This is a genomic window from Microbacterium sp. CGR1, assembly GCF_051062835.1.
Lineage (GTDB): Bacteria > Actinomycetota > Actinomycetes > Actinomycetales > Microbacteriaceae > Microbacterium.
The window spans coordinates 510,203-566,084 of record NZ_JAOTPG010000001.1 but is presented as its reverse complement, the minus strand read 5'-3'; the positions used below and the strand labels follow the sequence as shown (position 1 = coordinate 566,084).

Sequence of the window (55,882 nt, the reverse complement as noted above, 5' to 3'; positions counted from 1 at the left end):
GCGGTGCGCGTACTCGATCGACGGGCCGACGAAGGGCTCCCACGCATCTCGCATCTCCTGAGTGAGGCGCGTCGGTCGACCTGTCGCGGCATCGACGAGGACGATGATCGCCGTGGATCGTGCGTAGATCGTTCGAGGCACGGCTTCGGGATCGTTGTGCACCTCGTAGCAGACCTCGACGCTCGAACCACCGAGCTTGCCGAACCACATCTGCACCTCGAGCGGACGGCGCTGATACGGCACCGGGGCGAGGTACTCGATCTCCTGGCGTGCGATGAGCGTCAGGATGCCCTCGTCGAGCCCCGAGTCGAGGACCGCTGTGGACGGCGCCTGTTCACCGGGGCCCGCACGCCAGAACGCGCGCACGCGCGCTTCCTCGAGAAGCTTGAGCATCGAGGTGTTGTTGACGTGATTGAACGCATCCAGATCGCCCCAGCGCAGGTGGATCGGGATGTGCAGGCGTGGCCCCGGTGTCAGGTCGGACATCGTCGGCTCAGTCGCGCGTGAGCTTGCGGTGCGTCGAACGATGCGGCTTGGCGGCGTCGGCACCGAGTCGCTGGATCTTGTTCTCCTCGTAGGCCTCGAAGTTGCCCTCGAACCAATACCACTGGGCGGGATTCTCGTCGGTGCCCTCGTAGGCGAGGATGTGCGTCGCGATGCGGTCGAGGAACCACCGGTCGTGAGTGATGACCACGGCGCAGCCGGGGAACTCGAGGAGCGCATTCTCGAGCGAGCTCAGGGTCTCGACATCGAGGTCGTTGGTCGGCTCGTCGAGGAGCAGCAGGTTGCCGCCCTCCTTGAGGGTGAGGGCGAGGTTTAGCCGGTTGCGCTCACCACCGGAGAGCACACCCGCCTTCTTCTGCTGATCCGGACCCTTGAAGCCGAACTTCGAGACGTATGCCCGCGACGGGATCTCGATCTTGCCGACCGTGATGAAGTCGAGCCCGTCGGATACGACCTCCCACAGCGTCTTATCGGGGTCGATGTTCGAGCGCGACTGGTCGACGTAGCTGATCTTGACCGTCTCGCCGATCTTGAGGTCACCACCGTCGAGGGGCTCGAGGCCGACGATCGTCTTGAACAGAGTGGTCTTACCGACACCGTTCGGGCCGATGACGCCGACGATGCCGTTCGGCGGCAGGCTGAAGCTGAGACCGTCGATGAGCGCGCGTCCGTCGAAACCCTTCTGCAGCTTCTTGGCGTCGATCACGATGCTTCCGAGGCGCGGACCCGCGGGGATCTGGATCTCCTCGAAATCGAGCTTTCTGGTCCGCTCGGCCTCCGTCGCCATCTCCTCGTAGCGGGCGAGACGAGCCTTGGACTTCGTCTGACGACCCTTCGCGCTGGACCGGACCCACTCCAGCTCTTCCTTGAGGCGCTTGGCGAGCTTCGCGTCCTTCTTGCCCTGGATCTCGAGGCGTTCGCCCTTCTTCTCCAGATAGGTCGAGTAGTTGCCCTCGTATCCGATCAGGCGACCGCGGTCGACCTCTGCGATCCACTCGGCGACGTGATCGAGGAAGTACCGGTCGTGGGTGATGGCGATGACGGCACCCTTGTAAGCCTGCAGGTGCTGCTCGAGCCAGAGCACACTCTCGGCGTCGAGGTGGTTGGTCGGCTCGTCGAGAAGAAGCAGGTCAGGCTTCTGGAGAAGGAGCTTCGCCAGCGCGACACGGCGCTTCTCTCCACCGGAGAGCGGCGCGATCGCGGCGTCTCCCGGAGGGGTGCGCAGCGCATCCATGGCCTGCTCCAGCTGCGAATCGAGGTCCCAGCCGTCGGCTGCGTCGATCTCCTCCTGCAGCGTGCCCATCTCTGCGAGCAGCGAATCGAAGTCCGCGTCGGGGTCGGCCATCAGCATCGAGATCTCGTTGAACCGATCGACCTTCGCCTTGATCGCGATGCCATCCTGGATGTTCTCCAGCACGGTCTTGGTCTCATCGAGCTCCGGCTCCTGCATGAGGATTCCGACCGAGAAACCCGGGGATAGCTTCGCCTCGCCGTTCGACGGCGTGTCCATGCCCGCCATGATCTTGAGGATCGTCGACTTACCGGCGCCGTTCGGGCCCACCATGCCGATCTTGGCACCGGGGAGGAAAGCCATAGTGACGTCGTCGAGGATGAGTTTGTCACCCACGGCCTTGCGCGCACGAACCATCGAGTAGATGTACTCAGCCACCGAAAAACGCTCCTTCTGTTGGCGTCGAAGATCGACACTCCAGCCTACCGGCCTCTGTGCCTGCCGCCGTCGAGACGAGCACAGGCACGGCGAACCGTCAGAATCGGACGCGAAGGTCCGTGATCACCAGTCGATCGCGCGCGTCGCGCCGACCAGACAGCGGCCCTCCGCGAGCTGTGGCATGACCGCCGTCACCGGCGCACCCGTCGACGGGCCCACCTGCCCGACGAGGCACTCCTCGTCCCCCCAGCGCACCGAGAACTGGATGCTCTCGGCCGGATTGCCGACGGTCGACACATCCTGAGTCACCTGCATGGCTGCCCTGTCGAAACCTGCAGCGATGAGCGCATCGATGTAGGCGCGTCCCGATACGTTCTGATCGGAGCCCCACACCTGAGCCGTCACCGCCGCGAACAGAGGCAGGTTGTCCTCCGCTGTGCCGTCCGCGACGTATGCGGGTGCCGCGGGGCTCTCCGTCGGGCCCGGCGACGCGCCGGCGTCCGTCGGTGCGGGGGTCGGGGAGGCGGTGGGACCGCACGAGGTCAGCAGCAGGATCAGCGTGACCGCCGCGCCTGACACGATCGCTACACGCGTTGCGGAGGAGTCCGGTCTTCGAAGCACGCCCCGAGTCTACGGTCGGACTCCCCCACACAGGTGAACGTCGGCATCGCCGCTCACCCCAGCGGCGCTCACGGATTGCCGAGTCAGTACGTGAGGCTCCCGGAATCAGCCGTGTGCTCCGTGGGCACGGCGTCGGACGACGGCGGTGCATCCCGGTCGGCCCATGACGTGTCGATATCGACTGCCTCGCCTGACGACTCCCCCGACTGATCGTCGTCCGCGGTGTCCGAACCCCTGCTCCGCGAGGGCGGCTCCTGCGTCGAGCGTGTGCTCCGGCGGTACGCGGTGGTGCCCCAGCGGAGATCATGACCGATCGCGTCCGCGTCAATGTCGACGCTCGTGCCCTGTTTGCCGTTGTTCTCCCAGGCCCGGATCTTCATCCTCCCCGTGACGATCACGCTGTCGCCAGAACGCAGCGATGTTTTCGCGTGCTCCCCGAGCTGGCGGAACGCCGCAACGGAATACCAGTTGGTCGCGACGTCGACCCATGTCTGGGTCGCGTCGTCGAAGCGCCGATGAGTGCTCGCCAATCGGAAGTTGGTGACGCTGATTCCACTGGCGGTCCGCCCCTGAGTGGGGTCGGTGGCGACGTTGCCGACGATGGTCACTGTGTCATGCATGTTCTCTCCTCTGCGGCCCGGGACGCGCCCGGATCGCTCAAGAGTGGGCCCCACGACGACATGGCCGAGACACGCAGACCGGTGGTGGTGCACAACTCCGCGCCCGAAGCCGTCGTGCAGACGCAGTGGCCATCTCCGGGCGACGCCCCTGGATCGCAATGTCGGTGGTCGGTCATATGTTCGAACCACGAAAGGAGACACCGATGTCCGACACCCTGATCACGTCCCTGCCCGAGGTCCCGTATGCCACGCCCCGCCTGTCATCGCCGAAGGAGCACCTCGTGCGCGCCTCGGCCCATCTGTGGCGGGTGCAGGACACCCGAGGCCGTGTTCTCGGTCACCTCCGCCTGCTGCCCGATCCCCTCGGCATGAGATATCGAGCGGAGAGACTGCATCTCGCCACAGCCTCATTCCGACTGGTCGGGGACTTCTGGCGGGCGGACGACGCCGTCGCCGCCCTGCGGAACGGGTGACGACGGACGTCGTCCGGCTGTGGTGCCCCCGGCAGGATTCGAACCTGCGACCAAGAGATTAGAAGGCTCCTGCTCTATCCCCTGAGCTACGGAGGCGGGCAGTTCTACCGTACCGCGCCGGGCTCGAATGTCGGTGCCGTCGATAGTATGTCCACATGGTATCTGCGTCAGAGAACGACCGCCTCGTCTGGATCGATTGCGAGATGACCGGGCTGGACCTCTCGGTCGATGAGCTGGTCGAGATCGCGGTCGTCGTCACCGATTTCGAGCTGCGTCCCGTCGATCCGGGTTTCCAGGTCGTCATCCGCCCCAATGATGCGGCACTCGAGAACATGAACGACTTCGTCACGAAGATGCATGAGACATCGGGGCTCATCACGGAGATCCCCGGCGGGATCTCGCTCGCCGAGGCTGAAGAGCAGACCCTCGCCTACATCAAGCGCTTCGCTCCTCTCGAGCGCAAGGCGCCGCTCGCCGGCAACACCATCGGCACCGATCGGATGTTCCTCGCGAAGTACATGCCTCAGGTCGACCAGTGGCTCCACTATCGCAACGTCGATGTCTCGAGCATCAAGGAGCTCTCCCGCAGGTGGTACCCGCGGGTGTTCTTCCAGGCACCCGCCAAGGATGGCGGCCACCGAGCCCTGGCCGACATCCTCGAATCGATCCGCGAGCTGCGCTACTACCGCGAGGCCGTCTTCGTCGACGAGCCAGGACCGTCGAGCGACGACGCTCGCGACATCGCGACGCGCACCGTGTCAGAGTTCACTCCGAACATGTAATAGACTCATCTGGTCGCCAACTCCGGTTGGCGCATGGTGGGTATAGCTCAGCTGGTAGAGCGCTGGCTTGTGGTGCCGGATGTCGCGGGTTCGAGTCCCGTTACTCACCCCATACAGAAAAGGTCCGAGTCGAGAGATTCGGGCCTTTTCTGCATCCCCGAGAACTCGTCACGGAATACCCCCTGGGGGTATTCCGTTGTCTTCGGTGAACTCATCGAAGGGACAGGCAGATGAAACACTCGGACGGATCGACACCGATCGACCACGCCTCGCACGGAATGACGCGGCATGCGGCGGCTCCTGCCGAGCCCGATGCCCACGCGGGGCACGACGGGCACTCTGGGCACGCCGACCACGTCTCTCGTTTCCGGCGACTGTTCTGGATCATGCTCGTCGTCGCGATCCCCGTCGTCCTGACTTCCCCGATGTTCGGCATGATCATCGGGTATGAAGTCCAGGGATGGGCGCGGTGGCTGGCCCCCGCACTCGGCACGGTGATGTACGTAAGGGGTGGAGCACCTTTCCTCACCGGCGCCGTGAGCGAGCTCCGTGCTCGCAAGCCAGGAATGATGCTGCTGATCGGACTGGCGATCACAGTCGCCTTCGTCGCGTCATGGGGAGCGAGTCTGGGCGCGCTGCATCATGAACTGGAGTTCTGGTGGGAGTTGGCACTGCTGATCGTGATCATGCTCCTGGGCCACTGGATAGAGATGCGATCGCTGGCTCAGACGACCTCGGCGCTCGATTCCCTCGCAGCCCTTCTGCCGGACGAAGCCGAGCGCATCGAGCACGGCGAGACCGTGCGGGTCTCCCCTGCGGAACTCAGGATCGGAGATGTCATCGTCATCCGTCCTGGCGGACGCCTGCCCGCAGATGGGCGCATCATCCAGGGAGCAGCGAGCGTCGACGAGTCCATGATCACCGGAGAGTCCAGGGCAGTCGCGCGGACCATCGGCGACCCCGTCATCGCGGGGACAGTGGCCACCGACTCGGGATTGCGGGTCGAGATCACGGCCGCGGGCACGGACACCGCACTCGCCGGCATCCAACGACTCGTCGCCGACGCACAGGCATCCTCGTCTCGTGCGCAGCGGATCGCCGACCGAGCGGCAGCAGGGCTGTTCTGGTTCGCGCTCGCATCCGCCGCGATCACCGCCGTCATCTGGTCGTCCGTGGGACTGCCCGACGAAGCCGTCATCCGCACGATCACCGTCCTGGTCATCGCGTGCCCGCATGCTCTGGGCCTCGCGATCCCCCTGGTCGTCTCGATCGCCACCGAGCGTGCAGCGCGCGCAGGCATTCTCGTGAAGGATCGACTGGCTCTCGAGACCATGCGCACGATCGACACCGTCCTATTCGACAAGACGGGAACGCTCACGAAGGGCACTCCCGCTGTCACCGCCGTCGAGCCCGTCGCTCCGTTCACTGCCGACGACGTCATCTCGCTCGCCGCGGCGGCCGAGCAGGACTCCGAGCATCCGCTGGCGAAGGCCATCGTGAACGCCGCGGGTGAGCGACGACTCGAGATACGTCCTGCCGAGGACTTCCGGTCGTCTCCCGCCGTCGGTGTGAGCGCACGCGTCGACGGTCGGCTCGTGAAGGTCGGCGGACCGGACCTGCTCGCAGAGACCCACACCGCGGAGCTTCCGATCGCCGATGCGTGGCGAGCGGAAGGCGCGATCATCCTGCATGTGCTCCTCGGCGACCGCGTCATCGGTGCCCTGAGACTCGCCGACGACATCCGAGCCGAATCGATCTCGGCCGTCGAAGCGCTGCGCGCACGCGGGATCGACGTGGTGATGATCACGGGCGACGCATCGTCGGTCGCGGAGACCGTCGCGGCGCGGGTCGGGATCGACCGGGTGTTCGCCGGCGTGCGCCCGGAGGACAAAGCGTCCAGAGTCCGAGCGTTGCAGGCAGAGGGACGCCGTGTCGCGATGGTGGGCGACGGCGTGAACGACGCCCCCGCACTCGCCCAGGCGGATGTGGGCCTGGCCATCGGCGCCGGCACAGACGTGGCCATCGCATCCGCCGGTGTGATCCTCGCGGGAGACGACCCGCGCGCCGTCATCTCGGTGATCGACCTCTCGAAGGCCGGCTACCGCAAGATGACCCAGAACCTGTGGTGGGCGGCTGGCTACAACCTGCTCTCCGTGCCTCTCGCGGCCGGCGTCCTCGCGCCGGTCGGGTTCGTGCTCCCCATGTCGGTGGGTGCCGTCCTGATGTCCCTGTCGACCATCGTCGTGGCTCTGAACGCACAGCTGCTCCGTCGACTGGATCTGCGGATGCCGAGCGGCGCCCCGACCGACTGAACGCCGCGACGGAGCGAGAGCCCTAGTATTGCGAGGTGTCACTCGCCGTATGGTTCTCGCTCCTGACCGCCTGCGTGGTGATCAGCTTCACTCCGGGCGCCGGTGCCATCAACACGATGTCGAACGCGCTCAGCCAGGGATGGCGTCGATCGATCTGGGGAATCATCGGCCAGCAGCTCGCGCTGATCGTCCACGTCGTGATCGTGGCAGCCGGGCTCGGACTCGTCGTGTCGCAGTCCGAGGTGCTGTTCAACGTCATCCGATACGCCGGAGCCGCCTACCTGGTCCTCCTCGGAATTCGGCTGATCTTGACGAAGCCAGCTCCCGCGGACCTCGAGGACGAGACCGGCGCCGACCTGCGCGAAGGCCACTGGTCGATGATCAGACGGGGCTTCTGGGTGAACCTCCTCAACCCGAAGGCGATCGTCTTCTTCCTCGCGTTCATCCCCCAGTTCATCCGTCTGGACCAGCCTCAGCTGCCGCAGTACCTCACCCTGATCGTCACCGTCATGGTGGTAGACATCCTGGTGATGTGGGGATTCTTCGCGACTGCGGCCCGCCCTTTCCGTCGCCTGACCCGGTCGGTGAAGGGGCAGCGGATCCTGAACAGCGTCTTCGGTGCGCTCTTCATCGCGGTCGCCGCACTCCTGGTCTTCCTCCACTGACGCCGCGGCCGCGCTCGCGGCAATAGGCTGGAACCGATGGAGATGGATGCTGCGCCCTTCGAGGAACTCGTGATCGACGAGCTCGACCGGCTGCCCGATGAGATGGTCGACGGACTCGAGAACGTCGTCTTCGTCGTCGAGGACCGTCCGGAAGACGGGAGCCTCGACCTTCTCGGGCTCTACGACGGCCTGGCACTGACCGAGCGCACTCAGTACGGCTCCGGAGAGCTGCCCGACCGCATCGTCGTCTACCGCGAACCGCACCTCGCAGCCTGCGCGGACGAGGATGAGCTCCGGGACGAGGTCCACACGACGCTCGTGCACGAGATCGCCCATTTCTACGGCATCGATGACGCGCAGCTGCACGAGCTGGGGTGGGCATGACTCCCCTCGCCACGCCTGACGTCGAGGAGATCGTCGAGCTCACGGCCGCGCCGCTCGAACCCTGGGAGGTCGTCGTGTGGAACGACCCGGTCAATCTGATGAGCTATGTCGTGCGGGTGTTCCGCACCTACTTCGGGTACTCACTGGACCGCGCGACGCAGCTGATGCGCGCAGTGCACCACGAAGGTCAGGCCATCGTCGCCACGGGGCCCCGCGAGACGATGGAGGTGCACGCCCAGGCGATGCACGACTACGGCCTCTGGGCGACGGTGCGAAAGGCCGCACGATGAGCGAGCAGATGGTGCACGTCCGGATGGCGAGAGTGGAAGGCGCCCAGCTCGCACAGCTCGTCGACGACTTCCGCGAGCTGGTGGGGACCGACCGCGATGCCACCGATCCGGCCATCGGGCGTCTGGCTCCCGCCCCGTACCCCGACGATGACGACGCCTCGCGCTCCTTCCACGACGCGACGCGCGAGGACCTGCTCGACAGGCGCGCGCTCGACGCCGATGTGGTTCGGGCGGCGCTCGCCGAGCTCCGCGGCGACCTCGACTCCATGTCCCAGGGCGAGGCGTTCACAGAGCATGACCTGGCGATCCGGCAGTCCGATGTCGATGCCTGGCTGCGAACGCTCACTGCGATCCGTCTGGTGATCGCTGAGCGTCTGGGTATCGAGAGCGACGAAGACCATGATCCTGAGGACGCGAGGTTCGGCGTCTACGACTGGCTCGGATACCGCCTCGAACTCACCATCGAGGCGGCAGACGAACTGCTGTGAGGCGTCAGGGGATCTCGACGACCCTCGTCGCGAGGGCTCGAGGCTCGTCCCGCGCGATGTGCGCCTTCTCCTGAGCGGCCCACCGGTCCCAGTGCGGGCGATAGGTCTCACCGTCGCGATTCAGCGCTCGTGCCTTGCGCCCGGGCTCTGCGGACTCGAGCCAGACGCGCACATCGGCGATCGCGGCTGTGGCGGGCGTCAGGATTCCGCTGCCTTCGATCAGCACCCCGAGCGCCGGGTCCACGGCGTGGCTCTCGGCCTCTTCCTCCCGGTCCCAGTCCCAGCGGCGCCATTCACCGAGGTATCCGCGGCCGTGCGGACGGAGGATGCCGTCGAGGGCATGCTCGACTCCGCTCTGGAGCCCGTCCCAGCCGGGATAGATCGAGTCGAGGGCGACCAGCTGCACCCTGCCGACGATCGGCCAGCGCTCGACCAGCATACGCGCGAGCGTCGTCTTGCCGGCTCCGCTTCGACCGTCGATGATGACGACAGGGTTCGCCGCCGCGAGGGCACGGATGTCCTCGACGATCAGCGCCGCGGCGCGCGCGAGCGCTGCCCCGACGGGGTCGTCACTTCTTGAGGGCACGGATGATGCGGGAGATAGCTCGTCCGGCGACCCAGACGAACGGCACAGCGACGACCAGCAGGGTCACGATGTTGGGCTCGAACCGAAGTCCCTCCTCGCGACGCACGTAGACGCCGACCGGCACGGACACTCCGCCGCCGCCACCGCCTTCTGCACCGTCACCGCTTCCGCCGCCGAATCCCGAGTACGTGAACGCCACCGGGGTGATGCTCACGCCGTCGACGTCCTGCGGCTCTCCGTACGCGCTCTTCACGCCGAACGACGCGGCCTGCTTTCCGAGTTCCAGTGCAATGTTGGGCATGGCTCCACGCTAGCTCAGGAAACGAGCGGCCGAGAGGTCAATCGAGACCGTGCGCCTTCGGATGCTGCGCCGCACCGCGTCCGTCGCCTCGGCCGATGTGCCTGGCCCGACCGATCATGGCCGATCCGAAACGCGCGACCGCATCGTCGAGAGCCCCTTCGACCCGCCGCCAGTCCTCGTCGTCGTCCCACAGACCGATGCCTCCACCACCCGCCGGCCGGAGCTTCTCGGCACGCACACCGACGAGCCGCACGGGGTCGCGGCGGTCGATCTGCTCGAACAGCGCCTGAGCCGCCTCACCGATCCGCTGGCCGACGGCGGTCGGCTCGGCAAGCGTCTGCGACCGGCTCACCGTGCGGAAGTCGTCGAATCGGATCTTGATCGCAACCGTCGAGGTCTCCCATTCAGCCTTCCGCAGTCGTGCGGCGACGCGATCGGCGAGCCTGAGCAGCTCGGCTCGCAGATAGGTGCGATCCGAGATGTCCGTGTCGAAAGTCTCCTCGTGGCCGATGCTCTTCTCGACGCGCTCGGTCTCGACCGCCCGTGCATCCTCACCCCGAGACAGCTGCACGAGACGCGCACTCAGCGCCGGGCCGACCGCGCGATCGAGCATGTCTGTAGACGACGTGCGGATGTCGCGGATCGTGCGGATGCCGCGCCCTTCCAGAGCCTCGGCCGCTTTCGGCCCCACGCCCCACATCGCCCGAACCGGTCGAGGATCGAGGAACGCCTGCGTGTCGGATGCGGCGATGACGAGCATGCCGTCCGGCTTCGAGATGGTCGATGCCATCTTCGCGACGTGCTTGGTCGACGCCACTCCGACGCTGCAGGTGATGCCGACCTCGTCGCTCACCCGCTCTCTGACGAGCTGGGCGATCTGCGCGGGGGTCCCCCACAGCCGCCGGACGCCACGGACGTCGAGGAACGCCTCGTCGACCGACAGCGGCTCGACCAGCGGAGTGATCGACTCGAAGATCGCCATCACCTGGCGGGACACCGCCTGGTAGCGATGGAAGTGCGGCGGCACGATCCTCGCCGACGGACACAGGCGGATCGCCTGGGACACCGGCATCGCCGCACGGACCCCGTAGCGACGGGCCTCGTATGACGCGCTCGAGACGACGGAGCGACCGTCGGGCGCCCCGATGATCAGCGGGAGGCCACGAAGACTCGGGTCGTCGAGCACCTCGACCGCCGCGTAGAACGCGTCCATGTCGACGTGCAGGATGCTGGTGCCGGTGTCGTCAGCATCGGCGGACGACACGATGCGCCCTCTGCCGTCACCGTGTCCCATGAGACCATTCTCCCCCGGACCTCCGACATGAGGCCCGGGGGATGCGGTTACTGCGCAGCGCGCTCGAGGACGAGTTCGCGGACCCTGGCGGCATCCGCCTGGCCCTTCATCGCCTTCATCACAGCGCCGATGACGGCGCCGGCCGCCTGGACCTTGCCGTCCTTGATCTTGGCGAGCACATCGGGCTGCGCAGCGAGAGCCTCGTCGATCGCAGCGATCAACGCGCCGTCGTCAGAGACGACGGCGAGTCCGCGGCTGTCCACGACCTCCTGCGGTGTGCCCTCGCCGGCGATGACGCCCTCGAGCACCTGACGAGCCAGCTTGTCCGTGAGTGTTCCGGCATCCACGAGCTTCTGCAGCGCCGCGACGTTCGCGGGCGACACCAGCTCGGTGACGTCTTTCTCCTGCGCGTTGGCCTGGCGGGTGATCTCGCCCGTCCACCACTTGCGGGCCGTGGCAGGGGTGGCTCCGGCGCTGATGGTCTCTTCGACGACATCGAGCAGGCCGCCGTTGCGCACATCCTGGAACTCCAGGTCGGTGAAACCCCACTCCGTCATCAGTCGGCGGCGCCGGGCGACCGGCTGCTCGGGGAGTTCCGCACGCAGTGCTTCGATCAGCTCGGCGGCGGGCTCCACGGGAACCAGGTCCGGCTCCGGGAAGTAGCGGTAGTCGTCGGCATCCGACTTCGGACGACCGGGCGAGGTCGTTCCGGTGTCCTCGTGCCAGTGCCGCGTCTCCTGCGTGATCGTCCCGCCGTCGGCGAGGATCTGCGCCTGACGCTGGATCTCGTACCGCACCGCGCGCTCGACGGAGCGCATGGAGTTGACGTTCTTCGTCTCGGTGCGCGTCCCGAGCTTCTCCTGGCCGCGGGGACGCAGCGACACGTTCGCATCGCAGCGGAGGTTCCCGCGCTCCAGACGGGCCTCGGAGATGCCCAGGCTGCGCACGATGTCACGGATCGTCGCGACATAGGCCTTGGCGACCTCGGGAGCACGGTGCTCGGTGCCGAAGATGACCTTCGTCACGATCTCGACCAGCGGAACGCCCGCGCGGTTGTAGTCGACGAGCGAGTACTCGGCGCCCTGGATGCGACCGGTCGCGCCACCCATGTGGGTGAGCTTGCCCGCATCCTCTTCCATGTGAGCGCGCTCGATCGGGATCTGCACGATCGTTCCGTCTTCGAGCTCGACCTCGACGGATCCCTCGAAGGCGATCGGCTCGTCGAACTGCGAGATCTGGTAGTTCTTGCCGAGGTCCGGGTAGAAGTAGTTCTTCCTCGCGAATCGGCTCGAGGGAGCGATCGAGCAGCCGAGTGCGAGACCCAGACTGATCGACGACCTGATCGCCGTCTCGTTGACCACGGGGAGCGCGCCCGGAAGACCGAGGTCGACGGGTGCGATCAGCGTGTTCGGCTCGGCAGCATGGTACAGCTCGTTGGCCGGGTTCGGCGCGTCCGAGAACATCTTGGTGTGGGTGTTGAGCTCGACGTGCACCTCGAAGCCGAGTACGGGCTCGAACAGCTCGAGAGCCTTGTCGAAGTCCATGAGCTTGGCGGTGGCCATCAGCGGTTCCCTCCTGCGAGCTGCGGTGCACGGGTGAGGAGCGGCGCACCCCACGAGTCGACCAGCAGAGTCTCGACGGCGGCGCCGACCTTGTAGAGTCGCGCGTCCTCCCGTGCCGGTGCGATGAACTGGATGCCGACCGGAAGACCGTCCTCTGCAGCCAGGCCGCTGGGGATCGAGATTCCGGGGACCCCTGCGAGGTTCACCGGGATCGTCGTGATGTCGTTGAGGTACATCTGCAACGGGTCGTCGATCTTCTCGCCGATCTTGAATGCGGTCGTCGGAGCCGACGGCGTCGCTATGACGTCCACCTCTGCGAACGCGTTCGCGAAGTCCTGCTGGATGAGCGTGCGGACCTTCTGCGCGCTGCCGTAGTAGGCGTCGTAGTATCCGGCCGACAGTGCGTAGGTGCCGAGGATGATGCGGCGCTTGACCTCATCCCCGAAGCCGGCGTCACGCGTCGCCGACATGACGTCCTCGACCGTCGGGTTGCCGTCGGGGGTCACGCGGAGGCCGAAGCGCACCGAGTCGAACTTCGCCAGGTTGCTGGAGGCCTCGGCGGGGAGGATCAGGTAGTACGCGGCGACGCCGTACTCGAAGTGCGGAGCGCCGATCTCGACGATCTCCGCTCCCTGCGCCTCCATCAGTGCGAGTGCGCTATGGAACGACTCCGCCACACCGGCCTGGAATCCGCTGTCGGGCAGCTCGCGGATCACTCCGACCTTGAGCCCCTTGAGCACGTCTCCGCGGGCGCCCTCACGAGCCGCATCCGCGAACGAAGGCCACTCGTCACGCAGCGACGTGGAGTCCTTCGGGTCGTGGCCGCCGATGGCGTCGTGCAGCAGACCGGCGTCGAGCACCGTGCGGCTCACAGGTCCGACCTGGTCGAGGCTCGAGGCGAGGGCGATCGCGCCGTAGCGGCTCACGCCGCCGTAGGTCGGCTTCACACCCACCGTGCCGGTCACGTGCGCGGGCTGGCGGATCGACCCGCCCGTGTCGGACCCGAGAGCGAGGGGTGCCTCGAATGCGGCGACCGCAGCTGCGGATCCACCGCCCGAGCCGCCGGGGATCCGATCGAGATCCCACGGGTTGCGGGTGGGACCGTACGCGGAGTGCTCGGTGGAGGAGCCCATCGCGAACTCGTCCATGTTGGTCTTGCCGAGCGGGATCAGTCCGGCTGCACGAGAGCGGGCGACGACGGTGGCGTCGTACGGCGAGCGGTAGCCCTCGAGGATCCGCGAACCGCTCGTGGTCGGCTGGTCGGTCGTGACGAGAACGTCCTTGATCGCCAGCGGCACACCGGCGATCGGTCCGAGCTGCTCGCCGGCCGCACGCCGCGCATCGACGGCCGCGGCGGCGTCGAGCGCGCCCTCGTTGACATGCAGGAAGGCGTGGACATCGCCGTCGACGGCGGCGATGCGGTCGAGGTGAGCGCGAGTGGCCTCGACGCTCGAGATCTCGCGGCTGGCGAGCTTGTCCGCAAGCTCCGCCGCGGTCATGCGGATGATGTCGCTCACTGCTCTTCTCCCAGGATCGCGGTGACGCGGAACCGGCCGTCGGCCTGGTCCGGCGCGTTCTGGAGCACCTGCTCATGCGTGAGGGTCTCGCCCACCACGTCGGGGCGGTAGACGTTGCTCAGCGGGATCGGATGACTCGTCGCGGCGATGTCGGGGCTTGCGACCTCCGACACCTTGGCGATGTTGTCGACGATGGCGTCGAGCTGGCCCGTGAGCCTCGTCACCTCGTCGTCGTTGAGCTGGATGCGCGCGAGCACGCCGAGATGGCGCACAAGATCAGGGGTGATTTCAGACACACCCCGAGTCTAGTTGCCGTGCCCGCCGAGTCCCTGCAGTCCGGCGAAGCCAGCCCTATGCTGGGCGGGTGAGCTCGTATCAGCCTCCTCGTCCGTGGGTCGCCAGCTACGCCGAAGGCGTCCCGGAAGACCTCTCCCCCGTGACCGGATCCCTGGTCGACATCGTCGCCGCATCCGCTCGCGACTACCCGGATGCCCCCGCCCTGCAGTTCTTCGGTCGCGAGACGACCTATTCGGAGCTGCAGGAGGCGATCGACCGTGCGGCCTCGGGCCTGCGCGATCTCGGCGTGCGGGCGGGCGACCCGGTCGCGATCGTCCTTCCGAACTGCCCGCAGCACATCGTGGCGTTCTACGCCGCGCTGCGCCTCGGCGCCGTCGTGGTCGAGCACAACCCGCTCTACACGCCGCGAGAGCTGCGCAAGCAGTTCGAGGACCATGGTGCGAAGCACGCGATCGTGTGGAACAAAGTCGTCTCCACGGTGCAGGAGTTCCCCGCCGACCTCTCGGTCACGAACCTGATCTCGGTGGACGTCACTCGCGCGATGCCGCTCCTCACGCGGGTCGCGCTACGGCTTCCGGTCGCCAAGGCGCGTGAGTCGCGCGCGGCTCTCACGGAGAAGGTGCGGGGAACCGTCACCTGGGATTCGCTGGTTCAGTCCGCGCCTCTCCCCGCCTCGCACCCGAAGCCGGCCACCGACGACCTCGCCATCATCCAGTACACCTCCGGCACCACGGGCACGCCGAAGGGTGCGGCTCTGACGCACCACAACCTCCTGGCGAACGCCGCGCAGTCGCAGGCGTGGGTGCCGTCGATCCAGCGCGGCAAAGGATGCGTCGTCTACGCGGTGCTGCCGATGTTCCACGCGTACGGCCTCACGCTCTGCCTGACCTTCGCGATGTCCATGGGCGCACGGCTCGTGCTCTTCCCGAAGTTCGACCCCGACCTCGTGCTCGATGTCATGAAGAAGCACCCGGCGACCTTCCTGCCTCTGGTACCCCCGATCGCCGACCGGCTGCTGACGGCCGCGAATGCCAAGGGCGTGTCGCTCGACGGCATCGAGGTCGCGATCTCGGGTGCGATGGCGCTGCCGCACGAGCTCGTCGTCCCGTTCGAGGCGGCGACCCGTGGATTCCTCGTCGAGGGCTACGGGCTGAGCGAGTGCTCCCCGGTGCTGATGGCGAACCCCGTCGCGGACAACCGCGTGCCTGGCACAGTCGGACTCCCGCTGCCCGGTACGGAATGCCGTGTCGTCGATCCCGAGAACCCGACCGTCGACGTCCCTGCCGGCTCCGCGGGCGAGCTCCTGGTGCGAGGCCCCCAGGTGTTCTCCGGCTACTACGGCAAGCCGGAGGAGACCGAGGCCGTCTTCGTCGACGGGTGGTTCCGCACCGGCGACATCGTCACGGTCGACGACGCAGGTTTCATCCGCATCGTCGACCGCATCAAGGAGCTCATCATCACGGGCGGCTTCAATGTCGCGCCCACCGAGGTCGAGAGCGCACTGCGTCAGCATCCTCAGGTCTCGGACGCCGCCGTCGTCGGACTCCCGAGCGATCACTCCGGCGAGGAGGTCGTCGCGGCGATCGTCGTCGACGGCGATTCCGATGTCGATGTCGAAGCGATCCGCGAGTACGCGCGCAGCATCCTCACCCCGTACAAGGTGCCCCGCCGCATCTTCATCGTCGACGAGCTGCCGAAGTCGCTCATCGGCAAGGTGCTGCGCCGACAGGTCAAGGAGAGGCTGCTCGCCCTCACATCCGGCACCTGAGGGCGCCCTCACAGGCGCGGAATCCCGTGAAGCGCTACCCTTGGTCAGTGACTCCTGAAGACGCTGTGCCCACCGACGCCCCCGAGACCCCTGGATTCGAGGAGCTCGGCATCACCGGCCCCGTCCTCAAGGCCATCAAGGACCTCGGCTACGAGACCCCCTCCCCCATCCAAGCCGCGACGATCCCGACCCTGCTGTCCGGTCGCGATGTCGTCGGCATGGCGCAGACCGGAACGGGAAAGACCGCGGCCTTCGCGCTCCCCGTGCTCGAGCGCCTCGACGTATCGCAGAAGACCCCGCAGGCCCTCGTGCTCGCACCGACCCGCGAACTCGCCCTGCAGGTCTGCGAGGCATTCGAGTCGTACGCCTCGAAGATGAAGGGCGTCCACGTCCTCCCCGTCTACGGCGGACAGGGCTACGGTGTGCAGCTGTCGGCACTCCGCCGTGGCGTGCACGTGATCGTCGGAACCCCCGGCCGCATCATGGACCACCTCGCCAAGGGAACGCTCGACCTGTCCCAGCTGCAGTACCTGGTGCTCGACGAGGCCGACGAGATGCTGAAGATGGGCTTCGCTGAAGACGTCGAGCAGATCCTCGCTCAGACGCCTGAAGAGAAGCAGGTCGCCCTGTTCTCGGCCACCATGCCGCCGCAGATCCGTCGTCTGGCGCAGAAGTACCTGCGCGAGCCCGAAGAGATCAGCATCAAGTCGAAGACCGCGACCGGCACGAACATCACCCAGCGCTACCTCGTGGTGTCGTACGCGCAGAAGGTCGACGCGCTCACCCGCATCCTCGAGGTCGAGAACTTCGACGGGATGATCGTGTTCGTCCGCACGAAGAACGAGACCGAGACGCTCGCTGAGAAGCTCCGCGCCCGCGGGTACTCCGCTGCGGCGATCAACGGCGATGTCCCCCAGGTGCAGCGCGAGCGCAGCGTCAACCAGCTCAAGGCGAGCAAGCTCGACATCCTCGTCGCGACCGATGTCGCAGCGCGTGGTCTCGACGTCGAGCGCATCAGCCACGTCGTCAACTTCGACATCCCGACGGACACCGAGTCCTACGTGCACCGCATCGGTCGGACGGGACGTGCAGGCCGCAGCGGAGACGCGATCAGCTTCATCACGCCGCGCGAGCGCTACCTGCTGAAGTCCATCGAGAAGGCCACTCGTCAGCAGCCCACACAGATGCAGCTGCCGACTCTGGACGACGTGAACACCACGCGTCTCACCAGGTTCGACGACGCGATCACGGCGGCTCTCGGCGATGCCGCACGGATCGAGAAGTTCCGCGACGTCATCGACCACTACGTGCGCAATCACGATGTGCCCGAGGCCGATGTGGCTGCTGCTCTCGCGGTCGTCGCGCAGGGCGACACTCCGCTGCTGCTCGACCCGGCCGACGACCCGCTGTCGAAGGCCGTCGAGTACGACAATCGTCCGCCGCGTGAGAACAGCAAGGGCGATCGTCGTGAGAGTCGTGAGCCTCGCGAGCGTCGTGGGCGCGGCGACTACAAGCCGTACCGCATCGAGGTCGGTCGTCGTCACCGTGTCGAGCCCCGCCAGATCGTCGGCGCGCTCGCGAACGAGGGCGGTCTCGGCCGCGACGACTTCGGCGCCATCAACATCCGCCCGGACTTCACCGTCGTCGAACTGCCCGCGAACCTCGACTCATCGGTGCTGGACAAGCTGAAGGACACCCGCATCTCGGGTCGCCTGATCGAGATCAAGCCCGACCGTGGACCGGGAGCCCGTCGCAACGACGGTCCTCGTGACGGCGCCCGTGGTGGGTTCGACCGCCGCGACGACCGCCCGCGATACGACCGCGACGAGCGCCCGGCTCGCAATGACGAGCGAGGCGAGAAGCCGTTCCGCAAGCCGCGGCACAAGGACTGACTGGCACGCACGTGCACATCGACCGCGCAGGCCCCGACGATGTTCGGGGCCTGGCGCGCGTGAAGTGGATCGACAGAGCCGCCGACGATGCCGCGGACGCGGAGTTCGAATCGTTCGTGACGGCTCTCGCATCCTGGTGGGACCATCATCGGGCCACGCACGCCGCGTTCGTCGCGCGGACGATCGATGACGAGATCGTCGGCGCCGCATGGGTCGCACTTCTCCCCCGAGTCCCGAGCCCTGGTGCGAGCAATCGCCTGTCGGCAGACATCCAGAGCGTCTTCGTGCTGCCCGAGCACCGTGGTGGCGGTGTGGGAACCGCTCTCGTCGACGCGGCGGCAGCCCACGCTCACGGTGCCGGCGCATCCAGGGTCACCGTGCACTCGAGCGAACGCGCTGTCACGGTCTATCAGAGGCTCGGGTTCAGCGGTTCGCCGAAGCTGCTCCAGCGCATCTCGGATGCGTAGGCGGGTCAGGAGCCTGACGGGCCTGTCGCCGAACTGCGGGCGAGGCGGGCCGCCACGTCGATGAGCGGTTCGGGTCGAGTCAGCAGCGATCGCTGCTCCGGGTGGTCGATGAGGTGCTGCAGCAGCCTATGGGCGCCGTCGATGGTGGGAGCCCAGTACCCGCCGACATGATGGCGGCTCAGCGGTGCAGTGGTCGCCTCGCCATCGATGACCACGTCGACCGTGCCGTCCTCCGGGTCCATTCCGAGGTCTGCGAGAGCGAGGAAGGTCAGGGCACCGATCACGACCGTGCTGACGAGACCCGGCAACCGGAATCGCGTCACAGGAACGTCCAGAACGACACGCTCGACCTGGTTCCAGGGAACGATCCCTCGGTTCTGGGTGCCCTCGCGGAACAGCACGGCGTCCGGCGTGAGACGCAGATGGTGCCTACCAGGGTCGCCGATGGCCAGTGCACCGGGCACGACGATCAGCGGCCCGTAGCGCTTCATCCGAGCGCGTCCGGCCCTTCGGTGACGAGGACATGGAACTGTGCCGCGTCGAGGATGCGGATGCCGAGCTCCTCCGCCTTGCCGAGCTTCGATCCGGCCCCCGGCCCCGCCGCGACGAAGTCGGTCTTCTTCGAGACGCTCGACGCCGCCTTGCCACCGGCCTTGATGATGGCCTCCTGCGCTCCGTCGCGCGTGTAGCCGTCTAGTGAGCCGGTCGCCACGATGGTGAGACCGTCGAGCACACCGCCCTCGACGACCGCAGCGCCGGGGCCCGGGTGTCCGGGGGTCGCCCACTGCACGCCGGCGTCCGCCCACTGCCGCACGATCTCCTGATGCCAGTCCACGTCGAACCAGGCCAGCAGCGAATCGGCGATGATGCCGCCCACTCCCTCGACCGCCGCGAGCTCTTCACGGGATGCCGCGCGGATCGCATCGAGCGAACCGAACCATTGCGCGAGGGCTCGGGCGGCGACAGGCCCGACGTGGCGGATGTTCAACGACACGAGAAGACGCCAGAGATCCTTGGTCTTGGCCTTCTCGAGCTCCGCCAGAAGCGTGAGCGCCTGAGAGGACGGCTGAGGACCCGTGAGACCGGACTTCTTTTCCGCCGCGCTGGGATTCCGGCGAAAGGGTGCTCGCGTCTTGACGAGACCGTCGTCGTCTTCCTTCGGCAGGCCGGTCTCGGCGTCGCGCACGAAGAGCTCGATCGGCACGATCTCGTCCAGGGTCAGCGCGAACAGACCGGCCTCTGTCTCGAGAGGAGGAACCTCGGGGAACGTCGGCTGCGTCAGAGCCGCGGCCGTGACCTCGCCCAGCGCCTCGACGTCGAGTGCCCCGCGCGATCCGATGTGCTCGACGCGCCCGCGCACCTGTGCGGGGCATGATCGCGCGTTCGGGCAGCGCAGATCGATGTCGCCCTCCTTCATCGCACGCAGAGGTGTGCCGCACTCGGGGCACTCCACCGGCATCACGAACTCCCGTTCGGTGCCGTCGCGCTTCTCGACGACCGGGCCGAGAACCTCGGGAATCACGTCGCCCGCCTTGCGCAGTACGACCGTGTCGCCGATCAGCACGCCCTTCGCCTTCACGACGTCCTTGTTGTGCAGGGTCGCCTGTCGGACGACGGAGCCGGCGACGTGTGCGGGTGCCATCACCGCGAAGGGTGTCGCCCGACCTGTGCGTCCGACGGAGACGACGATGTCGAGGAGCTTCGTCTGCACCTCTTCGGGCGGGTACTTGTAAGCGATCGCCCACCGCGGGGCTCGGCTCGTGGCGCCCAGCTCGTCATGCAGCGAGAGTTCGTCGACCTTGACGACGATGCCGTCCAGCTCATGCTCGATGTCGTGGCGGTGCTCACCGAAGTATTCGACGAACGCCGCGACCTCGTCGATGCTCGTGCAGACCTTGGTGTGCGGACTCGTGGGCAGCCCCCACTCGGCCAACTGCTCATACACCTGGCTCTGCGCGGCGACCGGCGGGTTCTCCCAGGCACCGATGCCATGCACGTAGAGAGCGAGGGACTCGATCCGCAGCATCCCCGCCTTAAGCTCGAGCCCATCCTTCTTGTCGATCTGCTGACGCAGACCGCCGCTCGCCGCGTTGCGCGGATTGGCGAAGGAGGGGAAACGGCGGGCCGCCGCCGTGCGCGCCTTCTCTTCGTCGAAGGGCTTCTTCACGCCGCCACGCGCCTCCCAGCGCGCCAGCGCATCGGCATACGCCCGGTCGCGGAACGACGCCTGTGCGGCGTTGAGACGCTCGAAGGCGGCCACGGGGATGAACACCTCGCCTCGGACCTCGACGATCGGAGGATGTCCGTCGCCGCTGAGCTCCAGCGGGATCTCAGGAAGACGCAGTGCGTTCTCGGTGACGATCTCGCCGACGCGTCCGTCGCCCCGGGTCGCCGCCGACGTCAGGCGCCCGTTCTCATAGCGCAGATTGATCGCGAGGCCGTCGATCTTGAGCTCGGTGAGCCAGTCGACGTCTCGCCCCGCAGCGGCGCGCGTCTTCGCGGCCCACTCGCGGAGTTCGTCGATCGAGAACACGTTATCGAGACTGAGCATCCGCTCGGCGTGCTCGATGGTCGCGAGCCCAGTCGCCTCGGCCGCGCCCACCATCTGCGTGGGCGAATCCTGGCCCTGGAGCTCAGGATGCAGCCGCTCGAGCTCCTCGAGCCGGTGCATCCACCCGTCATAGGTGAAGTCGTCGACGACGGACGTGTCTCGCCCGTAGTACGCGTCCTTCGCCTCGAGGATGCGAGTGGTCAGCCCGTCGGCTTCGATACGGGCGTCTTCCAACGAGATGTTCTCCGGCACTCCGCCAGTCTACGAGCGCCCTCCGACATCCCGAGGGAGGCGCTACGCGTCTACCGGTACCGCAGACACCGTGCGATCGATCGTGAACTGACCGAGCACGCGCGTGCCGACGTAGAGCACCGCCGTCTGGCCCGGAGCGACACCGTTGAGCGGCTCATCGGGCACGACGCGCACGCCCTCGGATGTGACGAAGGCACGAGCGACCTCGGGCTCGGCGTGAGCGCGGATCTGCACCTCGCAGTCGAACTCCGAATCGACGGGCGCGGCTCCCGCCCAGCTGAACCGCTCGCCGGCGATCTCGCGGATCGCGAGCGCCTCCTTCGGGCCGACCACGACCGTGTTCGAGACGGGGCGCACTTCGAGCACGAATCGCGGCTTGCCGTCAGCGGCCGGAACCCCGAGCTTGAGTCCGCGCCGCTGGCCCACGGTGAACGCGTGCGCACCCTCGTGCGAGCCCACGACCTCACCCGTGCGGTCGAGGATCTCGCCGGTCGCCGTGCCGACCTTCTCGGCCAGCCAGCCACGGGTGTCGCCGTCGGGGATGAAGCAGATGTCGTGGCTGTCGGGCTTCTGAGCGACGGTCAATCCGCGCTCTGCGGCCTCTGCCCGGACGACGGCCTTCGAAGGCGTCGTGCCGAGCGGGAAGTAGGTGTGGGCGAGCTGCTCGGCCGTCAGCACTCCGAGCACGTAGGACTGGTCCTTCGCGTTGTCGGCTGCGCGATGCAGCTCGAGCCCGGCATCGGTCGGGATCAGAGTGGCGTAGTGCCCTGTGCACACCGCGTCGAAGCCGAGTTCGATCGCGCGCTCGAGGAGGGCCGCGAACTTGATCTTCTCGTTGCAGCGCATGCAGGGGTTCGGGGTGCGACCTGCCTGGTACTCCGACACGAAGTCGGCGATCACGTCTTCGCGGAACCGCTCCGAGAAGTCCCAGACGTAGAACGGGATGCCGAGGAGGTCGGCTGCACGTCGGGCATCGAGTGCGTCCTCGATCGTGCAGCATCCTCTGCTGCCCGTGCGCAGGGTTCCCCCGGCGCGGGACAGCGCGAGGTGCACGCCGACGACGTCGTGACCGGCATCGACCGCGCGCGCGGCGGCGACGGCGGAGTCCACCCCACCGCTCATGGCCGCAAGAATCCTCATGGAACCAGTCTACGAGCGTGCGGCTGAGCCGGAGCCGGATGCGCGCGAGTACGCGTCGGCGATCGATGCGAGGACCGCATCGACGTCTGCATCCGTGGATGTGCGTCCCAGCGAGAAGCGGAGCACGCTGCGCGCATCCTGCTCGCTGCGTCCCATTGCCATCACCACGTGCGAAGGCTCTGCCACACCCGCCTGGCATGCGGATCCGGTGGATGCCGCGATCCCCGCCATGTCGAGCAGGAAGAGCAGGCTCTCCCCCACTGCGCCGGGGAACAGGATGTGCGCGTTGCCCGCCAGCCGCTCGACGCGATCCCCGAGGACTTCGGCTGTCGGAACACGGGTGAGGATGCCCTCGACCAGTCGGTCGCGCATCTCGCTCAGTCGGGTGTTCTCCGTCAGCCGCTCCGACTCGGCGAGTTCCAGGGCGACGGCGAACGCAGCGGCGCCCGCGACGTCCTGGGTCCCCGCGCGGAGGCCGCGCTGCTGTGCGCCTCCTCGGAGGATGGCGGCCAGACGCGCGGTGCGCGATGTGACGAGGGCGCCGACACCGACGGGAGCGCCGATCTTGTGGCCGGCGACGCTCATCGCGACCAGTCCGACGGCGTCCGCGGCGTCACCTCGCAGTGCGCGGAAGGAGAGTGGAACATGACCGAGCGCCGACACCGCGTCGAGGTGAAGGGGAACCTGCGCTGACGCGGCGGATGAGGTGAGGGCCATGGCGTCGTTGATGGTGCCCGCCTCGTTGTTGGCGACGAGGGCTGTGGCCAGCGCCGCACCCGGAAGCTGGGCTTCGAATGCGGTCACGTCGATCTCCGCCGTGCGATATACCGGAACAGCGCGAAGGAGCGCACCCGCCCCGACGAGCGCCTCCACCGTGTCCATGGTCGCGTGATGCTCGGCATCCGGCATCACGATCGCGTCGGTCCCCGCGGGGCGCGCCTGCCACAGCCCCTGCAGTGCGAGATTGATCGACTCCGTTCCCCCGGACGTGAAGACGACCTCGATGGGATCGGACCCGAGCACTGCGGCGGCACGCTCTCGCGATTCCTCGAGCAGGCGCCTGGCGTCCTGCCCCGCTCCGTGAGTCGACGACGCGTTGCCGACGATCGCGCTCGCGTCGAGCCACGCCTCGCGCGCCTCGGGGCGCAGCGGGGTCGTGGCCGCGTGATCGAGATAGTGCTGCATCCCTCAACTCTCCCCCATTTTCGCTCGCTGGAGCGCACATGGAACTGAGTGCATGGTGTCCTGAGACCCGAGCGCAGACCCCTATGGTGTATTCATGCCCGCGATCCGAGACATCACCGTGCCCGGCGGTACTGCACTCGACAACCTCGGCGTTCGCCTTCACGACGGCGTCGGAACCCTCCGCGTCTGGTCGCAGAACGCGTCGTCCATCGAGCTCGTCGTCTTCGATGCCACAGACCTGGACTGGGTGACCGATCAGGTCGACCTCGAACGACTCCCCGGCGGTGTCTGGGAGGTCACGACCGAGCTGCTGCAACCAGGCACCCGCTACGCGATCCGCGTCGGCGGACCGCACGGCCCCGGCAACACCTTCAACCCCGAGACGCTCCTGCTCGACCCGTATGCGCGCGGGCTCGCCCAGGGCGACGGTTACGAGGAATGGCGATCCGTCGTGATCGTCGACGGCTTCGACTGGGGCGACTCGGTCAAGCCGCGCATCCCGCTCGATCGCACGGTCATCTACGAAGGGCATCTCAAGGGCCTCACCAAGCGTCATCCCGACGTGCCGCCGGCGCTGCACGGAACGTACGCCGGCCTCGCACACCCCGCGATGATCGAGTACTTCCACGAGCTCGGCATCACCTCGATCGAGCTGCTTCCCGTGCACGCGTTCGTGCCGGAGCCCCGGCTGCTCGAGCGCGGCCTCACCAATTACTGGGGGTACAACACCCTCAACTTCTTCACCCCGCACAACGCGTATGCGACCGAAGACGCGCGAAAGGGCGGCCCAGAGGCCGTGCTCGCGGAGTTCAAGGGGATGGTGCGTCTGCTTCACGAGGCCGGGCTCGAGGTCATTCTCGACGTCGTCTACAACCACACCTCGGAGGAGGGCCTCGGCGGCCCCCGCTCGAGCCTGCGCGGCATCGACAACGCCGGCTACTACCGTCAGGACTCGTCCGGGGCGTATATCGACACCACAGGGTGCGGCAACACGCTCGACACCTCGACGGATGCCGGCGCCCGCCTCGTCCTCGACTCACTGCGCTACTGGGCCCAGGAGATGCAGATCGACGGGTTCCGATTCGATCTCGCCGCCGCCATCGCGCGCGACGGCTCGCACACGTACACCCCCGAGCACCCGCTGCTCGCGGCGATCGCCGACGATCCGATCCTGAAAGAGACCAAGCTCATCGCCGAGCCGTGGGACGTCGGGATGGGCGGCTGGCAGACCGGTAACTTCCCGAAGGGCTGGCTGGAGTGGAACGACCGCTACCGCGACCGCGTGCGCAACTTCTGGTTGAGTGACATCGACTATGCGCGCAGGGCGTCGGCTCCGGTCGGCATCGGTGGCTTCGCGACGCGTCTCGCCGGATCCTCCAACACCTTCGCCGACGAGCGCGGGCCGCTCGCGAGCATCAATTTCGTCACGGCGCACGACGGCTTCACCCTGCACGACCTCGTCTCCTACGACGTCAAGCACAACGAGGCGAACGGCGAGCACAACCGCGACGGCGCCGACATGAACCGCGCGTTCAACCACGGGATCGAGGGCCCGACCGACGACCCGGCCATCCTCGCGGCTCGGCGCAAGGCGATGCGGAACCTGCTGGGCACCCTCCTGCTGTCCGCCGGAATTCCGATGCTCACCGCAGGTGACGAGGTCGGGCGCACGCAGCGGGGCAACAACAACGCCTACGCCCAGGACTCCGCGATGACCTGGCTCGGCTGGGAGCCCGAGCCGTGGCAGGAGGACCTCAGGGCCCATGTCAGCCGACTGATCGAGCTGCGCTCCGAGAACCCCGCGTTGCGACCGAGCCGGTACGCGCGACTGGGCGAACACATCCCGAACGCCTCCGTCATGGACTGGTTCGACCAGAACGGCGACACGATGGAGAGCGAGCAATGGACCGACCCGGGCAACCGCACACTGCAGTATGTGGCCGCCTCCACTCCGGACCGTGAAGCGGCCAATCGCATCCTCCTGATCGTGCACGGCACGGAGTCGCCGATCGACGTGCGACTGCCCGAGGAACTCGAGGATGCGACCCGGTTCGTGTCGCTGTGGTCGAGCGCCGACGAACGCCCCGGCGTCGACGGCGAGACGTTCGCGCCCGGCGACATCCTGCCGATCCCCGGCACCTCGATGAGGCTCTTCCGCGTCGAATGACGTGCGGCGCGCCGAAGCCGTCCGCTCGCTACCCGCGGTGCGTCGGTAGCGGTACATTCGGGGGGTGGCCGCACGAATGAGCAGCACCAGTCCTCAGGCTCTCCGGAGTCCCGCTCAGATCCCTCTGCGTCCGCTGGGCGTCGTGTCGGACGGCGACTCGCTCCGCGCCACGCGTATTCCGCTGGTGGACGTGAGACCTGCTGTTCCCGGCGGGTTCTCACCCAAGGCGTTCGTGGGAGAAGTCGTGCCTTTCAGCGTCGTCGCCTTCCGCGAGGGTCACGACCTGATCGGTGTGCAGCTGCGGCTGACGTCGCCTGACGGTGAGGAGTCGCTCCATCGCCTCTCTCCGCTCCTCGACGGAACCGACCGGTGGAGTGCCGAGGTCGCGCTCGACGCCCAGGGCAGATGGACGTTCCGCTTCGAGGGGTTCTCCGACGACTTCGCGACCTGGGCCCATGCCGCCGAGCTGAAGGTGGCGGCCGGCGTCGACGTGCCCGTCATGGCCGCACTCGGCGCCGAGCTCCTCACCCGGGCCGCCGCAGAGAAGGACCGCCCTCTCGCGCAGCGCAAGCGTCTCGCCGCAGACTCCGCCGCGCTTCTGGCAGGAGGCGCAGACACCACGATCGCGCTGTCGACAGATGCCGAGCTCGCCCGGGTGTTCCTCGAGCGACCGCTGACGACGCTGCGGTCCACGTCCGCGGCCCACACGCTGCTCGTCGAGCGAACCGCAGCGGGGGTAGGCGCCTGGTATGAGTTCTTCCCCCGGTCAGAGGGAGCCAAGCGCCTGAAGGACGGCTCGATCAAGAGCGGCACCTTCCGCACCGCGACGAAGCGACTTCCGGCGGTCGCCGCGATGGGGTTCGACGTGATCTACCTCGTCCCGATCCACCCGATCGGGATCACCAACCGCAAGGGGCGCAACAACACGCTGACCACCGAGCCCGAAGACCCAGGCTCCCCCTACGCGATCGGCGCGACGGAGGGCGGCCATGACGCCATCCACCCCGATCTCGGCAAGCCTGCCGACTTCCGCGCCTTCGTACGTGCGGCGCGGAGCGAGGGCCTGGAGGTCGCCCTCGATCTCGCTCTGCAGGCTTCGCCCGACCATCCGTGGGTCGCCGAGCACCCGGAGTGGTTCACGACTCTTCCCGACGGAACGATTGCCTACGCGGAGAATCCGCCGAAGAAGTACCAGGACATCTACCCCCTGAACTTCGACAACGACCCGGCCGGCATCTACCAGGAGATGCTCCGCATAGTGCAGCACTGGGTGCGCGAAGGCGTGAAGATCTTCCGTGTCGACAACCCGCACACCAAACCGCTGCAGTTCTGGGAGTGGCTGATCGCCACCGTGAACGCCGCCGACCCCGATGTCATCTTCCTCGCCGAGGCCTTCACCCGCCCCGCTGTCATGCGAGCGCTGGCCGCCGTCGGGTTCCAGCAGAGCTACAGCTACTTCACGTGGCGCAACACCAAGGCCGAACTCGAGGAGTTCCTCACCACCGTGTCGCAGGAGACCAGCGACTACATGCGGCCGAACCTCTTCGTGAACACCCACGACATCCTCACCGAGTACCTGCAGTTCGGTGGGCGCGCCGCGTACCGCATCCGCGCCTGCATCGGTGCGACCGCCGCCCCCGTATACGGCGTGTACGCCGGTTACGAGCTCTTCGAGAACGTGGCCCGCCCGGGGTCCGAGGAGAACATCGACAACGAGAAGTACGAGTACAAGCTTCGCGACTGGGAGGGAGCCGAAGCCGCCGGCGACTCACTCGCCCCTCTGCTCCGTCGTCTGAACGAGATCCGACGCGCACACCCTGCTCTCCGTCAACTGCGCAACCTCTCGGTCCACTGGAGCGATGACGACTCGGTACTCGTCTACAGCAAGCATCTGGACGCCGCGTTCACGGGCACGGGCGTCGCGGACACCCTCATCGTGGTCGCCAACGTCGATCCCCACTCGGTGCGGGAGACCACGGTCCACCTCGACACGACGATCTGGGGCGTTCCTCTGGGCGAGCACTTCGACGTCGAGGACCTCCTCACCGGAGCCGTCTGGACATGGGCAGACCACAACTACGTGCGGCTCGACGCCTTCGCCGAGCCGGTGCACATCCTGAAGGTGAGGAAGCGTTCATGAGCTACCTGGAAGATGCGACGACGTCGTCGGAATGGGCGGCGGTGGCGGCAGGATCCCATCACGACCCACATTCGGTGCTCGGATCGCACCCGGTCACCGACGCGAGCGACCGCACCGTCACCGTGATCCGCGCTCGTCGTCCGCTTGCGGCTTCGGTGGCAGCTGTTTTCCGCGACGGCACCCGCCTCGGGCTGCACCACGTCGCGCACGGCATCTGGGAGGGGCATCACGACGGCCCCCCGGTGCCCTACCGGATCGCGACGGCCTACGGCGAGGACGCCGAGACGGTCAACGGCGACCCTTACCGGCATCTCCCGACGCTGGGCGACATCGACGTGCATCTGATCGCAGAGGGGCGTCACGAGCGCCTCTGGCAGGTGCTCGGCGCCCATCCGCGGGTCGTGGAGGGTGACGCAGGCGTCGCCTTCGCCGTGTGGGCTCCCAACGCCACCGCCGTTCGCGTGGTCGGTGACCACAACGGGTGGAACGGCGAGGCCCATGCCATGCGCTCGATGGGTGTGAGTGGGATCTGGGAACTGTTCATCCCCGATCTCCCGGTCGGCACGACCTATAAGTACGAGATCAGGACGCGCGAGGGTGCGTGGATCTTCAAAGCGGATCCGATGGCGCAGGCCGCGCAGCTCCCGCCGGAGACCGCGTCCGTCGTCACCGAGTCGACCTACGCGTGGTCGGACGGCGCGTGGATGACCCGCAGGGCGGCGACTCACGCCGTCGCGCAGCCCCTGTCGGTGTACGAGGTGCACCTGGGATCGTGGCGAGGCGGACTGAGCTATCGGGATGCAGCCGAGCCTCTCATCGCGCACGTCGAAGAGGCCGGCTTCACCCATGTGGAGTTCATGCCGCTCGCTGAGCACCCGTTCGGCGGCTCCTGGGGCTATCAGGTGAGTGGCTACTACGCGGCGACGAGCCGCTTCGGCAGCCCGGACGACCTGCGCTATCTGATCGACCGCCTGCACCAGGCGGGCATCGGCGTCATCATGGACTGGGTCCCGGGCCATTTCCCGAAGGATGCGTTCGCGCTGGCGCGATTCGACGGCCAGCCGCTCTACGAGCACCCCGACCCCCGGCGGGGCGAGCACCAGGACTGGGGCACGCTCATCTTCGACTACGGCCGTCCGGAGGTGCGTGGCTTCCTCGTCGCGAACGCGCTGTTCTGGCTGAGCGAGTTCCATGTCGACGGGCTTCGCGTCGACGCCGTCGCCTCGATGCTCTACCTCGACTATTCCCGCAACGACGGCGAGTGGGAACCCAACATCCACGGCGGGCGCGAGAACCTCGAGGCGATCCGATTCCTGCAGGAGGTCAACGCGACGGCCTACCGTGTGCACCCCGGCGTGCTGATGATCGCGGAGGAGTCCACCAGTTTCCCCGGTGTCACCGCTCCGACCGATCATGCCGGTCTCGGCTTCGGTTTCAAGTGGAACATGGGCTGGATGAACGACTCGCTGCAGTACATCGAGCGAGACCCGATGTACCGCGCGCATCATGAAGGCGAGATGACGTTCTCCTTCGTGTACGCGTTCGGCGAGAACTACCTGCTGCCGATCAGCCATGACGAGGTCGTGCACGGCAAGGGCAGCCTGCTCGCAAAGATGCCTGGGGATCACTGGCACAAGCTCGCCAACGTGCGCGCCTACCTGGGATACATGTGGGGGCACCCCGGAAAGAAGCTGCTGTTCATGGGACAGGAGTTCGGGCAGCTCGCAGAGTGGTCCGAGTCCCGTGAGCTGGACTGGTGGCTGCTCGAGCAACCGTCCCATGCGCAGCTGCAGAGCTTCGTCGGGCAGCTCAACCGCACCTATCGAGCGCAGGCACCGCTCTGGGAGCGCGACAACGACGGCTCGTCGTTCTCGCGCCTCGGTGCGCCCAGCTGGGATCCGAACGTGATCGCGTTCGAGCGCCGCGACGCCCACGGCGGCCGGCTCGTGGTGATCAGCAACTTCGCCGGCGTCGAGCGCAGCGGATATCGCCTCGCTCTGCCCAGCGCGGGAATCTGGCAGGAGATCCTCAACACGGATGCTGCGGAATACGGCGGACGCGGTTCAGGCAACCTGGGCGTGGTCGTCGCCGACGCCGTAGACGGCGGCACCCCGACGGCGACGATGACGATCCCTGCGCTGTCGACGATCTGGCTCCGCCATCAGAGCGACCCGCACGTGCCGACGATCAGCAACGGCTGACCGCGGCGCGCTACGCGGTCAGAACAACAGCGACGAGAGCCGGTTGCGTGCCGCGATGACACGCGGATCGGCCGCGCCGATGAGACCGAAAAGTTCGATGAGCCGCTCACGAACCGGCGTGCGCTGGTCCGAGGGAAGCTGAGCGAACAGGTCGAGCAGGCGTCCGAACGCGTCGTCGACATGCCCGCCCGCGAGATCGAGATCCGCGACATCGAACTGCGCCTGCACGTCGAGCGGACCGGCTGCGGCGGCTGCCCGGGCGTCCTGCAGATCGAGCTTCTGCACACGATCAAGCAGACGCACCTGGCCGAGACCGGCGATCGCGTCCTCGTCACGAGGATTCTCGGCGAGGGCCTTCTCGTAGGCGACGATCGCTGCAGCGTAGTCGCCGAGCTCGATCGCGGCGAAGGCCTCCGCGTGCAGCGGCGGCAGCGGCGGTTCCTCAGCGGCCTCCTCGGTTGCAGGGGCCTCGCCGACGTCCAGCGAGCCCGTGACGCCGTTCTGGGCGGCGAGCTGAAGCAGCTGCGCGAAGACTTCGCGCACCTGCTGCTCGGGGACCGCTCCGGTGAACATCGGAACAGGCTGGCCCGCGATGAGAGCGACCACCATCGGAATCGACTGCGCACGGAAGCTCTGCGCGAGTTGAGGATTGGCATCGACGTCGACCTTGGCGAGAAGCACCTTGCCGCCGAGCTCGCGTGTCACCTTCTCGATGATCGGGCTCAGCTGCTTGCAGGGCCCGCACCACTCGGCCCACAGGTCGACGACCACGGGAACGGTGCGCGAGACCTCGAGGATCTGCCCGAACGTCTCATCAGTCGCATCGACGACAACATCGGCGACACCCGCCGCGGGCGCGGGCGCTCCGGCCGGGGGCGTCGTCGGCCGGTTGCGGAGAGTGGAGAGGTCGACGGCTCCTCGGAGCGCGGCAGGAGAGATATCGGTCACTTGATCACCTCGACGGAGAGAAGGTCCTGGCGCACGGCCAGGAGTCGGATCTGCTCCGTCGAGCCCTGGGCGGGGACGGAGAAGAACAACTGGAATTCGTACTTGGTCGTCACGCCCTTGGCGGACTCGGTGACACCGGTCAGCGCTTTCGCCTGGGCGTTGTCGCCGAAACGGATCACCGCATCCGCGGAGGTCGGCGTGACCGTCTCGGTGTCGACCAGAGAGACGGCGACGATGGCACCGCTTCCCAGAGTGGTCATCGACACGGGGGCGGATTCCGCCGGTGCGATGTCGAAGGCTGTCTGCGATGTCGCGGCCGCGCCGTTGTCCGCGAGGTTCTGCACCACGGCCTGGCGACTGTCGCGGATCGACTTCGCGAGGTTCTGCGAGATCTCGTCGAACATCCCGTATGACGCGCTCTGCTCGCCGGCGTCGACGACGTCCGAGAACGTCGCGGCGAGTTCACTCGGCGGCAGGCTGAGGAAGGCGGAGTCGTCTGGGACGAGAGAGGTTCCGAGCCACGGGGCAGCCACCTCGGGGAAGACGGCGTCGGCCGACATCTCGGCCATGTTGTTGACCTTGTAGTTGGACCAGGGATCCTGCTGGGTCATCGTCAGGACGACCGGGGGAACCGTGTCATCGCCGTCGCTCTTCGAGAGGAGGAGGACGGTGCGAGGCCAGCGGTCGGTGGCCTCGGGCAGCATCACTTCGACGTCATCGGTCGGGATGGCTGCAGGCACGGCGGTGTCGGGAAGAGCGGTGCGGAGGGCATACTCGGTCTTCCGTGCCGTCAGCGCCGGACCGTCGAGGCGGGTTCCCGCCATATCGATGTCCATCGCGGCATCGGCGTCCGAGAGAGTCGTCGAGACCTCCTGAAGGATGCGCTTGGCCTGCGCCTCGGTCACTGCCGGGGGCTTCTGGTTCTCGGGGGCGATCACCGTCGCGCTGGGCGAAGGACTGGGCGTCCCCTCACCGAACTGCGGCCAGGAGTCCGCCGAGCATCCGGTCGCCAGAAGCGCGGTCAACGCGAGGGCCGGGATCGCGAGCATCCGGCGCCTGCGTGCCGGCGGGGTGGCGCGCATCTCGGACTTGCGGTCGCCGGGCGAGTCGCCGTCATTCACCGAGCGCTCCTCTTCGATGCCGCTTCCGGTCTCGCCGTCGACGGCGTGATCGGCCGAAGCGGATCCCTTCGCGGTCTCACTGGTCGAGGTCTCCTCGATCGCCTTCCGCTCCGACGGCGGCAGCTGGCCCACATCGATCGGCTCGGTCGCGGGAAGAGGCCCTGGTCCCTTCCGCCGAGGACCGCGTCCGCGGCGCTGGTGGCGGATGCCGAGCACGTACAGGACGAGACCCACCAGCAGCACGGCGGCGCCGGCTGCCATCAACGGACCCGCCAGAGGCGTCGACGTGTCGAGCGGCCAGGAGACGACGATGTCGTCAGGCGCGTCGGCGGTGCCGTCGTGCGCGATGAGAAGGCTGACGCCTTCGGGAAGCTGCATGTCCGCGATCAGCGCGTCGGTGTCGGTGAAGGAGTCGAGCCAGAGATCAGATCCGACAGGACTGCGGCCGGTCTCGGCTGCCGCTCCGTCCTCAGCGGGTGTCTCCTCGGGAGCGGGCGTCGTCTCGGGGGCATCCGTACTCGTGTCGTCGTCGCCTGCCGCGGCCGGGTCCACGAGCTCGACATCGAGCTCGCCGTCCTTGCCGACGGTGACGTGGTTGTACGAGGCGTCAGCCAGCCACGCCTCCATGTCAGCGGTCCGACCGTAGGCGGCGAAGATGTCGCCGTCGCCACGGACGAGCAGGGTCTGAGCGCCCGGGTGCTCCCTCAGGACGTCGCCGTCCAGGAGCACATAGGGCGCAGGTTCTTCCACGGCGACCGAGGTCTCCTGGGTCGACGGACCCATGAAAACGGTTCGCTGCGCGATGCCCGCAGCGATCAGTCCCGCAGCCAGCACGAAGGCCACGACGGCCCATACGAAACGCACGAATAGTCTCCTCACACGACCCGGACGAGCGCCCGAGTCGCAACACTCGACATTTCAGACTAGCGAAATCACCTGTGTGTTGCCCACGAGGGCATGCCTGATCGTCCCGGCACGTCGTGACGATCAGGCATCGCCCGGTCGATAACCTTGCATCATCCGCATCTCCGAGGAGCCCTGATGAAGATCCACAACCCGTTCCGCACCGCCCTCGTGGCGACGCTCGGCGTGGGGCTGGGAATCCTGCTGATCGGAAGCGTCGAGAGCCTGTCCACCGTGCTGCTCTACGTCGGCACTGCCCTGTTCCTCAGCCTCGGTCTCGACCCGCTCGTGTCATTCCTCGAACGCAAGCGACTCCCCCGCTGGCTCGCGGTGCTGATCACGATCCTGGGTGTGCTCGGTATCTTCGCGGGGATCATCCTGATCGTCATCCCGGTGCTCGTCGACCAGATCTCCCAGCTCATCGCGCAGATCACTGCCATCGTCCAACGCGACACATTCCTCGCCGACCTCCGAGAGTGGATGGTCGACACCTTCCCGAATCTGAAGGTGGACGACGTGTTCGCCTACGTGACGAACTGGCTCGAGACGAATCTCACCCAGATCGGGGGGTCCATCGGCCAGAGCGTCCTCGCAGCCAGCGGCGCCGTCGTCAGCGGCCTCTTCGGGGCGTTCATCGTCCTGATCCTGACGATCTATCTGACGGCCTCCACGCCCTCGCTGAAGCGAGCCGTGTATCAACTCGCCCCCGCGTCGAAACGCGAGCGCTTCATCGACCTCGCCGAGCAGATCACGGACTCGGTCGGCTACTACGTCATGGGTCAGGTGACCCAGGGTGTCATCAACGGCGTCCTGAGCATGATCTTCCTGACGATCATCGATGCGCCGTTCCCGGCCGTGCTCGCGGTCGTCGCCTTCTTCTTCTCGCTGATCCCGCTCGTGGGAACCCTCACAGGCTCGACGATCATCGTGCTCGTCTGCCTCATCCCCGGTCTCGGTTCCCCCGCCACCGCGATCGCGGCGGCGATCTACTACCTGATCTACATGCAGATCGAGGCGTACGTGATCTCGCCGAGGATCATGAGCCGCGCTGTATCTGTCCCTGGAGCAGTCGTCGTGGTCGCGGCACTCGCGGGAGGAAGCCTTCTGGGGCTCCTGGGCGCGCTCATCGCGATCCCGGTCGCGGCCAGCATCCTGATCCTCTACCGCCAGGTGCTGATCCCGCGGATGAACGAGCTCTAAGCCGCCGGCCACTCGTTCGGCAGCGGCAGTGCCGCAGGATTCACCGCAGCGACGATCTCGGTGAGGACGCGCCTGGTCTGGCTCTCCCCCACCCAGAGGTGCTTGCCGCCCTCGACGGCGATCAGGTTCGCATGCGGGATCGCCGCGAACCGCTCTCGCGCCTCGGCCGGACGGAGGTAGTCGTCGAGCTCAGGAACCAGGATGACGACCTCGACATCCTCTCCCGCCCATGCGGCGACCTCGGCTTCGGTCGCGCGATGGAGCGGCGGCGACAGGAGGATGATCCCCTCGACGTCGTGCTCTCGCCCGTATTTGAGGGCGAGCTCCGTGCCAAAGGACCAGCCGAGCAACCACGGGCGCGGAAGGCCGCGCTCATGGACGAAATCCATCGCCGCGGCGACGTCGAACTGCTCCGCCGCTCCCCCGTCGAACGCACCATCGCTGGTGCCCCGAGGCGACGTGGTGCCGCGCGTGTTGAATCGCAGGACCGCGATGTCGGCCAACGCCGGAAGCCGTGCAGCAGCCTTTCGGATGATGTGCGAGTCCATGAAGCCACCCGCCGTGGGCAGCGGGTGGAGTGTCACGAGAGTGGCGACCGGGTCGGATGACTCCGGAACCGCCAGTTCACCCACGAGCGTCAGCTCATCCGCCGTCTCCAGCACGATGTCCTCGCGCCGGGCAGGAAGCTCGAGTGGTCCACGGATCTCGATGCTCACGCAATCCTCCAACAGTGTGTGTGCCAATGCCGCCGGGCGGCGAGATCTGCGGCGTCACCGAGCACGCCGTCCGCGCGCCAGATCACGAGATGAGCGGTGCCGGGCGCGACGGTGCGTCCGCAACCGGGGCAGATGTAGTCCTTGAGCGCCTGTGCCGCCGATACCGGCTGCACGGTCCACTCGGAGCCGCGGCGCACCTCAGTGCGTTTCCAGGACGCCAGAAGACGATCGAGTGAGTCCTCGGTGTCAGGGCGCGCCGGACGGCGTCTGCGGGAGCGGGCCATGACGGCCGCTCACCACCAGTGGTTGTTCGTCCAGAAGGCGTGCGCGCCTGCCCAGCTGCCGTATCGCCCGGTCGCATATCCCGTCGCCCAGCGCAGGTTGTCGACCGGGTCGTATCCGTTGCCGGGCACCTTGCTGCAGGGCAGCGCCTGGACGAGACCGCAGGCACCCGACGACTTGTTCGTCGCGTTAGGGTTCCATCCGCTCTCACGCGAGACGATGTAGTCGACGTAACCCCAGTCGGACTCGGCGATGCCCGCAGCAGCCATCCACTCGGCAGGAGCGCCGCCACCGGTGTAGAAGAGCGGTGCAGAGCTGGTGGACTTCGACGAGGAGCCGGAAGACGCCGTCGTCGGCGTCGGGGTCGGTGTGGGCTTCGGGGTCACGTAGACCGAGAATGTTCCTCGCTGGATGGGCGCGATGGCCGCGCCCTCGACCGAGACGGTGAGGTTCTGGGTCTCCGTGAGCGCCACGGAGTACGCCGACTCGGGGCTCGCCTCGGCGGGCTGCTCTGCGAGGGCGACACCTGTCGGAGCGACTATCGCCGCCGCGAAGCCCACGACGGCGAGTGCGCTGAAGAAGCCCACGACGCCGCGGCGGCGGCTGCCCTTGCGCGCCGAAAGAGTCGCCGATGCGGGCACAGGCGTGACGTCGTTTCGCTGGGGAGTCATGTCGTTTCGGGAGTTCACGATGAGAGGCAGTCTACCCGCTGCGGTCTGAGACGGCCATCGGAACGCTCAGCGAACAGCCAGGATCACGTCCACGGCCGCATCGAGCAGGGCATCGACCTGCTCTTCGCGATAGCCGCCACGCTGCATCCGGAACGCCGCAGCGCGCAGCTGCTCGGCCGTCAGGGGCTCGCCATCGCGCAGATAGCGGGCGATGCGCGTGCCCACGTGATCGACCTCGTCGATGCGGTAGCCGAAGGTGAGGACGCCGGTGCGCGCGAAACGGTGACGCTTCGGGCGGGCCAGGTGATCGAGGATCACCTGCGCGTCGTCACGTGCCTGCTCGACCCATGCACCCGCTCCACGAGAGCGGACCACTCGATCTCGAGCGCGCGCGGCCAGCGCGTCCTCGACCCGGCCCAGCGCTGCATCGACCTCTGCCACGACATAGCCGTTCTTGACGAGGGGGAACGATGCCACCCGCACATCCGCCGCGCCCAGATCGTCGGCGTCGCTCTCGAAAGCCGTTCGCGCAGCCGCGAGGAAGGTGTCGACCGCGGCGCGGTGATAGCCGCGCACACGGCCGCTCGTGAGCGAGAAGGCGGGAGGCGCCTCGACGGCATCGTTCGCTACCTGCACGTCGTCGGAGACCATCACAGCACCACCCAGGAGGAGAAGAGGAAATAGAGGCACAGCGCGGGCACCGTGGACGGCAGGATGCTGTCCAACCGGTCGAGGAGCCCGCCGTGCCCCGGAAGCCAGGAGCTCATGTCCTTGATGCCGAGGTCGCGCTTCAGCATCGACTCACCGAGGTCGCCCAGCGTCGCGGACAGCAGGATCGCGACGCCGAAGATCACTCCGATCCACCACGGGATATGAAGCAGGAAGATCGCGAGGAGAACACCGGCCGCGATCGACCCGACCACCGCACCTCCGAAGCCCTCCCACGTCTTCTTGGGGCTGATCTTGGGAGCCATCGGATGCCGTCCGAAGGCGAGACCTGCGGCGTATGCGCCGGTGTCGGCGACGACGGCGATCGCGATGAAGCTCAGCACCCACCACTGACCGCCCTCCTGCTTCAGCAGGATGAGGGCGACGGCGGCGAGGAACGGGACGTAGATCTGCACGAAACCGCTGATGACGGCATCGGTGAGCACGTCGCCGTACGTTCTGCCGTCCTTGGCGATCATCTGCGCGACGAGTCGCCAGACGATCACGAACGCGACGGCGAGGAACAGCATGACCCAGACGAGCCAGAGATCGAGGAAGAAGGCGGAGAGCACGAGAAGGGTCGCGGCGATGAACTGCGGCACCACGTCGATCCGTCGTCCCGACGCGCGAAGGGCGAGCGAGAGCTCGTAGACGCCCAACAGGGCGGCCGCCAACGCGAAAGGCACGAACAGGACCTTGATGAAGAGCAGCGAAGCGAGCAGCGCTGCACCGAACGCGAGACCGATCAGCGTCGCGAGGATCAGGTCGCGCCCAGTGCGCTCCTTGATGCGCTCATTGGCTTGATCGAGCTGGCCCCGAGCGTGCGAGACATGGTTGCCCAGCTCGTCCCTGGCCGCTCTCCACTGCTCGCGGATGGCGTTGTGATCGGCGGTGTCCAGTGTGGACGCCGTGACCACGGGCACCTCTGCGGGCAACGGAGGCCGCGGCGGGATGCTCGTGGTGTCGAATGCGGGGAAAGCATCGTCGACCAGGGGGATGCCGCCGGTCGGGGTCGACGAGTCGCGCGCCTCACGACGCGTCTGCGGCTTGTCGGTACCGTCACCGGTGGAGTCGTCGGACATGCCGCCTACACCTCGAGGAGTTCGGCCTCTTTGCGCTTGAGTGCGTCGTCGATCAGGTCGACGTGCTGGCGCGTGAGGGCGTCGAGTTCCTTCTCTCCCCTGGCGATCTCGTCTTCGCCGAGCTCGCTCTTCAGGGCATCGAGCTCATCCTTGCCCTTGCGGCGGATGCCTCGGACGTGGACCTTGGCGTCCTCCGCCTTGGTCTTGACGAGCTTCACGTACTCCTTGCGACGCTCGGCAGTGAGCTCGGGCATCGTGACCCGAACGAGATTGCCGTCGTTGGTGGGGTTCGCGCCGAGGTTCGGCATATCGCGAATGGCCTGCTCGATGCCCTTCAGCGCCGACTTGTCGTACGGCGTGATGATGAGCGTGCGCGCTTCCTGGTTCGCGAGTGAGGCGAGCTGCGCGAGCGGAGTCGGCGTTCCGTAGTAGTCGACCAGGACCTTCTGGAAGAGCTGCGGGTTCGCACGACCCGTGCGCACCGTGGAGAAGTCCTCCTTGGCGGCCTCGACGGCTCGTGCCATGCGGGAGGTGGTTTCAGCGAGGACATCCGCGATCACGGTGACTCCTATCGTCGGGGTGTTCTGAAATTCTATCGGGCCGGGCCCTCGAGCACCGGCAGGCGCTCAGGCCGTGACCAGAGTGCCGATGTGCTCGCCGAGGAGAGCACGCGTGACGTTGCCCGCGGGTTCCATGCCGAAGACGCGCATGTCCATGTTGTTGTCCATGCACAGGCTGAACGCCGTCGAGTCGACGACCTTGAGTCCGCGCTGGAGGGCGTCGCGATACGTGACGCGCTCGATGCGCTCAGCATCCGCGTGCTTGTTCGGGTCGGCGGTATAGATGGCGTCGACGCCGTTCTTGGCGACGAGGACCTCCTCCGCGCCGATCTCGAGAGCACGCTGCGCGGCGACCGTGTCGGTCGAGAAGTACGGCAGGCCGGCGCCGGCGCCGAAGATCACCACGCGACCCTTCTCCATGTGACGCTCCGCGCGCAACGGGATGTAAGGCTCGGCCACCTGCGTCATCGAGATCGCTGACTGCACGCGTGTGGGGGCCCCTGCCTGCTCGAGGAAGTCCTGGAGAGCGAGAGCGTTCATCACCGTGCCGAGCATGCCCATGTAGTCGGCGCGCCCGCGGTCCATGCCGCGCTGGCTGAGCTCCGCGCCACGGAAGAAGTTGCCACCACCGACGACGATGGCGATCTCGACGCGGTCGACCGCTGCGGCGATGTCGCGAGCGATCTGGCTGACGACGTCGGGGTTGACACCGAGCTGGCCGGCGCCGAACGCCTCACCGGAGAGCTTGAGAAGAACGCGGCGGCGTCCTGTGCGGTCGGTCATGGGGTGATCCTCTCGTCCCGATTCAAGATAGTGCCTTCTGGGCATGAAGAAGGGGTCCGGATCGCGTTGATCCGAACCCCTTCGACGATGTTACGCGCCGACCTTGAAGCGCGCGAAGTCCGTCACGGTGATACCGGCGTCCTTCGCCACCTGGGCGACAGAGAGCTTGTTGTCCTTCGCGTAGTCCTGCTCGAGCAGGGCGACCTGCTTGATGAACGCGGAGACACGGCCCTCGACGATCTTGGGCAGAGCCGCTTCCGGCTTGCCCTCGTTGCGGGAGATCTCGGTGACGATCTCGCGCTCCTTCTCCACAGCGTCGGACGGAACGTCCTCGCGGGAGAGGTACGACGGGTTCGCGAACGAGATGTGCTGCGCGATGCTGCGAGCGGTCTCGGCATCGTCACCCGAGTAGGCGACGACGACACCGATCTGCGGCGGCAGGTCCTTGCTCGTGCGGTGCAGGTAGACCTCGACCTTGTCGCCCGAGACCGTGCGCACGCGACGCAGTTCGACCTTCTCGCCGATGATCGCAGCCTCTTCCGAGATGACCTGCTCGACGCTCTTGTCGCCCGCCTGGGCGGCGAGACCGGACTCGACCGAGTCCGCCTTGACCGCTGCAACGGCGTCTGCGACCTTGTCGGCCAGTGCGATGAAGCGCTCGTTCTTCGCGACGAAGTCCGTCTCGCAGGCGAGCTCGATCAGCGTCACTGCGCCGTCCTGCTCGCGAGCGACGATGAGGCCCTCGCTGGTGGAACGGTCAGCACGCTTCGCGTTGCCCTTGGCACCCTTCAGGCGCAGGATCTCGGTGGCCTTCTCGACGTCTCCGTCAGCCTCCTCGAGCGCCTTCTTGGTGTCGACCATTCCCGTGCCGAGCTGCTCACGCAGCGCCTTGAGGTCGGCGATGGTGAAGTTGGCCATGTGTGGTGGCTCCTTGCTTCGTGATGTGTGTGGTGGTCGCGGAATTACTTGGCGTCTGCTGCCTCGGCGGCGGCGACCTCAGCGGTCTCCTCACCGGAAGCGGCGGCGATCGCCTCGTCGTGTGCCTCAGCACCGGCCTCGTCGGCAGCGGTCTCATCGGCAGCAGGCGTCTCGACGACAGCAGCCTCGTCGGCAGCGGTCTCGACGACCTCTGCTGCGTCAGCAGACTCCTGAACGGGAGCCTCGAGAAGCTCCTTCTCCCAGTCGGCGAGCGGCTCAGCGTCGCCCGTCTCGGGGTTGTGCTTCTGCTGCAGGCCCTCTGCCGCGGCGTCCGCGATGATGCGGGTGAGCAGCGAGACCGAGCGGATCGCGTCGTCGTTGCCGGGGATCGGGTACTGGAAGTCGTCCGGATCGGCGTTCGTGTCGAGGATGCCGATCACGGGGATACCGAGCTTCTTGGCCTCGTCGATGGCGAGGTGCTCACGCTTGGCGTCGACGACCCAGATGGCGGACGGCGTCTTGGTGAGGTTGCGGATACCGCCGAGCGACTTGTGCAGCTTGTCGAGCTCGCGCTTCTTGAGAAGCAGCTCCTTCTTCGTGAAGCCGCTGTTCGCCGGGGTCTCGTAGTCGAGTTCCTCGAGCTCCTTCATGCGTGCGAGACGCTTGGAGATCGTCTGGAAGTTGGTGAGGAGCCCACCGAGCCAGCGCTGGTTGACGAAGGGCTGACCCACGCGGGTCGCCTGCTCGGCGAGGATCTCCTGAGCCTGCTTCTTCGTGCCGACGAAGAGGATCGTGCCACCGTGGGCGACGGTCTCCTTGACGAAGTCGTAGGCCTTGTCGATGTAGCCGAGCGACTGCTGCAGATCGATGATGTGGATGCCGCTGCGCTCGGTGAGGATGAAGCGCTTGACCTTCGGGTTCCACCGACGGGTCTGGTGTCCGAAGTGCACGCCGCTGTCGAGCAGCTGGCGGATGGTGACCACAGCCATGGTCGTCTCCTTGTTCCGGCGCGGTTCTGCGCCATTGAGGTTGTCAAGTCGATCGGACGATCGAACTTCCTGGTGCCCGGCGCACACCCGCCTGCTCGGAAGCAGGACCTGTGGGAGTGGATGCCACGACCGGAGTCGCTCTGGGCACGCGTAGTCACCCCGAGATCGAGGTGCTCCCCCAGCATACAGGATGCTCGGACGCCACTGGCCCTGCACCGCGAAGCGCGCCCGGGGGTTCTGCGCACTTTCTGCGACGATTCGCCCGACGTCCGCTCGAGCGCGGCGGGACACCCGGATGATGGCCCGATGGCCATCCGTCGTCGCATCCTCGCCATCATCCTGTTCGTCGCCCTGCTGAGCGTCGGCTCGTATGTCCCTGCGAACGCTCGCACGCCATCCGCCACCACAGCGTCCACCTCCCCGCCCTGGACGTGGCCGTTCGACGCAGCGCGCGCGGTCGCGAAGCCGTATCGGGCGCCGGCGCACGAGTACGGAACCGGACACCGCGGCGTCGACATCGTCTCAGCACAGAGCGGTACCGTCCGCGCACCGGCTGACGGAGTCATAGCGTTCCGCGGAACCGTGGTGGACCGTCCGCTGATCACGATCGAACACCCGGGCGGGTACGTGTCGACGTTCGAGCCGGTGACCTCCGATCTCTCCCCCGGAGACATCGTGGCCGCCGGTGACGAGATCGGCATCGTCGCATCGGGCGGCCATGCGTCGCCGGGCACGATGCATCTCGGCGTGCGATTCGATGGCGATTACGTCAACCCCATGCTCCTGTTCGGAGAGGTGCCGCGCGCCGTGCTCCTCCCCTGCTGCGATCCCCTGTGAGCCACGCCGGCTCGTCGCGGTAGGTCGCTTCCAACGTCCTCGTGACGTCCCGGCGACGCCTCCCTCAAGAGGCCTCACGCTCGCGGATGCGCCAGTCGATAGGTGGCCGTGAGCCGTTCAGCGGATACGTGCGTGTAGATCTGGGTGGTGCCGAGGCTGGCGTGTCCCAGAATCTCCTGCACCGCCCGCAGGTCGGCACCGCCGTCGAGCAGGTGCGTCGCCGCGGTGTGCCTGAGGGCGTGCGGCCCGACCGTGTCGGCCCCGACGTAGGGCGCGAGCACCTCTGCGACGAGCGAGTACACGGCTCGGGGGCCCACCCGCGCACCCCGCGTACCCAGGAACAGGGCGGGAGTAGGGCGTGCGGCCCGCGCGACGTGCACGGGCCGACCACGGGTGAGGTAGGCGCCGATCGCGTCTCTCGCCGGGGCGCCGAACGGGACCACGCGCTCCTTGGATCCTTTGCCGAGGACGCGGGCGGTGCCGCGGTCGAGGTCGAGATCGTCGACGTCAAGTCCACAGAGCTCGGAGACACGGATGCCAGCGCCGTAGAGGAGCTCGAGGATCGCATGGTCCCGCAGCTGGCCCGGCTCCCCTGTCGACGCTGCCGTCCGTTGCACGTCGAGGAGGGTGGTCATTGCATCCTGGGAGGCGATCGTCGGCAGAGTACGTCCGCGCTTCGGTGCGACGAGACGCAGGCTCGGATCGTGAGGGATGAGCTCGTGTTCGTGCGCCCAGGCGAAGAACGACCGGGCTGCGGCCGCTCGTCGCGCGAGAGTCGAGCGGGCGTCACCGCGCTGGGTAGCCCGCCAGAGCCAGTCCCGCAGAGTCTCGAGCGACATGTCTTCCACGCCGAGCTCCCCGATCGTCAGGGCGAGATCGTGCAGGTCCGACCGGTATGCCCGAACCGTCGCGGGCGACAGCCTCCGCACCTGCTCGAGGTGATCGGTGAAGGCCTGCGCCGCAGCCGCGAACTCCATGGATCCAGCTTGCAGGAGCGGGCAGCAGCATCGCGTCAGCCGCGCCGCCCGACTTCACCTGCCTTGCGCCACCCGCCTTCGACGCGTCTGACCACGCCGTCCAGCTCAAGGACTCCGAGCATCGCACTCACCTTGTCGGGCGCGAGTCCCGAGCGCCGACAGATCTCGAGAACCGGTAGCGACGAGCGACCGGTGATCGCATCGAGCAACCGCACTTGATCGGGGTCGGATCGTTCACGGTCTTCCACCGCCGGCAGTGTGCCTCCCCAGAGTTCGCGGATCTCCGCAGGAGTGGTCACGCAGCGCGCGTCATACTCGCGCAGAAGGCGGTGACATCCGGCGGATGCCGCAGACGTGACAGGACCCGGCACTGCCCCGAGCGGGCGACCCAGCGCTGCCGCGTGCCCTGCGGTGTTGAGCGATCCACTGCGCCAGCCCGCCTCGACGACGACCGTCGCCTGGCTTACTGCGGCTATGAGCCGATTCCTCGCCAGGAATCGCCATTTGGTCGGCGCAGTGCCGCACGGCACCTCACTCGCCACGGCGCCCGTGTCGACGATGCGTCGTAGCAGCTCCCTATGTCCTTGGGGGTAGGCGCGATCGACTCCGCCGGCCAGGAACGCGACTGTGCGGCCATCCACGCCGAGCGCCGCCCGGTGGGCGGCGCCGTCGATGCCGTAGGCACCACCTGAGACGACGACCGCGCCGCTCATGGCGAGGTCACCTGCGAACTCTGCGGCGAGCATCTCCCCGTAGCCGCTCGCCGCACGAGCACCGATGATCGCGACGCGAGGCTCGGCGGAGAGGAGCATCGGGTCGCCTCGCACCCAGAGCAGTGTGGGCGCGTGCTCGCCGAGGTCGTCAAGAGCGATCGGCCAGCTCGCGTCGCCAGGAAGGAGAAGTCTCGCTCCGACATCGCGCGCACCTCGAATCGCCTCCGCGACGGCTCGCGTATCAGCACGCGCCCTCCATCTCGCGCGTCCCTCAGCGAGTGCCCGTCCGCCCGCCCCCGACGGCGCACTATTTCGATCTGCAAGTGCGAGATCCAGGGCATCGTGAGCGCCGAGCTCTGCGATGAGAGCGCCCGCCACGCCGTCGCCCGGTTCCGCGAGAACCGACCATGCGACCCTCTCGAGCGCTTCCGCATGCTCCCCGCGGGGCCGCATCTCGTCGAGCGCCGCACGGACATCGGGGTCTTGCCTCAGCGATTCGATCATGATGTGTATCCCCTCTTCAGAAACAACGCACGTCCGACCTCGTCGCGCCCGGGCTTGTCGATCCCCTCCAGGTCCGCCATCGTCCACGCCAGTCTCAGAACGCGGTCGTAGCCCCGAAGGGTGAGCGCGCCCCGTTCCAACGCACGGTCGAGCGGTGCTCGGGCAGACGCCGCGAGTCGCAGATCGGGCTGACGCAACCGCGCACCGGGCACTTCGCCGTTGCGACGCCACGATGTTCCTTGCCAGCGTGCGACGGCCCGTTCTCGGGCCCCGACGACGCGTTCGCCGGCCAGGGCAGTCGTTACGGGAGTCCGTTCGGCCATCGCCTGGACTGCGGATACACGCGCCACGTGCAGTTCGATGTCGACGCGGTCGCGCAACGGGCCCGAAAGCCTCGTGGCGTATCTGCGGATCGCCAATGACGGGCACACGCACTCGGAACCCCGGACCCCGTAATTGCCGCACGGGCACGGATTCATGGCGAGGACCAGCTGGAACCGTGCCGGGAACAGCGCAGTCACCCCTGATCGACTCACCTCGATCGAGCCGGATTCGAGTGGCTGTCTCAGTGCGTCGAGTGCGACACGTGAGAACTCTGCGGCTTCGTCGAGGAAGAGCACCCCGCGGTGCGCTCGCGAGATGGCGCCGGGCCTGACCGCGCGCGATCCTCCACCCACGAGCGCAGCCACCGACGCGCTGTGATGCGGCGATTCGATCGGCGGAGTGACATCCAGTCGCCGCACGGAGTCACCGGTGAGGGAGCGGATCGACGCCACCTCCAGCGCTTCCTCCTCGGTGAGGCTCGGCAGAATGCCGGGGAGACGCCTTGCGAGCATCGTCTTGCCCGCACCCGGTGGCCCGCTGAGGAGCATGTGGTGGCCGCCGGCAGCCGCGACGATGAGTGCCTGGACAGCGTCCTCCTGACCCACGACCTCGGACAGGTCCAACGACTCGACAGGCTCGTGGGCGGCGGCGGTCATGACGACCGGGTCGACCTCGAGCACGGCGACTTCGGCTCCGTGCCACACAGCCACCTGCGAGAGCGTCGTGGCGGCGCGCACCTCGATATCAGGCACGAGCGCTGCCTCTGCCTCGTTCGCGGAGGGGACGATCACCGTGTCGAACCCCGCCCGGGCTGCCGCGAACACAGCGGGCAGGACGCCGGGTACCGGGCGAAGCCTTCCGTCCAATCCGAGCTCGCCGAGATGCACGGTTCGAGCGATGGAACGCGGTGACAACGAGCCGCCGGCCGCGAGTGCCGCCACAGCGATGCTCAGGTCGAAGCCGGAGCCCTGTTTGGGAAGGCTCGCCGGTGAGAGGTTGACCGTCAGTCGGCGGCGTGGAAGATCGAGCGCGCTGTTCTTGCACGCATTGTGCACGCGCTGCACGGCTTCTGCGAGCGACTTGTCGGGGAGACCGATGATCTTGAAGTCAGGGGTCTGTTTCGACAGGTCCGCTTCCACCTCGACCATGTGGCCGTCGACACCCGTCAGGGCGACGGCCCAGGTTCGCGCCGTCGTCACGACAGTGCCACGAGATGCTCGAGTGTGGCACACGAGGGGTCCGCGCCGATGATCCCGATCGCATCGATCCGGATGGTCATCCCTTGCGCGCTCTCGGCATGGTCCGCAGCCCAGGCGTGAGCCAGTTGCCACAGGCGGCGCAGCTTGCGAGCGTCCACCGCCTCGAACGGATGACCGAAGGAATCGCTTCGTCTCGTCTTCACTTCGACGACGGCGAGGTGCGCGCCGTGGGATGCGACGATGTCGATCTCTCCCTGAGCACACCGCCAGTTGCGATCGAGGATCCTGTACCCGAGAGTCTTCAGGTACCGAACCGCCTGCTCTTCACCGGCTCTGCCGAGGTCGTCTTTCGCTGCCATGACGACAGACTGCCGACCGCAGTCGATGATCTTCGCGGCGGATGTGCCGTTCGCCCGGCGTGCAGGGAGAGCCCGTCAGAACGAGCGACTGTGCAGAAGGGGTCATTCCCCGTCGAGCGACAGCTCCTGCGGCAGCTCGAACTCGCGGCGCTGGAGTTCTTCGACGTTGACGTCCTTGAAGGTGAGCACGCGCACGGCCTTCACGAAGCGGTCGGCGCGGTAGATGTCCCACACCCACACGTCGCTCATCGAGATCTCGAAGTAGAAGTCGTGCTCGGTGTCGCGGCGCACGACATTGACCTCGTTGGCCAGATAGAACCGGCGCTCGGTCTCGACCACGTACTGGAACTGCGCGACGACGTCACGGTATTCGCGGAACAGCGCGAGCTCGAGCTCGCGGTCGTAGTCGTCGAAGGCTTCCTCATCCATGATGTCTCCATCCTAGAGTCGGCGGCGCATCGATGCCGCACGGAGCCTCAGAACAGCGTCGGAGCATCGGCGATCGCCCAGGAGGAACGATGATGCGGGGACAGCCCGAGAGCGCGGATCGCACCACGGTGCTCCAGACTCGCGTAGCCCTTGTTCCTGTCCCATTGGTAGGCCGGATGGCCTTCGTGAAGCTCAGCCATGTAGGTGTCCCGCGCGACCTTCGCGATCACGGACGCCGCGGAGACCGACGCGCAGTCCCTGTCCGCCTTGATCACCGGACGGACGCGAAGCGGCACGGGATGGACGGCAGACACGTAGTCGTGGTTGCCATCCAGGAGCACGACTGCGCTCTCGATCGCGATGCCCTGGTCGACGATGCTCTGCACGGCTCGAGACGCCGCGAGTCCCAGCGCACGCATGATGCCGACTTCGTCGACCTCCGACGAACTCGCCCACCCGACGCCGGACGCCTGGACCCAGGCGGCCGCTCTCGCGGCGACGTCGGGCCGGCGTTTCTCCGTGACGAGCTTCGAGTCACGGAGACCCTCGGGGACTCGGCGGCGTGATCCGGCGGCGTCCATCGCCGCGGCTCCGACCGCCACGGGACCGGCCAGCGCCCCACGTCCCACCTCGTCGAGGGAGATGATGAGGTCGCACTCGGTCAGCAGTCGACGCTCCAGGGTGAGCTTGGGTGCGACGACGGTCATTCTGAGTCCGGAACGCCGTTGAAGCTGTCGTGATGTCCGTCGATGGTCCCCATGCGGTCGAAGGGCCAGGTCGTGAGGAACGCCTTGCCCACGAGATTCTCGAGGGGGACGAAGCCGCCGCTGGGAAGGTCCTGGTGCGCGCGCGAATCGCGCGATCGATCGCGATTGTCGCCCAGCACCCAGATCGATCCTTCCGGCACGACGACGTCGAACGGCTCGTTCGAGGCTGCCGTGTCGCCGTCAGGAAGGTTGAGATAGCTCAACTCGTCGATCGGGGCCCCGTTGATGGTGAGCTGGCCGAGTGCGTTGCAGCAGACGACATGATCGCCGGGAAGCCCGATCACGCGCTTGACCAGATGGTCCTGCGAGTCGGTCGCGGAGATGCCGACCATGTTCAGGACCCAGTCGAATGCCTGGATGAGCGGGGGCTGCGCGGGAGTCTGCACCTGCCCGTCGAGCCAGCCACCCGGGTCTTTGAACACCACGACGTCGCCACGCTCATACGAGGTCCAGCGCGGTGTGAGCTCATCGACGAGGATCCGGTCGTTGACGAGCAGTGTGCGCTCCATGGATGCCGACGGGATGTAGAAAGAGCGGACGACGAACGTCTTGACCACGAAGGAGACGAGCGCGGCGATGACGATGATCACGAGCACGTCGCGCAGGAACACGAGGAATCCACGACGACGTTTGATCGGTGGCGTGGACGCAGGCGCGGAGTCAGTCGTCATCAAGGTTCCTTCACAGTCTCACACCGCTCGGAGACGGCAGTAACTAGGGTCGCACACCCGGCGGAAAACACAGCACCCCGGGACATCGTGTCCCGGGGTGCTGTGGAGAACATGCGCGTCAGTTGAAGCGCTTCTCCTTGATCTTCGCCTTCTTGCCACGCAGCTGGCGGAGGTAGTAGAGCTTCGCGCGACGCACGTCACCGCGGGTGACGACCTCGATGTGGTCGATCACCGGGGAGTGCACCGGGAACGTACGCTCGACGCCGACCTGGAAGCTGATCTTGCGAACGGTGAAGGTCTCGCGCACACCATCGCCCTGGCGGCCGATGACGACGCCCTTGAAGACCTGGATACGCGAGCGGGTGCCCTCGGTGATGTTCACGTGCACGTTGACCGTGTCACCGGGGTTGAATACGGGAACGTCGGAACGCAGCGATGCTGCGTCGACGGCGTCGAGGATCTGCATGATCGTCTCTCTCTGCACTCGCCTCAGGACGGATGCATGATGTAGGAAGGAACAAGAAGGGGTGTGTGCTGAACGGCGCCTAAGCGTCCGCGGGCTCCCCTGAGGCAGAACCGGTCACGGCACAAACATTCATTCTGCCATGGATGCCGCGCACGGCCAAAACAACGCGAAGTGCGGTGTCACTCCCTGGCGTCGCGCTCCCGCACCACGATGACCTCGTGCGCACGCGTCGCGGGCGCCGGCTCATCGACGCCGGGGACGGTGGACCAGGCGATGGTCTCGCGGAATCGCGCACCGCTGCCCTTGGCCTCGTTCCACAGCTGCCACAGCTGCAGCCACACGAGGCCGATGCCGACGACGATCGCGGCGGCGAGCAGCCAGCCGAATGCGCCGTCGATGAAGCACCCGACGGCGATCGTCAGACCATGCCAGAGGGTGAATCCTCCGACGTCCCACCAGGACACGGCACGATCGGCGCGCACCGAAGGGCGGGATCGTGTGAGGAGAGTGAGCAGAAGCTGCCCAACGAACACGGACGGGATCGCGATGAAGAGGACCCAGAGGATCGTCCACCCGCCCTGGAGGACTCCCCAGCCGATCAGGAGCCAGAGCGGCAGGAGGAACGCGGCCGGAACCAACCACCGGAAGAACGCCTGACGCAACCACATGTCACAGATCGTACGACGCCCCCTTCGCCCCTGCCCCGGTGTTCGCTGTGAGCGCGCGGACGCCGGAGGTGCACGCATCGGCGAGAATGGAGAGGACGAGAGGACACCCGATGATCGAACTGCGCACCCCTGCCGAGATCGATGAGATGCGCGCCGCGGGGCGCTTCGTGGCTGAGACCCTGGCGACCCTGCGCGACGAGACGAAGGTCGGCACCAACCTGCTGTCGATCGATCGACGAGCGCACGACATGATCCGGAAGGCGGGAGCGGAGTCGTGCTACATCGACTACCACCCCTCGTTCGGCGCGAGCCCGTTCGGCAAGGTGATCTGCACATCGATCAACGACGCGGTGCTCCACGGACTCCCCCACGACTACACACTGCGCGACGGGGACCTGGTCTCGCTCGACTTCGCCGTGTCCGTCGACGGGTGGGTCGCCGACTCGGCCGTCTCCTTCATCGTCGGCACTCCCCGCGACGAGGACCTCAGACTCATCGACACGACCGAGCGCGCCCTCGATGCCGCGATCGCGGCTGCCGTCGTGGGCAACCGGATCGGCGACATCTCGGCCGCGATCGCCGCCGTGTCACACGGCGAGGGGTACTCGATCAACACCGACTTCGGCGGGCACGGCGTCGGCCGAATCATGCACGGTGACCCGCATGTCCCGAACGACGGGCGCGCAGGGCGCGGCTTCCCGCTGCGCGAGGGACTCGTGTTCGCACTCGAGCCCTGGCTGCTCCAGACGACCGACGAGCTCATCACCGACCCCGACGGCTGGACGCTTCGCAGCGTCGACGGCTCCCGAGGTGCTCATTCGGAGCACACGGTAGCCGTCACGGCCGACGGCCCGATCATCCTCACCGACCGCACATTCCTCGGGGTCGACTGATCACACGCCCTCGCGTCAGGCGCGTCGGTAGAGGAACACGTCCGTCACGAGGGAAAGGTCGAACTCGTCGCGCCCACGAGTTTCAGGATCGGCGTCCAGGACGGCCTCGATCTCGGCGAACATGCGCGCGCGTTCGTCGTCATCCGCCACGAGGAAGCTGCTCACCGTCGACCATCGCCGAAGATAGCCCTCCCGCCGGATTCGCTCCGTCCAGTGGATCTGCTCGTGTCGGACGTGGACGAAGCCGGGCAGCTCGTCGGCGGCCGAGCTCGTGGTGCCGTCCTCCTCGGCCACCGCGGGGTGTGCGATGCGATGCGCCGCTCTGTCCCAGGCGCTCTCCGGGTCGGAGTGGTTCCAGACCAACCCGAGGGCACCGCCGGGCACGAGCACTCGAGCGATCTCCGCACACGCGGCCACTCGATCGAACCAGTGGAGGGCCTGAGCGACGGTCACGACGTCCACGCTGCTGTCACCGACCGGGATCCGCTCGGCACTTCCCTGCAGCGCCTCGACGGCGGGGAGCTTGACCGTCAGGACGTCCAGCATCGCCGACGACGGTTCGACAGCGACGACGCGCTCGGCCCGCCCCTGGAGCAGTTCCGTGAACTTCCCGGTGCCGGCTCCGAGATCGAGCGCAGCACGCACGGGCGTAGGCATGATCAGGTCTGCCGAAGCCTGCGGGAAACCCGGCCGGTAGCGGTCGTAATCCGCGCCGATGCGTTCGAATGACTTCGCGAGAACCTCGTCGACCATGCTCCGACGGTATCAGCCGAGGGTGAGATCGCTCCGCCGCGATCGGTGCGACTATGCCATCCTGAGTGCATGATTCCGCAGGACCGCCGCGTGCCTGAGCACCTGTTCCTGGTGAGGCACGGGCAGACCCGGTGGAACCTGGAACACCGTCTGCAGGGGCAACTGGATTCGCCGCTGACAGACGACGGCGTACGCCAGGCGAGGAGCATCGCCGAGCGCCTCTCCGGACGAGGGATCACGACGGTGTGCTCGAGCCCGCTCGGCCGGGCGCTGCGAACCGCCGTCATCATCGCCGATCGCCTCGGTGCCGATCTCGTCGAGGTCCCTGAGCTCGCGGAGGTCCACCACGGCGACATGGCCGGCCTGACCTGGGATGAGATCGATCGACGATTCCCCACCGCGCGCGAGGACCGCGCAGCGAACCGCTATGGATGGGCCTTCCCCGGAGGGGAGAGCTATGCGCAGGCGCGGGCGCGAGCACGCCGGGCGCTGTCATCGTGCGGATGGGCGACGGCCGGCATCCCGCTCCTGGTGAGCCACGAGATGCTCGGCAGGATGCTCCGGGGCGACCTCCGAGGCCTGGATGCGGCATCCGCCCTGTCCCTCCGGCATCCGCAGGACGTCGTGTTCGAGATCGACCACGGCATCGAGACGATGCTCTAGGCGTCGTCTTCCGCAAGCAGGTCGGGACGACGGCGACGCGTGCGCTCGAGCTGCTGCTCGCGCCGCCACGCGGCGATGACCGCGTGGTTGCCGCTCAGCAGCACGTCGGGCACCGAGCGATCGCGCCAGACCGACGGCTTCGTGTACGACGGGTACTCGAGCAGGCCGTCCTCGTGGGACTCCTCGACCAGGCTCTCGGGATTGCCGACCACTCCGGGGATCAGGCGTCCGATGGCCTCGATCATCGCCATGGTCGCCACCTCGCCGCCGTTGAGGACGTAGTCTCCCAGGCTGACGAGACGGACCTCACCCAGCGACGCCGCGTACTCGAAGACCCGCTCGTCGATGCCCTCGTACCGGCCGCAGCCGAAGATCAGGTGATCGCGGGTGCTCAGGTCGCGTGCGGTGGCCTGAGTGAAGACCTCACCGGCCGGCGAGGGGAAGATGATCGTGGGTCGAGTCTGCGTCGCCTCGTCGCTCGATGACGCGAGCTCGTCGAGCGCGAGGCCCCAGGGCTCGGGCTTCATGACCATCCCGGCACCACCGCCGTACGGGGTGTCGTCGACGGTGCGGTGACGATCGGACGTCCACTCGCGTAGATCGCGCACGCGGAGATCGAGGATGCCGGCGCTCTGCGCCCTCCCGAGGAGGGAGAGCGTCAATCCGTCGAAGTACGACGGGAAGATGGAGAGGACGTCGATGCGCACGGGAGGAACCGTCCCGGCGGTCACTCGGAAGCGTCGGAGTCCGAGGACTCTCCCGCATCCGCTGTGTCGGTCGGGTCCGGGAGCTCTTCGAAGAGGCCGGGAGGCGGAGTCACGATGACGCGCCCCGCTCGGACGTCGACGCTGGGGACGATCGCCTGGACGAAGGGCACCATGATGTCCTGATCGCCGGATCGGACGATCAGGAGATCCTGGGCGGGGAAATGCTCCACGCGCACGACCTTGCCGACGACGACCTCGTCGCGGACCACGTCGAGACCGACGAGCTGGTGGTCGAACCATGCGTCGTCCTCGACCTCGTCGTCGTCCTGATCGATCCAGAGGATCGCGCGGACGAGTGTCTCGGCACCCTCGCGGTCGTCGACGTCCTCGAGGAACACGACCGGGTTGCCGTTCATCACCCGGTACTCGCGGACGACGACAGTCTTGCCGTGCCACGGAGATGCCTCGGGCACCTGCAACGTGAACTCGGCTCCCGGAGTGAAACGGCGCTCCGGGTTGTCGGTATAGAGCTCCAGCTTGAGCGCGCCCTTGAGGCCGTGGGCCTTGACGAGACGCCCTACGCGCAGCTGGTTCTTGCCCTGGTTGCGATCTTTCGCCACCACGTCAGTCGTCCGCGACGTCGACGCGGACACGACGCCCATCAGCCAGCGCGGAGATGAGCGTACGCAGTGCCTTGGCGGTGCGGCCGCCGCGCCCGATCACGCGTCCACGATCATCGGGGTGCACACGCACCTCGAGGAGATCGCCTCGCGGCGAGGTGGACGAGTTGATACGCACATCATCCGGGTGATCGACGATCCCCTTGACGATGTGTTCGAGCGCGGCGGCGAGCACGACGGATTACTCCGAGTCGGCTGCGGGAGCCTCAGAGGCCTCCGCGTCGGCCTTGGCGGGAGCCTCCTCAGCGGGAGCCTCCACCTTCTTCTCAGCCTTGGGCTTGACGACGGACTTCTTGGACGCGTCGATCTCGAACGGAACCTTGGGCTCCTTGACCTTGAGCGTGGACTTCGCGTCCTTGTCGCCCTTGAACTTGCCCCAGTCGCCCGTGATCTTGAGAAGGGCGGCGACCTGCTCGGTCGGCTGCGCGCCGACGGAGAGCCAGTACTGCGCACGCTCGGAGTCGATCTCGATGAACGAGGGCTCCTCAGTGGGGTGGTACTTGCCGATCTCCTCGATCACGCGACCATCGCGCTTGGTCTTCGAGTCGGCGACGACGATGCGGTAGTACGGCGCACGGATCTTGCCCAGGCGCTTGAGACGAATCTTGACAGCCACGATTCTCCTGAATTGTGTGGAAGTTGACGAACCGGTCGCCTGGAGAGTGGGGTGCACACCCGGCGGAAGCTCAAAGAGGGAGGACGAATGCTGGATAGAGGGTCGAGCAGGTCGTCCGACCTTCTATTCTGCCAGATGCGCGGCCCAGGCGCGAAACGCGGCGACATGGCGGTTGCCGTGTCGCCGACAGCGCGTGTCAGACTGTGCTCGTGAAGCTCGATTTCGCGCCATCCGCGCGGTCCACCGTCGGCCTGGAGTGGGAGATCATGCTCGCCGATCCGGTGAGCGGTGATCTGGTGGGTCGTGCGCCGGAGCTGCTCTCGGCACTGGAAGCAGAGAGTGAGGATGAGCGGCACACCGTGACCGGCGAGCTGCTCACCAACACCATCGAGGTCACCAGCGGCATCGGCGACTCCGTCGCGCACGCGGTCGACGACATCGCCAATGCGATCGCAGCCGTGCGAACCGCCACCGACCCCGCGGGCATCGAGCTGCTCTCCGCCGGCAGCCACCCGTTCGCCCAGTGGTACGACCAGGAGGTGACCGACAAGACCCGCTATCACACCCTGATCGAGCGGACCCAGTGGTGGGGTCGCAACATGATGATCTGGGGCATCCACGTGCACATCGGGGTCGAGGATCAGCGCAAGGTCATCCCGATCATCAACGCCCTTTCGGGTTACCTCCCCCACCTTCAGGCGCTCGCGGCGTCGAGCCCGTTCTGGGCCGGAGAGCGCACAGGATACGCTTCTAACCGCGCACTCGTCTTCCAGCAGCTGCCCACCGCAGGACTCCCCTGGCCCCTTCAGGACTGGTCGGAGTACGAGGCCTACCTCGACGACATGGTCCGCACCGGTGTCATGGCCGACGCCACGGAGGTGCGGTGGGACATCCGTCCTGCGCCACGCTGGGGCACCATCGAGATCCGCGCGTGCGACGGCCTGTCGACCCTGCCGGAGCTCGCCGCCGTCGCTGCTCTGGTCCAGGTGCTCGTCGAACACCTCTCACGAGAGCTCGACGAGGGCCGGACCCTGCCGCAGATGCCGGCGTGGTACCACCGCGAGAACAAGTGGCGTGCAGCGCGCTACGGCCTCGATGCTCGCGTGATCGTCGACGCTGCCGGCACGCAGCGCCCTGTCCGCGACCATCTCGCTCAGGTGATCGAGGACCTGGCCCCGGTCGCCGTGGAGCTCGGATGCGTGCGCGAGTTCGGCAGCATCGGGACCATCCTGAACGACGGTGCGAGCTACGAACGTCAGTTGACGATCGCGAATGCGACCGGCGGAGATCTGGGGGCTGTCGTGCAGCATCTCATCCGCGAGTTCCGCTCGGGCCCCGAGGCCTCGACGGAAGAAGACTGAGCTCAGTCCTCGACGAGTCGCCGCGCCAGGCCCTCGTCGAGCACCACGTCCGTGATCAGCTCGGCGGCGATCGCCGCGCGCAGGCTCACGAGCTTCGGCACGCCCGAGACCACGCACACTCGTCTGGGCACGCGGCGCAGCCGGTCGAGCCCCGGGCCGGTGGCCCGCGCGTTCACGCGGATGTCCCTCCATGAACCGTCCGCCCGGAAGAACACCGTCGCCACGTCGCCGATCGCGTGGTCCTCACGCAGGCTCCGGTAGTCGTCGCGACCGAGGTACCCGCCGACGTAGACCCGGCTGGGCACCTCCGCGGCAGGCGAGCCGAGGCTGAACACGGCGATGTCCATCTTCGACTGCAGATCGAGCACACGACGCGTGCTGCGCTCCCGCCACATCGCCTCGCGCGTCGACGGGTCATCGAAGAACGCCGGCACCGGGAACTGCTGCACCTGCGCGCCGAATGCACTGCCGAACCGCTGCAGGATGTCGCTCGAGTACTCGACGCCACTGGTCTGGGTGTTGCCCGCGCCGTTGAGCTGCACGAACGTCGTGTTGTGCGTCTCCTTCTGCGTGAGACCACGACTGACGGCGCTGATCGTCGACCCCCAGGCGACGCCGACGATCATGTTCGAGTCGACGAACTGCGACAGCAGCCGCCCGGCGGTGAGCGCGACGCGCTCGAGGCGCTCCACTTCACTGACGATCTCGGGAATCGGAACGACGTGCGCGACGACCCGGTAGCGATCCCTGATGTGCTGCTCCAGCATCCCGAGCCGTTCCAGCGGCGAATTGATCCGGATGTCGACGAGACCGCTCTCCCTGGCGAAGCTGAGGAGTCGCGAAACCGACGACCTCGAGGTCTTGAGCTCCTGCGCGATGACCTCCATCGTCTTGTCCTGCATGTAGTAGAGCTGCGCTGCAGTGAGCGCGGCGATCAGCTTCGAGTCGCGTGATCCTGCGTCAGAGTGGCTCATGACGACCTCCTCGCCTCGATCTTTGCACATATGTGCAACGGGCTTGCGCGCGCTGGCCACATGGGTCGAAGCTGGGGGCACGCACAGAGAAGGGTCGAAGATGATCGAGTCGACACACTCATCACCGGAACGCGCCGAAGTCCGCGCAGTCCGTGAATCGGGACGCACGACCGTCCTTGTCATCGGAGCGGGGATCAACGGCATCTCCACGTTCCGTGACCTCGCACTGCAGGGCGTGGATGTCCTGCTCGTCGAACGCGGAGACTTCGCCTCGGGCGCGTCGGCGGCGTCGAGCCACATGATCCACGGCGG

The 55,882-nt window shown here is 67.2% G+C and carries 59 protein-coding genes and 2 tRNA genes (2 of these 61 cut by a window edge); 20 read left to right on the top strand and 41 right to left on the bottom strand.

What is annotated here, in order from left to right:
* From OD997_RS02775 to OD997_RS02760, 4 genes are all read right to left on the bottom strand, one after another.
* Positions 1–486 carry the 5' portion of an acyl-CoA thioesterase gene (locus OD997_RS02775; protein WP_434330254.1) on the bottom strand. It extends 3 nt beyond the left edge of the window, so 486 of the gene's 489 nt are visible here — the first part of the coding sequence; its start codon is at positions 484–486; its stop codon lies off the left edge, out of view.
* 7 nt (positions 487–493) lie between these two features.
* The gene (gene ettA / locus OD997_RS02770) at positions 494–2,173 is read right to left on the bottom strand and encodes an energy-dependent translational throttle protein EttA (RefSeq protein WP_434330253.1); all 1,680 of its coding nucleotides are present in this window, start codon (positions 2,171–2,173) and stop codon (positions 494–496) included.
* A gap of 123 nt (positions 2,174–2,296) precedes the next feature.
* Positions 2,297–2,794: a DUF6993 domain-containing protein gene (locus OD997_RS02765; RefSeq protein ID WP_434330252.1), complete on the bottom strand. Its 498-nt coding sequence runs from the start codon at positions 2,792–2,794 to the stop codon at positions 2,297–2,299.
* An 83-nt stretch (positions 2,795–2,877) separates the two neighbouring features.
* Entirely contained in the window at positions 2,878–3,414 is a 537-nt protein-coding gene (locus OD997_RS02760; protein ID WP_434330251.1) for a single-stranded DNA-binding protein, read from the bottom strand.
* A 203-nt stretch (positions 3,415–3,617) separates the two neighbouring features.
* On the opposite strand from OD997_RS02760, the gene OD997_RS02755 reads away from it, so the two are divergent.
* Complete coding sequence (locus OD997_RS02755; protein ID WP_434330250.1) at positions 3,618–3,887, top strand: hypothetical protein; 270 nt, start codon at positions 3,618–3,620, stop codon at positions 3,885–3,887.
* A gap of 20 nt (positions 3,888–3,907) precedes the next feature.
* Here the strand turns inward: OD997_RS02755 and OD997_RS02750 are convergent.
* Positions 3,908–3,983 (bottom strand) — tRNA-Arg (locus tag OD997_RS02750).
* Positions 3,984–4,042: 59 nt separating this feature from the next.
* Between OD997_RS02750 and orn the strand changes: the two genes are divergently transcribed.
* The 7 genes from orn (at position 4,043) to OD997_RS02715 (ending at position 8,808) form a co-directional block, all read left to right on the top strand.
* Positions 4,043–4,669 carry an oligoribonuclease gene (gene orn, locus OD997_RS02745; protein WP_434330249.1) on the top strand — a complete coding sequence of 209 codons (627 nt, stop codon included), beginning with the start codon at positions 4,043–4,045 and terminating at the stop codon, positions 4,667–4,669.
* 36 nt (positions 4,670–4,705) lie between these two features.
* Positions 4,706–4,781 (top strand) — tRNA-His (locus tag OD997_RS02740).
* Positions 4,782–4,947: 166 nt separating this feature from the next.
* Positions 4,948–6,981, top strand: coding sequence for a heavy metal translocating P-type ATPase (locus tag OD997_RS02735; protein ID WP_434332323.1), 2,034 nt, complete (start codon positions 4,948–4,950; stop codon positions 6,979–6,981).
* A 35-nt stretch (positions 6,982–7,016) separates the two neighbouring features.
* Positions 7,017–7,646, top strand: coding sequence for a LysE family transporter (locus OD997_RS02730; protein WP_434330248.1), 630 nt, complete (start codon positions 7,017–7,019; stop codon positions 7,644–7,646).
* Between the two features lie 36 nt (positions 7,647–7,682).
* Positions 7,683–8,030: a metallopeptidase family protein gene (locus tag OD997_RS02725; protein ID WP_434330247.1), complete on the top strand. Its 348-nt coding sequence runs from the start codon at positions 7,683–7,685 to the stop codon at positions 8,028–8,030.
* On the top strand, positions 8,027–8,320 hold the full coding sequence (clpS, locus tag OD997_RS02720) for an ATP-dependent Clp protease adapter ClpS (protein ID WP_434330246.1): 294 nt from the start codon (positions 8,027–8,029) through the stop codon (positions 8,318–8,320). The genes OD997_RS02725 and clpS overlap by 4 nt, the downstream gene beginning before the upstream one ends.
* The gene (locus OD997_RS02715) at positions 8,317–8,808 is read left to right on the top strand and encodes a DUF2017 family protein (RefSeq protein ID WP_434330245.1); all 492 of its coding nucleotides are present in this window, start codon (positions 8,317–8,319) and stop codon (positions 8,806–8,808) included. Before clpS ends, OD997_RS02715 begins: the two co-directional genes overlap by 4 nt.
* Before the next feature lie 4 nt (positions 8,809–8,812).
* Here the strand turns inward: OD997_RS02715 and OD997_RS02710 are convergent, their stop codons facing one another.
* From OD997_RS02710 to gatC, 6 genes are read right to left on the bottom strand one after another with little or no spacing between them, the layout of a single operon-like run.
* On the bottom strand, positions 8,813–9,394 hold the full coding sequence (locus tag OD997_RS02710) for a hypothetical protein (protein WP_431072847.1): 582 nt from the start codon (positions 9,392–9,394) through the stop codon (positions 8,813–8,815).
* Positions 9,378–9,695 carry a hypothetical protein gene (locus OD997_RS02705; RefSeq protein WP_431072849.1) on the bottom strand — a complete coding sequence of 106 codons (318 nt, stop codon included), beginning with the start codon at positions 9,693–9,695 and terminating at the stop codon, positions 9,378–9,380. Before OD997_RS02705 ends, OD997_RS02710 begins: the two co-directional genes overlap by 17 nt.
* 37 nt (positions 9,696–9,732) lie before the next feature.
* Positions 9,733–10,989 (bottom strand): DNA polymerase IV, encoded by a 1,257-nt coding sequence (dinB, locus tag OD997_RS02700; RefSeq protein ID WP_434330244.1) that lies wholly within the window; start codon positions 10,987–10,989, stop codon positions 9,733–9,735.
* Between the two features lie 47 nt (positions 10,990–11,036).
* Positions 11,037–12,551, bottom strand: coding sequence for an Asp-tRNA(Asn)/Glu-tRNA(Gln) amidotransferase subunit GatB (gene gatB, locus OD997_RS02695; protein ID WP_434330243.1), 1,515 nt, complete (start codon positions 12,549–12,551; stop codon positions 11,037–11,039).
* Positions 12,551–14,068, bottom strand: a complete 1,518-nt coding sequence (gene gatA / locus OD997_RS02690) for an Asp-tRNA(Asn)/Glu-tRNA(Gln) amidotransferase subunit GatA (protein ID WP_431072855.1) — start codon at positions 14,066–14,068, stop codon at positions 12,551–12,553. The genes gatB and gatA overlap by 1 nt, the downstream gene beginning before the upstream one ends.
* Positions 14,065–14,364, bottom strand: coding sequence for an Asp-tRNA(Asn)/Glu-tRNA(Gln) amidotransferase subunit GatC (gene gatC / locus OD997_RS02685; RefSeq protein WP_311257383.1), 300 nt, complete (start codon positions 14,362–14,364; stop codon positions 14,065–14,067). Before gatC ends, gatA begins: the two co-directional genes overlap by 4 nt.
* Before the next feature lie 68 nt (positions 14,365–14,432).
* Between gatC and OD997_RS02680 the strand changes: the two genes are divergently transcribed.
* Genes OD997_RS02680 through OD997_RS02670 form a run of 3 tightly spaced genes read left to right on the top strand, consistent with a single transcriptional unit; the run spans position 14,433 to position 18,492 of the window.
* Positions 14,433–16,133, top strand: a complete 1,701-nt coding sequence (locus OD997_RS02680) for a long-chain-fatty-acid--CoA ligase (RefSeq protein WP_434330242.1) — start codon at positions 14,433–14,435, stop codon at positions 16,131–16,133.
* Positions 16,134–16,180: 47 nt separating this feature from the next.
* Positions 16,181–18,025 carry a DEAD/DEAH box helicase gene (locus tag OD997_RS02675; protein ID WP_434330241.1) on the top strand — a complete coding sequence of 615 codons (1,845 nt, stop codon included), beginning with the start codon at positions 16,181–16,183 and terminating at the stop codon, positions 18,023–18,025.
* An 11-nt stretch (positions 18,026–18,036) separates the two neighbouring features.
* Complete coding sequence (locus tag OD997_RS02670) at positions 18,037–18,492, top strand: GNAT family N-acetyltransferase (RefSeq protein WP_434330240.1); 456 nt, start codon at positions 18,037–18,039, stop codon at positions 18,490–18,492.
* A gap of 5 nt (positions 18,493–18,497) precedes the next feature.
* Here OD997_RS02670 and OD997_RS02665 read toward each other — a convergent pair whose 3' ends face one another.
* The 4 genes from OD997_RS02665 to OD997_RS02650 are packed head-to-tail and all read right to left on the bottom strand — an operon-like array spanning position 18,498 to position 23,620.
* Positions 18,498–18,983 carry a hypothetical protein gene (locus OD997_RS02665; RefSeq protein ID WP_434330239.1) on the bottom strand — a complete coding sequence of 162 codons (486 nt, stop codon included), beginning with the start codon at positions 18,981–18,983 and terminating at the stop codon, positions 18,498–18,500.
* Positions 18,980–21,295 (bottom strand): NAD-dependent DNA ligase LigA, encoded by a 2,316-nt coding sequence (ligA, locus tag OD997_RS02660; RefSeq protein WP_434330238.1) that lies wholly within the window; start codon positions 21,293–21,295, stop codon positions 18,980–18,982. Before ligA ends, OD997_RS02665 begins: the two co-directional genes overlap by 4 nt.
* 42 nt (positions 21,296–21,337) lie before the next feature.
* A complete protein-coding gene (gene mnmA, locus OD997_RS02655; RefSeq protein ID WP_434330237.1) occupies positions 21,338–22,435 on the bottom strand; it encodes a tRNA 2-thiouridine(34) synthase MnmA in 1,098 nt (365 codons plus the stop codon).
* Positions 22,436–22,444: 9 nt separating this feature from the next.
* Positions 22,445–23,620: a cysteine desulfurase family protein gene (locus tag OD997_RS02650; RefSeq protein WP_434330236.1), complete on the bottom strand. Its 1,176-nt coding sequence runs from the start codon at positions 23,618–23,620 to the stop codon at positions 22,445–22,447.
* Positions 23,621–23,714: 94 nt separating this feature from the next.
* On the opposite strand from OD997_RS02650, the gene glgX reads away from it, so the two are divergent.
* The 3 genes from glgX (at position 23,715) to glgB (ending at position 30,128) form a co-directional block, all read left to right on the top strand.
* Positions 23,715–25,787 carry a glycogen debranching protein GlgX gene (gene glgX / locus OD997_RS02645; RefSeq protein WP_434330235.1) on the top strand — a complete coding sequence of 691 codons (2,073 nt, stop codon included), beginning with the start codon at positions 23,715–23,717 and terminating at the stop codon, positions 25,785–25,787.
* 76 nt (positions 25,788–25,863) lie between these two features.
* Positions 25,864–27,927, top strand: a complete 2,064-nt coding sequence (locus tag OD997_RS02640) for an alpha-1,4-glucan--maltose-1-phosphate maltosyltransferase (protein ID WP_434330234.1) — start codon at positions 25,864–25,866, stop codon at positions 27,925–27,927.
* Positions 27,924–30,128, top strand: coding sequence for a 1,4-alpha-glucan branching protein GlgB (gene glgB / locus OD997_RS02635; RefSeq protein WP_434330233.1), 2,205 nt, complete (start codon positions 27,924–27,926; stop codon positions 30,126–30,128). The genes OD997_RS02640 and glgB overlap by 4 nt, the downstream gene beginning before the upstream one ends.
* An 18-nt stretch (positions 30,129–30,146) precedes the next feature.
* On the opposite strand, the gene OD997_RS02630 is transcribed toward glgB, so the two are convergent.
* Both OD997_RS02630 and OD997_RS02625 read right to left on the bottom strand, forming a co-directional pair.
* Complete coding sequence (locus tag OD997_RS02630) at positions 30,147–31,076, bottom strand: tetratricopeptide repeat protein (protein ID WP_434330232.1); 930 nt, start codon at positions 31,074–31,076, stop codon at positions 30,147–30,149.
* Positions 31,073–33,061 (bottom strand): glycosyl transferase, encoded by a 1,989-nt coding sequence (locus OD997_RS02625; RefSeq protein ID WP_434330231.1) that lies wholly within the window; start codon positions 33,059–33,061, stop codon positions 31,073–31,075. Before OD997_RS02625 ends, OD997_RS02630 begins: the two co-directional genes overlap by 4 nt.
* 177 nt (positions 33,062–33,238) lie before the next feature.
* Between OD997_RS02625 and OD997_RS02620 the strand changes: the two genes are divergently transcribed.
* Positions 33,239–34,300, top strand: coding sequence for an AI-2E family transporter (locus OD997_RS02620; protein ID WP_434330230.1), 1,062 nt, complete (start codon positions 33,239–33,241; stop codon positions 34,298–34,300).
* Here OD997_RS02620 and OD997_RS02615 read toward each other — a convergent pair.
* The 9 genes from OD997_RS02615 to rpsB all read right to left on the bottom strand — a co-directional run bounded on the left by OD997_RS02615 (position 34,297) and on the right by rpsB (position 41,009).
* The gene (locus tag OD997_RS02615) at positions 34,297–35,010 is read right to left on the bottom strand and encodes an alpha/beta hydrolase (RefSeq protein WP_434332322.1); all 714 of its coding nucleotides are present in this window, start codon (positions 35,008–35,010) and stop codon (positions 34,297–34,299) included. The two genes, OD997_RS02620 and OD997_RS02615, sit on opposite strands and share 4 nt — an antisense overlap.
* A gap of 2 nt (positions 35,011–35,012) precedes the next feature.
* Positions 35,013–35,300, bottom strand: a complete 288-nt coding sequence (locus tag OD997_RS02610) for a hypothetical protein (RefSeq protein WP_434330229.1) — start codon at positions 35,298–35,300, stop codon at positions 35,013–35,015.
* Positions 35,301–35,309: 9 nt separating this feature from the next.
* A complete protein-coding gene (locus OD997_RS02605; RefSeq protein WP_434330228.1) occupies positions 35,310–35,969 on the bottom strand; it encodes a transglycosylase SLT domain-containing protein in 660 nt (219 codons plus the stop codon).
* A 66-nt stretch (positions 35,970–36,035) separates the two neighbouring features.
* A complete protein-coding gene (locus OD997_RS02600) occupies positions 36,036–36,620 on the bottom strand; it encodes a DivIVA domain-containing protein (protein WP_434330227.1) in 585 nt (194 codons plus the stop codon).
* Positions 36,620–37,759: a phosphatidate cytidylyltransferase gene (locus OD997_RS02595; RefSeq protein WP_434330226.1), complete on the bottom strand. Its 1,140-nt coding sequence runs from the start codon at positions 37,757–37,759 to the stop codon at positions 36,620–36,622. Before OD997_RS02595 ends, OD997_RS02600 begins: the two co-directional genes overlap by 1 nt.
* Before the next feature lie 5 nt (positions 37,760–37,764).
* Complete coding sequence (gene frr, locus OD997_RS02590) at positions 37,765–38,319, bottom strand: ribosome recycling factor (protein ID WP_056307900.1); 555 nt, start codon at positions 38,317–38,319, stop codon at positions 37,765–37,767.
* Between the two features lie 66 nt (positions 38,320–38,385).
* The gene (gene pyrH / locus OD997_RS02585) at positions 38,386–39,102 is read right to left on the bottom strand and encodes a UMP kinase (protein WP_056307902.1); all 717 of its coding nucleotides are present in this window, start codon (positions 39,100–39,102) and stop codon (positions 38,386–38,388) included.
* Between the two features lie 90 nt (positions 39,103–39,192).
* On the bottom strand, positions 39,193–40,020 hold the full coding sequence (gene tsf, locus OD997_RS02580; RefSeq protein WP_056307904.1) for a translation elongation factor Ts: 828 nt from the start codon (positions 40,018–40,020) through the stop codon (positions 39,193–39,195).
* A gap of 44 nt (positions 40,021–40,064) precedes the next feature.
* A complete protein-coding gene (rpsB, locus tag OD997_RS02575) occupies positions 40,065–41,009 on the bottom strand; it encodes a 30S ribosomal protein S2 (protein WP_434330225.1) in 945 nt (314 codons plus the stop codon).
* Between the two features lie 306 nt (positions 41,010–41,315).
* Between rpsB and OD997_RS02570 the strand changes: the two genes are divergently transcribed.
* The gene (locus tag OD997_RS02570; RefSeq protein ID WP_434330224.1) at positions 41,316–41,846 is read left to right on the top strand and encodes a murein hydrolase activator EnvC family protein; all 531 of its coding nucleotides are present in this window, start codon (positions 41,316–41,318) and stop codon (positions 41,844–41,846) included.
* A 74-nt stretch (positions 41,847–41,920) separates the two neighbouring features.
* Here OD997_RS02570 and OD997_RS02565 read toward each other — a convergent pair whose 3' ends face one another.
* The 9 genes from OD997_RS02565 to OD997_RS02525 all read right to left on the bottom strand — a co-directional run bounded on the left by OD997_RS02565 (position 41,921) and on the right by OD997_RS02525 (position 48,923).
* Complete coding sequence (locus OD997_RS02565; protein ID WP_434330223.1) at positions 41,921–42,823, bottom strand: tyrosine-type recombinase/integrase; 903 nt, start codon at positions 42,821–42,823, stop codon at positions 41,921–41,923.
* Between the two features lie 35 nt (positions 42,824–42,858).
* Positions 42,859–44,040 (bottom strand): DNA-processing protein DprA, encoded by a 1,182-nt coding sequence (dprA, locus tag OD997_RS02560; RefSeq protein ID WP_434330222.1) that lies wholly within the window; start codon positions 44,038–44,040, stop codon positions 42,859–42,861.
* Entirely contained in the window at positions 44,037–45,563 is a 1,527-nt protein-coding gene (locus OD997_RS02555) for a YifB family Mg chelatase-like AAA ATPase (protein WP_434330221.1), read from the bottom strand. Before OD997_RS02555 ends, dprA begins: the two co-directional genes overlap by 4 nt.
* Complete coding sequence (locus tag OD997_RS02550) at positions 45,560–45,922, bottom strand: YraN family protein (RefSeq protein WP_434330220.1); 363 nt, start codon at positions 45,920–45,922, stop codon at positions 45,560–45,562. Before OD997_RS02550 ends, OD997_RS02555 begins: the two co-directional genes overlap by 4 nt.
* A 102-nt stretch (positions 45,923–46,024) precedes the next feature.
* A complete protein-coding gene (locus tag OD997_RS02545; RefSeq protein ID WP_042541663.1) occupies positions 46,025–46,351 on the bottom strand; it encodes a DUF2469 family protein in 327 nt (108 codons plus the stop codon).
* A gap of 47 nt (positions 46,352–46,398) precedes the next feature.
* A complete protein-coding gene (locus OD997_RS02540) occupies positions 46,399–47,058 on the bottom strand; it encodes a ribonuclease HII (protein ID WP_434330219.1) in 660 nt (219 codons plus the stop codon).
* Positions 47,055–47,789, bottom strand: coding sequence for a signal peptidase I (lepB, locus tag OD997_RS02535; RefSeq protein ID WP_434330218.1), 735 nt, complete (start codon positions 47,787–47,789; stop codon positions 47,055–47,057). The genes OD997_RS02540 and lepB overlap by 4 nt, the downstream gene beginning before the upstream one ends.
* Before the next feature lie 118 nt (positions 47,790–47,907).
* Positions 47,908–48,255 carry a 50S ribosomal protein L19 gene (gene rplS / locus OD997_RS02530; RefSeq protein ID WP_056311713.1) on the bottom strand — a complete coding sequence of 116 codons (348 nt, stop codon included), beginning with the start codon at positions 48,253–48,255 and terminating at the stop codon, positions 47,908–47,910.
* Between the two features lie 179 nt (positions 48,256–48,434).
* A complete protein-coding gene (locus OD997_RS02525; RefSeq protein ID WP_434330217.1) occupies positions 48,435–48,923 on the bottom strand; it encodes an MFS transporter permease in 489 nt (162 codons plus the stop codon).
* A 110-nt stretch (positions 48,924–49,033) separates the two neighbouring features.
* Here OD997_RS02525 and map point away from each other — a divergent pair, with 110 nt between their 5' ends.
* Entirely contained in the window at positions 49,034–49,816 is a 783-nt protein-coding gene (map, locus tag OD997_RS02520; protein WP_434330216.1) for a type I methionyl aminopeptidase, read from the top strand.
* Between the two features lie 15 nt (positions 49,817–49,831).
* Here map and OD997_RS02515 read toward each other — a convergent pair whose 3' ends face one another.
* Complete coding sequence (locus OD997_RS02515) at positions 49,832–50,569, bottom strand: class I SAM-dependent methyltransferase (RefSeq protein ID WP_434330215.1); 738 nt, start codon at positions 50,567–50,569, stop codon at positions 49,832–49,834.
* 69 nt (positions 50,570–50,638) lie between these two features.
* On the opposite strand from OD997_RS02515, the gene OD997_RS02510 reads away from it, so the two are divergent.
* Positions 50,639–51,232, top strand: coding sequence for a histidine phosphatase family protein (locus tag OD997_RS02510; protein ID WP_434330214.1), 594 nt, complete (start codon positions 50,639–50,641; stop codon positions 51,230–51,232).
* Here the strand turns inward: OD997_RS02510 and trmD are convergent.
* The 4 genes from trmD to rpsP are packed head-to-tail and all read right to left on the bottom strand — an operon-like array spanning position 51,229 to position 53,235.
* Positions 51,229–51,939, bottom strand: a complete 711-nt coding sequence (gene trmD, locus OD997_RS02505) for a tRNA (guanosine(37)-N1)-methyltransferase TrmD (protein ID WP_434332321.1) — start codon at positions 51,937–51,939, stop codon at positions 51,229–51,231. The genes OD997_RS02510 and trmD overlap by 4 nt on opposite strands.
* Positions 51,940–51,959: 20 nt before the next feature.
* Positions 51,960–52,562: a ribosome maturation factor RimM gene (gene rimM, locus OD997_RS02500; RefSeq protein ID WP_056307929.1), complete on the bottom strand. Its 603-nt coding sequence runs from the start codon at positions 52,560–52,562 to the stop codon at positions 51,960–51,962.
* A gap of 1 nt (position 52,563) precedes the next feature.
* Complete coding sequence (locus OD997_RS02495) at positions 52,564–52,794, bottom strand: RNA-binding protein (protein ID WP_210097820.1); 231 nt, start codon at positions 52,792–52,794, stop codon at positions 52,564–52,566.
* Positions 52,795–52,800: 6 nt separating this feature from the next.
* Positions 52,801–53,235, bottom strand: coding sequence for a 30S ribosomal protein S16 (rpsP, locus tag OD997_RS02490; protein ID WP_434330213.1), 435 nt, complete (start codon positions 53,233–53,235; stop codon positions 52,801–52,803).
* A 209-nt stretch (positions 53,236–53,444) separates the two neighbouring features.
* Here rpsP and OD997_RS02485 point away from each other — a divergent pair, with 209 nt between their 5' ends.
* Complete coding sequence (locus OD997_RS02485) at positions 53,445–54,596, top strand: glutamate--cysteine ligase (RefSeq protein WP_434330212.1); 1,152 nt, start codon at positions 53,445–53,447, stop codon at positions 54,594–54,596.
* A gap of 2 nt (positions 54,597–54,598) precedes the next feature.
* Here the strand turns inward: OD997_RS02485 and OD997_RS02480 are convergent, their stop codons facing one another.
* The gene (locus tag OD997_RS02480; RefSeq protein ID WP_056307934.1) at positions 54,599–55,570 is read right to left on the bottom strand and encodes a sugar-binding transcriptional regulator; all 972 of its coding nucleotides are present in this window, start codon (positions 55,568–55,570) and stop codon (positions 54,599–54,601) included.
* A gap of 100 nt (positions 55,571–55,670) precedes the next feature.
* Between OD997_RS02480 and OD997_RS02475 the strand changes: the two genes are divergently transcribed.
* Positions 55,671–55,882: the start of an FAD-dependent oxidoreductase gene (locus tag OD997_RS02475; protein ID WP_434330211.1), read on the top strand. 1,501 nt of this gene lie beyond the right edge of the window; only the first 212 of its 1,713 coding nucleotides appear in the window; the start codon lies at positions 55,671–55,673; its stop codon lies beyond the right edge, outside the window.

What these genes read in the sequence shown, in the direction of transcription:
- rpsB (WP_434330225.1), bottom strand. Translation starts at nt 41,009, where the DNA reads ATGGCTGTGGTCACCATCCGCCAGCTGCTCGACAGCGGCGTGCACTTC.
- OD997_RS02510 (WP_434330214.1), top strand. Translation starts at nt 50,639, where the DNA reads ATGATTCCGCAGGACCGCCGCGTGCCTGAGCACCTGTTCCTGGTGAGG.
- OD997_RS02665 (WP_434330239.1), bottom strand. Translation starts at nt 18,983, where the DNA reads ATGAAGCGCTACGGGCCGCTGATCGTCGTGCCCGGTGCACTGGCCATC.
- OD997_RS02595 (WP_434330226.1), bottom strand. Translation starts at nt 37,759, where the DNA reads ATGTCCGACGACTCCACCGGTGACGGTACCGACAAGCCGCAGACGCGT.
- gatB (WP_434330243.1), bottom strand. Translation starts at nt 12,551, where the DNA reads ATGGCCACCGCCAAGCTCATGGACTTCGACAAGGCTCTCGAGCTGTTC.
- OD997_RS02565 (WP_434330223.1), bottom strand. Translation starts at nt 42,823, where the DNA reads ATGGAGTTCGCGGCTGCGGCGCAGGCCTTCACCGATCACCTCGAGCAG.
- OD997_RS02760 (WP_434330251.1), bottom strand. Translation starts at nt 3,414, where the DNA reads ATGCATGACACAGTGACCATCGTCGGCAACGTCGCCACCGACCCCACT.
- pyrH (WP_056307902.1), bottom strand. Translation starts at nt 39,102, where the DNA reads ATGACCGACCGCACAGGACGCCGCCGCGTTCTTCTCAAGCTCTCCGGT.
- OD997_RS02610 (WP_434330229.1), bottom strand. Translation starts at nt 35,300, where the DNA reads ATGGCCCGCTCCCGCAGACGCCGTCCGGCGCGCCCTGACACCGAGGAC.
- OD997_RS02600 (WP_434330227.1), bottom strand. Translation starts at nt 36,620, where the DNA reads ATGGTCTCCGACGACGTGCAGGTAGCGAACGATGCCGTCGAGGCGCCT.
- OD997_RS02705 (WP_431072849.1), bottom strand. Translation starts at nt 9,695, where the DNA reads ATGCCCAACATTGCACTGGAACTCGGAAAGCAGGCCGCGTCGTTCGGC.
- dprA (WP_434330222.1), bottom strand. Translation starts at nt 44,040, where the DNA reads ATGATCGAATCGCTGAGGCAAGACCCCGATGTCCGTGCGGCGCTCGAC.
- tsf (WP_056307904.1), bottom strand. Translation starts at nt 40,020, where the DNA reads ATGGCCAACTTCACCATCGCCGACCTCAAGGCGCTGCGTGAGCAGCTC.
- OD997_RS02515 (WP_434330215.1), bottom strand. Translation starts at nt 50,569, where the DNA reads ATGGTCGACGAGGTTCTCGCGAAGTCATTCGAACGCATCGGCGCGGAT.
- OD997_RS02570 (WP_434330224.1), top strand. Translation starts at nt 41,316, where the DNA reads ATGGCCATCCGTCGTCGCATCCTCGCCATCATCCTGTTCGTCGCCCTG.
- rplS (WP_056311713.1), bottom strand. Translation starts at nt 48,255, where the DNA reads ATGCAGATCCTCGACGCCGTCGACGCAGCATCGCTGCGTTCCGACGTT.
- OD997_RS02735 (WP_434332323.1), top strand. Translation starts at nt 4,948, where the DNA reads ATGACGCGGCATGCGGCGGCTCCTGCCGAGCCCGATGCCCACGCGGGG.
- clpS (WP_434330246.1), top strand. Translation starts at nt 8,027, where the DNA reads ATGACTCCCCTCGCCACGCCTGACGTCGAGGAGATCGTCGAGCTCACG.
- OD997_RS02725 (WP_434330247.1), top strand. Translation starts at nt 7,683, where the DNA reads ATGGAGATGGATGCTGCGCCCTTCGAGGAACTCGTGATCGACGAGCTC.
- glgX (WP_434330235.1), top strand. Translation starts at nt 23,715, where the DNA reads ATGCCCGCGATCCGAGACATCACCGTGCCCGGCGGTACTGCACTCGAC.
- OD997_RS02640 (WP_434330234.1), top strand. Translation starts at nt 25,864, where the DNA reads ATGAGCAGCACCAGTCCTCAGGCTCTCCGGAGTCCCGCTCAGATCCCT.
- lepB (WP_434330218.1), bottom strand. Translation starts at nt 47,789, where the DNA reads ATGACGACTGACTCCGCGCCTGCGTCCACGCCACCGATCAAACGTCGT.
- OD997_RS02525 (WP_434330217.1), bottom strand. Translation starts at nt 48,923, where the DNA reads ATGTGGTTGCGTCAGGCGTTCTTCCGGTGGTTGGTTCCGGCCGCGTTC.
- OD997_RS02480 (WP_056307934.1), bottom strand. Translation starts at nt 55,570, where the DNA reads ATGAGCCACTCTGACGCAGGATCACGCGACTCGAAGCTGATCGCCGCG.
- OD997_RS02650 (WP_434330236.1), bottom strand. Translation starts at nt 23,620, where the DNA reads ATGCAGCACTATCTCGATCACGCGGCCACGACCCCGCTGCGCCCCGAG.
- orn (WP_434330249.1), top strand. Translation starts at nt 4,043, where the DNA reads ATGGTATCTGCGTCAGAGAACGACCGCCTCGTCTGGATCGATTGCGAG.
- dinB (WP_434330244.1), bottom strand. Translation starts at nt 10,989, where the DNA reads ATGGGACACGGTGACGGCAGAGGGCGCATCGTGTCGTCCGCCGATGCT.
- glgB (WP_434330233.1), top strand. Translation starts at nt 27,924, where the DNA reads ATGAGCTACCTGGAAGATGCGACGACGTCGTCGGAATGGGCGGCGGTG.
- OD997_RS02605 (WP_434330228.1), bottom strand. Translation starts at nt 35,969, where the DNA reads ATGACTCCCCAGCGAAACGACGTCACGCCTGTGCCCGCATCGGCGACT.
- OD997_RS02755 (WP_434330250.1), top strand. Translation starts at nt 3,618, where the DNA reads ATGTCCGACACCCTGATCACGTCCCTGCCCGAGGTCCCGTATGCCACG.
- OD997_RS02545 (WP_042541663.1), bottom strand. Translation starts at nt 46,351, where the DNA reads ATGGATGAGGAAGCCTTCGACGACTACGACCGCGAGCTCGAGCTCGCG.
- map (WP_434330216.1), top strand. Translation starts at nt 49,034, where the DNA reads ATGATCGAACTGCGCACCCCTGCCGAGATCGATGAGATGCGCGCCGCG.
- OD997_RS02715 (WP_434330245.1), top strand. Translation starts at nt 8,317, where the DNA reads ATGAGCGAGCAGATGGTGCACGTCCGGATGGCGAGAGTGGAAGGCGCC.
- OD997_RS02540 (WP_434330219.1), bottom strand. Translation starts at nt 47,058, where the DNA reads ATGACCGTCGTCGCACCCAAGCTCACCCTGGAGCGTCGACTGCTGACC.
- OD997_RS02550 (WP_434330220.1), bottom strand. Translation starts at nt 45,922, where the DNA reads ATGGCAGCGAAAGACGACCTCGGCAGAGCCGGTGAAGAGCAGGCGGTT.
- OD997_RS02620 (WP_434330230.1), top strand. Translation starts at nt 33,239, where the DNA reads ATGAAGATCCACAACCCGTTCCGCACCGCCCTCGTGGCGACGCTCGGC.
- mnmA (WP_434330237.1), bottom strand. Translation starts at nt 22,435, where the DNA reads ATGAGGATTCTTGCGGCCATGAGCGGTGGGGTGGACTCCGCCGTCGCC.